The sequence below is a fragment of the Streptomyces sp. NPDC027663 genome, from assembly GCF_055566415.1.
In genome coordinates this window covers 360695-416554 of record NZ_JBVHSK010000006.1, presented here as the reverse complement: position 1 = coordinate 416554, position 55860 = coordinate 360695, and the positions used below count along the sequence as shown (strand labels likewise).

General features: G+C 71.1%; 53 protein-coding genes and 1 tRNA gene (2 of these 54 only partly in view). 18 read left to right on the top strand and 36 right to left on the bottom strand.

Features of this window, described 5'->3' with window-relative positions; all coding sequences use genetic code 11:
• Positions 1–63 carry the end of a GNAT family N-acetyltransferase gene (locus ACZ4SF_RS19720; RefSeq protein ID WP_468385804.1) on the top strand. The gene continues 378 nt to the left of window position 1, outside the view, so only the last 63 of its 441 coding nucleotides appear in the window; the start codon falls outside the window, past its left edge; its stop codon occupies positions 61–63.
• A 7-nt stretch (positions 64–70) separates the two neighbouring features.
• Here the strand turns inward: ACZ4SF_RS19720 and ACZ4SF_RS19715 are convergent, their stop codons facing one another.
• The 7 genes from ACZ4SF_RS19715 to ACZ4SF_RS19685 all read right to left on the bottom strand — a co-directional run bounded on the left by ACZ4SF_RS19715 (position 71) and on the right by ACZ4SF_RS19685 (position 7294).
• Positions 71–532 (bottom strand): hypothetical protein, encoded by a 462-nt coding sequence (locus tag ACZ4SF_RS19715; RefSeq protein WP_468385801.1) that lies wholly within the window; start codon positions 530–532, stop codon positions 71–73.
• On the bottom strand, positions 532–1191 hold the full coding sequence (locus ACZ4SF_RS19710) for a hypothetical protein (RefSeq protein ID WP_468385798.1): 660 nt from the start codon (positions 1189–1191) through the stop codon (positions 532–534). The genes ACZ4SF_RS19715 and ACZ4SF_RS19710 overlap by 1 nt, the downstream gene beginning before the upstream one ends.
• Positions 1184–3295 carry a hypothetical protein gene (locus ACZ4SF_RS19705; protein WP_468385795.1) on the bottom strand — a complete coding sequence of 704 codons (2112 nt, stop codon included), beginning with the start codon at positions 3293–3295 and terminating at the stop codon, positions 1184–1186. The genes ACZ4SF_RS19710 and ACZ4SF_RS19705 overlap by 8 nt, the downstream gene beginning before the upstream one ends.
• Before the next feature lie 73 nt (positions 3296–3368).
• Positions 3369–3818 carry a hypothetical protein gene (locus ACZ4SF_RS19700; RefSeq protein ID WP_468385792.1) on the bottom strand — a complete coding sequence of 150 codons (450 nt, stop codon included), beginning with the start codon at positions 3816–3818 and terminating at the stop codon, positions 3369–3371.
• A 244-nt stretch (positions 3819–4062) separates the two neighbouring features.
• The gene (gene galK / locus ACZ4SF_RS19695) at positions 4063–5217 is read right to left on the bottom strand and encodes a galactokinase (RefSeq protein WP_468386002.1); all 1155 of its coding nucleotides are present in this window, start codon (positions 5215–5217) and stop codon (positions 4063–4065) included.
• Between the two features lie 8 nt (positions 5218–5225).
• Entirely contained in the window at positions 5226–6188 is a 963-nt protein-coding gene (gene galE / locus ACZ4SF_RS19690; protein WP_468385789.1) for a UDP-glucose 4-epimerase GalE, read from the bottom strand.
• Positions 6185–7294, bottom strand: a complete 1110-nt coding sequence (locus tag ACZ4SF_RS19685) for a galactose-1-phosphate uridylyltransferase (RefSeq protein ID WP_468386000.1) — start codon at positions 7292–7294, stop codon at positions 6185–6187. Before ACZ4SF_RS19685 ends, galE begins: the two co-directional genes overlap by 4 nt.
• A gap of 248 nt (positions 7295–7542) precedes the next feature.
• Between ACZ4SF_RS19685 and ACZ4SF_RS19680 the strand changes: the two genes are divergently transcribed.
• Both ACZ4SF_RS19680 and ACZ4SF_RS19675 read left to right on the top strand, forming a co-directional pair.
• The gene (locus tag ACZ4SF_RS19680) at positions 7543–9234 is read left to right on the top strand and encodes a sodium:solute symporter family protein (RefSeq protein ID WP_468385787.1); all 1692 of its coding nucleotides are present in this window, start codon (positions 7543–7545) and stop codon (positions 9232–9234) included.
• Between the two features lie 21 nt (positions 9235–9255).
• Entirely contained in the window at positions 9256–9597 is a 342-nt protein-coding gene (locus ACZ4SF_RS19675; protein WP_468385785.1) for a hypothetical protein, read from the top strand.
• 130 nt (positions 9598–9727) lie between these two features.
• Here the strand turns inward: ACZ4SF_RS19675 and ACZ4SF_RS19670 are convergent, their stop codons facing one another.
• The 4 genes from ACZ4SF_RS19670 to ACZ4SF_RS19655 all read right to left on the bottom strand — a co-directional run bounded on the left by ACZ4SF_RS19670 (position 9728) and on the right by ACZ4SF_RS19655 (position 16392).
• Positions 9728–10414 (bottom strand): helix-turn-helix transcriptional regulator, encoded by a 687-nt coding sequence (locus ACZ4SF_RS19670; RefSeq protein WP_468385782.1) that lies wholly within the window; start codon positions 10412–10414, stop codon positions 9728–9730.
• Between the two features lie 175 nt (positions 10415–10589).
• Positions 10590–12407: an outer membrane protein assembly factor BamB family protein gene (locus ACZ4SF_RS19665; RefSeq protein ID WP_468385779.1), complete on the bottom strand. Its 1818-nt coding sequence runs from the start codon at positions 12405–12407 to the stop codon at positions 10590–10592.
• A gap of 89 nt (positions 12408–12496) precedes the next feature.
• Positions 12497–14347 carry an outer membrane protein assembly factor BamB family protein gene (locus tag ACZ4SF_RS19660; protein ID WP_468385776.1) on the bottom strand — a complete coding sequence of 617 codons (1851 nt, stop codon included), beginning with the start codon at positions 14345–14347 and terminating at the stop codon, positions 12497–12499.
• A 236-nt stretch (positions 14348–14583) separates the two neighbouring features.
• Complete coding sequence (locus tag ACZ4SF_RS19655; RefSeq protein ID WP_468385773.1) at positions 14584–16392, bottom strand: ABC-F family ATP-binding cassette domain-containing protein; 1809 nt, start codon at positions 16390–16392, stop codon at positions 14584–14586.
• 77 nt (positions 16393–16469) lie between these two features.
• On the opposite strand from ACZ4SF_RS19655, the gene ACZ4SF_RS19650 reads away from it, so the two are divergent.
• Entirely contained in the window at positions 16470–16643 is a 174-nt protein-coding gene (locus ACZ4SF_RS19650) for a hypothetical protein (RefSeq protein ID WP_468385770.1), read from the top strand.
• On the opposite strand, the gene ACZ4SF_RS19645 is transcribed toward ACZ4SF_RS19650, so the two are convergent.
• The 7 genes from ACZ4SF_RS19645 to rsmI all read right to left on the bottom strand — a co-directional run bounded on the left by ACZ4SF_RS19645 (position 16633) and on the right by rsmI (position 23651).
• Positions 16633–17181 (bottom strand): putative immunity protein, encoded by a 549-nt coding sequence (locus ACZ4SF_RS19645; protein ID WP_468385767.1) that lies wholly within the window; start codon positions 17179–17181, stop codon positions 16633–16635. The two genes, ACZ4SF_RS19650 and ACZ4SF_RS19645, sit on opposite strands and share 11 nt — an antisense overlap.
• 125 nt (positions 17182–17306) lie before the next feature.
• On the bottom strand, positions 17307–18200 hold the full coding sequence (locus ACZ4SF_RS19640; protein ID WP_468385764.1) for a 4-(cytidine 5'-diphospho)-2-C-methyl-D-erythritol kinase: 894 nt from the start codon (positions 18198–18200) through the stop codon (positions 17307–17309).
• 63 nt (positions 18201–18263) lie between these two features.
• A complete protein-coding gene (gene rsmA, locus ACZ4SF_RS19635) occupies positions 18264–19166 on the bottom strand; it encodes a 16S rRNA (adenine(1518)-N(6)/adenine(1519)-N(6))-dimethyltransferase RsmA (RefSeq protein WP_468385762.1) in 903 nt (300 codons plus the stop codon).
• A gap of 255 nt (positions 19167–19421) precedes the next feature.
• Positions 19422–20822, bottom strand: a complete 1401-nt coding sequence (locus ACZ4SF_RS19630; protein ID WP_468385759.1) for a ubiquitin-like domain-containing protein — start codon at positions 20820–20822, stop codon at positions 19422–19424.
• Positions 20823–20978: 156 nt separating this feature from the next.
• A complete protein-coding gene (locus ACZ4SF_RS19625; protein ID WP_468385757.1) occupies positions 20979–21875 on the bottom strand; it encodes a TatD family hydrolase in 897 nt (298 codons plus the stop codon).
• 47 nt (positions 21876–21922) lie between these two features.
• Positions 21923–22321: a hypothetical protein gene (locus ACZ4SF_RS19620; RefSeq protein WP_468385755.1), complete on the bottom strand. Its 399-nt coding sequence runs from the start codon at positions 22319–22321 to the stop codon at positions 21923–21925.
• Positions 22322–22802: 481 nt separating this feature from the next.
• Entirely contained in the window at positions 22803–23651 is an 849-nt protein-coding gene (rsmI, locus tag ACZ4SF_RS19615) for a 16S rRNA (cytidine(1402)-2'-O)-methyltransferase (RefSeq protein ID WP_468385752.1), read from the bottom strand.
• Positions 23652–23777: 126 nt separating this feature from the next.
• On the opposite strand from rsmI, the gene ACZ4SF_RS19610 reads away from it, so the two are divergent.
• The 3 genes from ACZ4SF_RS19610 (at position 23778) to ACZ4SF_RS19600 (ending at position 29419) form a co-directional block, all read left to right on the top strand.
• Positions 23778–25535: a dolichyl-phosphate-mannose--protein mannosyltransferase gene (locus tag ACZ4SF_RS19610; protein WP_468385749.1), complete on the top strand. Its 1758-nt coding sequence runs from the start codon at positions 23778–23780 to the stop codon at positions 25533–25535.
• Between the two features lie 488 nt (positions 25536–26023).
• Entirely contained in the window at positions 26024–27655 is a 1632-nt protein-coding gene (locus ACZ4SF_RS19605) for a penicillin-binding transpeptidase domain-containing protein (RefSeq protein WP_468385746.1), read from the top strand.
• Positions 27656–27751: 96 nt separating this feature from the next.
• Positions 27752–29419: a penicillin-binding transpeptidase domain-containing protein gene (locus tag ACZ4SF_RS19600; protein ID WP_468385744.1), complete on the top strand. Its 1668-nt coding sequence runs from the start codon at positions 27752–27754 to the stop codon at positions 29417–29419.
• On the opposite strand, the gene ACZ4SF_RS19595 is transcribed toward ACZ4SF_RS19600, so the two are convergent.
• Positions 29420–29776, bottom strand: a complete 357-nt coding sequence (locus tag ACZ4SF_RS19595) for an SsgA family sporulation/cell division regulator (RefSeq protein ID WP_468385741.1) — start codon at positions 29774–29776, stop codon at positions 29420–29422.
• A gap of 150 nt (positions 29777–29926) precedes the next feature.
• On the opposite strand from ACZ4SF_RS19595, the gene ACZ4SF_RS19590 reads away from it, so the two are divergent.
• The 6 genes from ACZ4SF_RS19590 (at position 29927) to ACZ4SF_RS19565 (ending at position 34906) form a co-directional block, all read left to right on the top strand.
• Positions 29927–31006 (top strand): energy-coupling factor ABC transporter permease, encoded by a 1080-nt coding sequence (locus tag ACZ4SF_RS19590; protein ID WP_468385739.1) that lies wholly within the window; start codon positions 29927–29929, stop codon positions 31004–31006.
• A 1-nt stretch (position 31007) separates the two neighbouring features.
• Positions 31008–31769 (top strand): cobalt ECF transporter T component CbiQ, encoded by a 762-nt coding sequence (cbiQ, locus tag ACZ4SF_RS19585; RefSeq protein WP_468385737.1) that lies wholly within the window; start codon positions 31008–31010, stop codon positions 31767–31769.
• On the top strand, positions 31757–32515 hold the full coding sequence (locus ACZ4SF_RS19580; protein WP_468385735.1) for an energy-coupling factor ABC transporter ATP-binding protein: 759 nt from the start codon (positions 31757–31759) through the stop codon (positions 32513–32515). The genes cbiQ and ACZ4SF_RS19580 overlap by 13 nt, the downstream gene beginning before the upstream one ends.
• On the top strand, positions 32512–32976 hold the full coding sequence (locus ACZ4SF_RS19575) for a MarR family winged helix-turn-helix transcriptional regulator (RefSeq protein ID WP_468385732.1): 465 nt from the start codon (positions 32512–32514) through the stop codon (positions 32974–32976). Before ACZ4SF_RS19580 ends, ACZ4SF_RS19575 begins: the two co-directional genes overlap by 4 nt.
• Before the next feature lie 239 nt (positions 32977–33215).
• Entirely contained in the window at positions 33216–33662 is a 447-nt protein-coding gene (locus tag ACZ4SF_RS19570; RefSeq protein ID WP_468385729.1) for an organic hydroperoxide resistance protein, read from the top strand.
• A 74-nt stretch (positions 33663–33736) separates the two neighbouring features.
• Positions 33737–34906: a serine hydrolase domain-containing protein gene (locus tag ACZ4SF_RS19565; protein ID WP_468385727.1), complete on the top strand. Its 1170-nt coding sequence runs from the start codon at positions 33737–33739 to the stop codon at positions 34904–34906.
• 166 nt (positions 34907–35072) lie between these two features.
• Here the strand turns inward: ACZ4SF_RS19565 and ACZ4SF_RS19560 are convergent, their stop codons facing one another.
• The 5 genes from ACZ4SF_RS19560 to ACZ4SF_RS19540 form a co-directional block, all read right to left on the bottom strand.
• Entirely contained in the window at positions 35073–35351 is a 279-nt protein-coding gene (locus ACZ4SF_RS19560; RefSeq protein ID WP_468385724.1) for a DUF1876 domain-containing protein, read from the bottom strand.
• Between the two features lie 91 nt (positions 35352–35442).
• A complete protein-coding gene (locus tag ACZ4SF_RS19555) occupies positions 35443–36288 on the bottom strand; it encodes an EamA family transporter (RefSeq protein ID WP_468385721.1) in 846 nt (281 codons plus the stop codon).
• Positions 36285–36797 (bottom strand): YbaK/EbsC family protein, encoded by a 513-nt coding sequence (locus tag ACZ4SF_RS19550; protein WP_468385718.1) that lies wholly within the window; start codon positions 36795–36797, stop codon positions 36285–36287. Before ACZ4SF_RS19550 ends, ACZ4SF_RS19555 begins: the two co-directional genes overlap by 4 nt.
• Before the next feature lie 219 nt (positions 36798–37016).
• Complete coding sequence (locus ACZ4SF_RS19545) at positions 37017–37202, bottom strand: DUF397 domain-containing protein (protein ID WP_468385716.1); 186 nt, start codon at positions 37200–37202, stop codon at positions 37017–37019.
• Positions 37199–38044, bottom strand: a complete 846-nt coding sequence (locus ACZ4SF_RS19540; protein WP_468385713.1) for a helix-turn-helix domain-containing protein — start codon at positions 38042–38044, stop codon at positions 37199–37201. Before ACZ4SF_RS19540 ends, ACZ4SF_RS19545 begins: the two co-directional genes overlap by 4 nt.
• A 137-nt stretch (positions 38045–38181) precedes the next feature.
• Here ACZ4SF_RS19540 and ACZ4SF_RS19535 point away from each other — a divergent pair, with 137 nt between their 5' ends.
• Complete coding sequence (locus ACZ4SF_RS19535) at positions 38182–38601, top strand: ATP-binding protein (protein ID WP_468385711.1); 420 nt, start codon at positions 38182–38184, stop codon at positions 38599–38601.
• A gap of 121 nt (positions 38602–38722) precedes the next feature.
• On the opposite strand, the gene ACZ4SF_RS19530 is transcribed toward ACZ4SF_RS19535, so the two are convergent.
• Complete coding sequence (locus ACZ4SF_RS19530) at positions 38723–39670, bottom strand: quinone oxidoreductase family protein (protein ID WP_468385708.1); 948 nt, start codon at positions 39668–39670, stop codon at positions 38723–38725.
• A 104-nt stretch (positions 39671–39774) separates the two neighbouring features.
• Here ACZ4SF_RS19530 and ACZ4SF_RS19525 point away from each other — a divergent pair, with 104 nt between their 5' ends.
• Complete coding sequence (locus ACZ4SF_RS19525) at positions 39775–40236, top strand: MarR family winged helix-turn-helix transcriptional regulator (protein WP_468385705.1); 462 nt, start codon at positions 39775–39777, stop codon at positions 40234–40236.
• Between the two features lie 205 nt (positions 40237–40441).
• Here the strand turns inward: ACZ4SF_RS19525 and ACZ4SF_RS19520 are convergent, their stop codons facing one another.
• Complete coding sequence (locus tag ACZ4SF_RS19520; RefSeq protein ID WP_468385703.1) at positions 40442–42646, bottom strand: MMPL family transporter; 2205 nt, start codon at positions 42644–42646, stop codon at positions 40442–40444.
• 101 nt (positions 42647–42747) lie between these two features.
• Positions 42748–43395: a TetR/AcrR family transcriptional regulator gene (locus tag ACZ4SF_RS19515; protein ID WP_468385700.1), complete on the bottom strand. Its 648-nt coding sequence runs from the start codon at positions 43393–43395 to the stop codon at positions 42748–42750.
• Between the two features lie 155 nt (positions 43396–43550).
• Between ACZ4SF_RS19515 and ACZ4SF_RS19510 the strand changes: the two genes are divergently transcribed.
• On the top strand, positions 43551–47132 hold the full coding sequence (locus ACZ4SF_RS19510; RefSeq protein WP_468385698.1) for a S41 family peptidase: 3582 nt from the start codon (positions 43551–43553) through the stop codon (positions 47130–47132).
• Positions 47133–47363: 231 nt separating this feature from the next.
• Here the strand turns inward: ACZ4SF_RS19510 and ACZ4SF_RS19505 are convergent, their stop codons facing one another.
• From ACZ4SF_RS19505 to ACZ4SF_RS19490, 4 genes are all read right to left on the bottom strand, one after another.
• Positions 47364–47597: a hypothetical protein gene (locus ACZ4SF_RS19505; protein ID WP_468385695.1), complete on the bottom strand. Its 234-nt coding sequence runs from the start codon at positions 47595–47597 to the stop codon at positions 47364–47366.
• A 94-nt stretch (positions 47598–47691) separates the two neighbouring features.
• Positions 47692–48576 carry an SDR family oxidoreductase gene (locus ACZ4SF_RS19500; RefSeq protein WP_468385692.1) on the bottom strand — a complete coding sequence of 295 codons (885 nt, stop codon included), beginning with the start codon at positions 48574–48576 and terminating at the stop codon, positions 47692–47694.
• Complete coding sequence (locus ACZ4SF_RS19495) at positions 48573–49556, bottom strand: alpha/beta fold hydrolase (RefSeq protein ID WP_468385689.1); 984 nt, start codon at positions 49554–49556, stop codon at positions 48573–48575. The genes ACZ4SF_RS19500 and ACZ4SF_RS19495 overlap by 4 nt, the downstream gene beginning before the upstream one ends.
• A complete protein-coding gene (locus ACZ4SF_RS19490) occupies positions 49553–51106 on the bottom strand; it encodes a flavin-containing monooxygenase (protein ID WP_468385686.1) in 1554 nt (517 codons plus the stop codon). Before ACZ4SF_RS19490 ends, ACZ4SF_RS19495 begins: the two co-directional genes overlap by 4 nt.
• A 220-nt stretch (positions 51107–51326) precedes the next feature.
• On the opposite strand from ACZ4SF_RS19490, the gene ACZ4SF_RS19485 reads away from it, so the two are divergent.
• Positions 51327–51947 carry a MerR family transcriptional regulator gene (locus tag ACZ4SF_RS19485; RefSeq protein ID WP_468385997.1) on the top strand — a complete coding sequence of 207 codons (621 nt, stop codon included), beginning with the start codon at positions 51327–51329 and terminating at the stop codon, positions 51945–51947.
• Positions 51948–51964: 17 nt separating this feature from the next.
• Here ACZ4SF_RS19485 and ACZ4SF_RS19480 read toward each other — a convergent pair whose 3' ends face one another.
• A complete protein-coding gene (locus ACZ4SF_RS19480) occupies positions 51965–52768 on the bottom strand; it encodes an exodeoxyribonuclease III (protein ID WP_468385683.1) in 804 nt (267 codons plus the stop codon).
• 81 nt (positions 52769–52849) lie between these two features.
• Between ACZ4SF_RS19480 and ACZ4SF_RS19475 the strand changes: the two genes are divergently transcribed.
• Positions 52850–53326 carry a GNAT family N-acetyltransferase gene (locus ACZ4SF_RS19475; RefSeq protein WP_468385680.1) on the top strand — a complete coding sequence of 159 codons (477 nt, stop codon included), beginning with the start codon at positions 52850–52852 and terminating at the stop codon, positions 53324–53326.
• 224 nt (positions 53327–53550) lie between these two features.
• On the opposite strand, the gene ACZ4SF_RS19470 is transcribed toward ACZ4SF_RS19475, so the two are convergent.
• The 4 genes from ACZ4SF_RS19470 to ACZ4SF_RS19455 form a co-directional block, all read right to left on the bottom strand.
• Positions 53551–53624, bottom strand: a tRNA-Ala gene (locus ACZ4SF_RS19470).
• Between the two features lie 84 nt (positions 53625–53708).
• Positions 53709–54935 (bottom strand): divisome protein SepX/GlpR, encoded by a 1227-nt coding sequence (gene sepX / locus ACZ4SF_RS19465; protein ID WP_468385677.1) that lies wholly within the window; start codon positions 54933–54935, stop codon positions 53709–53711.
• 179 nt (positions 54936–55114) lie between these two features.
• A complete protein-coding gene (locus tag ACZ4SF_RS19460) occupies positions 55115–55792 on the bottom strand; it encodes a GNAT family N-acetyltransferase (RefSeq protein WP_468385675.1) in 678 nt (225 codons plus the stop codon).
• Positions 55793–55812: 20 nt separating this feature from the next.
• On the bottom strand, positions 55813–55860 hold the 3' portion of the coding sequence (locus ACZ4SF_RS19455; protein ID WP_468385672.1) for a MogA/MoaB family molybdenum cofactor biosynthesis protein. 456 nt of this gene lie beyond the right edge of the window; the window shows 48 of its 504 coding nt (coding positions 457–504); the start codon falls outside the window, past its right edge; the stop codon is at positions 55813–55815.

Below are 55860 nucleotides of genomic sequence, written 5' to 3'. Positions count from 1 at the left end.
TGCGTGATCCCCGACTACCCGCCGGGAATCACGGAGTACACACTGACGAAGCGACTGGGCTGACGGCGGCTCACTCCGTCGGCGGAGCAGGCGGCGGCGGACAGGGCGGCCGGGGCGGAACCCTGAAGCCGGGCCCTACCGACCGTGGGGGCGGAGGCGGTTCCATCGACCGCCGGGGACGGGGTACCGGCGGCCGGGGCACGAAGGGTGGTGCCGGGGCGGGCGGAGGCGGCGGAGGCAGCAGCGACTCGTCGTCCGCCAACAGGGGACCTCCGGCCCGCAGACGCTCGATGGTCCGCTCAGCCTGGCGCCGGGCCCGGGGGTCGTCGTCGCGGCGGAAGACGAGCCGCACGGTGCGGGGAGACGCCGGAAGACCGAGCACGAGGCCCGGGCCGCGGGTGGACTCGCTGGAGATGAGCCGGTAGCCGAGCGCGTGCGCAACCTTCTCGGCCCGCTCCATCACGGACGTCCCACCCCGGATCTCCACCAGACCCCGCCCGTCGAACCGGGACCGTATCTCGTCGTCGTCCATCAGCGGCTCCCGTAACGGGGAAGTTCCTCGGGGAAGTGACGGGGGTACTCGCACTCGGCCAGCTTGTAGGCATGCTCGGTGAGCCGGTAGGCGAAGTCGGTCAGGGCCTGGCCCAGTTCTGTACCGGAGACCCTGGCCTTCCCCACCAGATAGGTCTCGGCGACGATGGCGTAGGACTGATCGGCCTCGCCCGCCCGGACGCCCCGGGGAGTGCAGGGGACGTAGACGGAGGAGTGGACTCTGTCACCGCCGAATTCGGCCAGGGCCTCGATCCCGTCGGACGACACACGGACGGTGCGGCGGTCGGCGGAGCCGGCGTAATGGCTCAGCCAGACCTGCGGGGAGGCGTCGTCCACGCGCGCCACACCCGAAAGGATCGAATCCGCGCTCGTGTAGACATGACAGGAGAAGCGAAGCTCCGCACCCTCGCGCCGACGCTCAGCCCCTTCCTCCGCCGTCCGCGTACGCGGCAGCGTCCGGATCACCAGGTCCCGCTCGACAGCGCCATCGCACACTTTGGACGGCAGCCGCTCAAGCCCCGTCGTGAGGGCGAACCAGGCGCCCGCGCCGACGACAAGGAAACCCACCACGCAGGCGACGAACGTCTTGGCGCTGTACTCTCTCGCCTTGCGCTTCCCGCTGCCGGTCCGGTCACCCACGCGGACGCTCCTTCGAGTTGCTCAAGAATTCACTGGCGTCGTCCCAACCTCCGTTGACAGCATTCCGAATGGTGTCGCTCGTACCGTCCTTGGGTAGGTTCACATGATGCCGTTCCAGGGCATCCGTGACCGAGGCCTGCGTCTGCCGATTGACCGAGTCCCGAGCTGCGTAAAGGTCCTTGGCGCTTGCGTAGAGAGCCCCGTCGCGAGCCCCTTCCAGCTCTTGGCCCTCCATCAGGCGGTCCACGGCCAATCCGATGACACCCCCGGCGAAACCGCCGACTGCAGCACCGGTCGCCGATCCCATGCGCCCCTCGGGAAAGAGGGAAACGGATCCATACCCGACGCCGGTCCCCAGCCATGTCTTGACGAAGTCACCCTTTTTCGCCAGCGCGTCGTTGTAATCCTTCTCCCCGTCGACGACGGCTTGCACCTTTTCGTCCGCCACCGAATGAGCGACGATCCCCTCGATGGTGCCTGCATTCCGGCCGATGTCTTCGAGGACCTTCACGCGGGAGCCGTCGAAGAGCGAGGGGTCCGACAGATGTGCCTCCAGGAGTCCGCTGGTGTACACGCCTTCTCCCACGATGATCCCCGCCCGGCCGGCGGGGTCCGCGGACACCGCTGAAAGAAATCGGATCACGTCCGCGGTCTCAAGCGCCTCCGGATCATCACTGTTGGTCAGGAACACGACGGCATTGGAGCTTCCGATCGACCTGCTGATCTCCGGCATGTAGGAGGCCGCCATGTTGCCGAGGCTGTCGCCCAGCCCCTTCTTCACAAAGTCCGCGCCTGCGTCGGGTTGGGCCACCACAGCCATGATGCCGGCCATGATCTTCACTTGAGCGGCGCTGTGCGGTGGCGCCGACGAGGTGAAGTCGTTCACAGCGACTCCGGTGACCGCACTTTGCAGAGCCCGCCCCAGGGACTCCCCGCGGTCCGTGAACTTGAGGGTGCCGAGCATGTGTTCCAAGTCCGGCTTGGACGCGAAGGCGTGCTCGGCCGCCTCGGGGTTGTGGGAGAGGCCGTCGAACAAGCCCTCCAGCGGATCCCGGCCGTTGCCGTCGCCGAAGACGAGGTCGAGGGCGTCGTAGCCCTTGACCCACCGGTCGTCGGTGTTCGACTCCCCCGCTCCCCTGTCCACCTTGAACACATCCTTGCGGTAGGCATCCAAGAACTCGGTGTCGTACTGACCTTTACGCATGAGGCTGCTGATGACCTGGTAGCCGAGCGCGCCGATCGGGCTGGGGGAGTTGGGTGCGCGGAAGTTCGTGGTGGCCTCGTCGAGCAGGTTCCTCTTCCACCCCTGCATCGCGTCCGAGTCCGAGAAGGACGCCGTAGCAAGAGTCAGGCTCAGGTTGTTCTGCAGCTCCTTCATCGTCTCAAGTGCTGACCCCCGGGCGCCGGCATGGGCGTAGGTCATCTCGGTCCAGAACTGGAGCGTCCCCTTGGCGCCCAGGTTCTTGGCGAACTTCTCCGCGAACAGCGGGTCGTCGTGGTACTTCGCCATCTCGCGGTTGAAGGCGTTGATGTCGTCCAGAGACATGTCCGCCGGCTTCTGGGCCATCTTGGCCAGTTTCCCTGCAGCTGCGACCGCCGCGGCGGCCTCGTCCCGATTCGCGTAGGAGGCGTGGGAGAAGCCGTACTTGGCCTGGTCGACGAGGAGTCTGAGGGCTTCTGCGGCGGTGTCGTCGCTTTGCGTCGCCTTGGTCAGAATGCCCTGGATCTCCTTGACGAAGGCGTCCACGGTCTGCTGGTCGGCCGCGCCGGACTTGCCGCTGGGATCCGACGCCCAGTCGGGCCGAGTGTTGGCCATGACGGAGAACGTGCCGTCACGGTTGTCCACCACGGTCAGATTCTGGTCGTTGGCCCGCTTGACCGCGTCATTCACCTGAGTGCGGTAGCTGATGAGTTCGCCCCGCGTGTCACTGAGGATTTTGGCGATGGAGTCCGCCTGGGTGTGTGCGTCCCTGAACTCTGCGACGGTCTTGGTGATGAATTCGCGGCTGACAGTGGCGTTGATTCCCTCCCACTTGGCCTTGTCGGCCTTCGCCTTCAGCTTGCTCTCGGCATCCTCGCGCAGGTCGGCGAGCTTCTTCGTCATCTGCTGCCAGTCGGTGACCGCTTCACCGAGCTTGGCGAAGTTCCATGACGCAGTACGTCGAGATCCATCGCCGTCAATCGCCCTTCCGGTCGTCGAAACCCTTGTCGAGCATGGCGATGCTGCTGACCGCGCCGGCGATGTAGGAATCGTCGGCTGCATGCTGGTTCTTGGTGTAGCGCAGATGGTTGGAGATGTGGGCGCAGGCGTCCAGCAGTGTCTTGGTCTGCTCGCTCCAGCGTTCCGTCACATGCTCCAGCGCAGCCCCCAGAGCGAAGCCCTCACCCTTGAGTCCGCCCGCCGCCGCCTCCGAGGCCACGCGCGCATGCCCGCTGTAGGCCGTGAAGTCGGTAAACAAATCATGCGCCGCCGTGCCGACCGCTTCGAGATCCTTGTGCCCTGCGACCAGGTCGCCCTGCGGGCTGCCGCCGCCTCCCAGGTCGCCCGGCAGCTGGTTGAGCTGCATCCGGGTGGAGTGCCGATCGGCCGCCTTGGCCTTCAGCTGCTTCCACTCCTCCCACGCCATACCGGTGGCCTCCCCGTGTCTTGTGGTCCTGCTCCGTCCCGGGCGGGCAGTCGTCAGAACCGCGGCCTCTGAGCGCCATGCACATTACCGGGTGGCCGCCAAGTCGCCTGTGGTGGAGGGGACTTCGGTCCGGGCCGTGGACTGCCCGTACCGGGAGGACACGCTGAGGACGACCGCACCGGCTCGCTGCGCGTCGAGCGCGTGGGGAGCCGGTGCGGTGCTGCGATTCGCGGGAAAAGAAGTGTCAAGCCAGGCGGTGGGCGCCCGCTGACGGCACCGCCTCGGAGATACGAGGGGCGGTGAAGGCCGCTGTCGCGAAGGCCTCTACGACCGCCTTGGTGAGGGTGTCGACGTCCGTCGCCTCTGCCAGGACGATCGCCGAGCCGCCGAAGCCGCCGCCGGTCATGCGGGCGCCCAGGGCGCCGGCGGCGAGGGCGGTGTCGACGACCAGGTCCAGTTCCGGGCAGGAGATGCGGAAGTCGTCCCGGAGGGAGGCGTGGCCCTCGGTGAGGAGCGGGCCGATGGCGCGGGTCTCGCCGGCGCGCAGGTGGGCGACGACGCGTTCCACCCGGTGGTCCTCCGTCACCACGTGGCGGACCAGGCGGACGGCCTCCTCCTCGTCGCCGAGGCGGGCGAGGGCCGCGTCCAGGCCGCCGTAGGGGATGTCCCGCAGGGCGTCGACGCCGAGCAGCGCCGCGCCCTTCTCGCAGCCGGCCCGGCGCTTGCCGTACTCGCCGCCGCTGTGGGCGTGCTTGACCTGGGTGTCCACGACCAGCAGGCGCAGGCCCTCGGCGGCCAGGTCGAAGGGGATCTGCTGCTGGGAGAGGTCACGGGTGTCGAGGAAGAGCGCATGGCCGGACTCGCAGCAGGCCGAGGCCGTCTGGTCCATGATGCCGGTCGGGGCGCCGACGTAGACGTTCTCGGCGCGCTGGCACAGCCGGGCCAGCTTCCAGCGCGGCAGGCCGAGGTCGTACAGGTCGCTGAGCGCCAGCGCGATCACGACTTCCAGGGCGGCCGAGGAGGACAGGCCGGCGCCCGTCGGGACCGTGGAGGACAGGTGGACGTCGGCGCCGGTGACGCCGTGGCCCGCCTCGCGCAGCGCCCAGACCACGCCCGCCGGGTACGCCGTCCAGTCGTCGTCGCTCTGCGGGGCGAGGGCGTCCAGGCGCAGTTGCACGACCCCGCCCTCGACGTCCGCGGAGTGCAGGCGCAGGACGCCGTCGGTGCGGCGGGAGACGGCCGCCGTCGCCCGGTGCGGCAGGGCGAACGGCATCACGAAGCCGTCGTTGTAGTCGGTGTGCTCGCCGATGAGGTTGACCCGTCCCGGTGCCGCCCAGACGCCCTCCGGTGCGACCCCGTACAGCTCGGCGAAGCGCTCCGCGACCTGCTGTGCGCCCACTGGTGCCACTAGTGCTCCTCTGCGATGCTCTGCGCGAACTCCCACGCGTCCGCGACGATGCCCGCGAGGTCCGCGCGGGTCGGGTTCCAGCCCAGCTTCTCGCGGGCGGTGTCCGCGGAGGCAACCAGGACGGCGGGGTCGCCGCCCCGGCGCGGGGCGACCACCTCGGGGATCGGGTGGCCGGTGACCTCGCGGACGGTCTCGATGACCTGGCGGACGGAGAAGCCGTTGCCGTTGCCGAGGTTGCAGATCAGGTGCTCACCCGGCGTGGCGGCCGTCAGGGCCAGCAGGTGGGCGTCGGCCAGGTCGGCGACGTGGATGTAGTCGCGCACGCAGGTGCCGTCGGGGGTCGGGTAGTCGTCGCCGAAGACGGAGATCGCCTCGCGGCGGCCCTGGGCGACCTGCAGGACGAGGGGGATCAGGTGCGACTCGGGGTCGTGGCGCTCGCCGTACACGCCGTAGGCACCGGCGACGTTGAAGTAGCGCAGGGACACCGCGGCCAGGCCGTGGGCGTTCGCCTCGCTGGTGATCATGTGGTCGACGGCGAGCTTGGAGGCGCCGTAGGGGTTGGTCGGCTTCGTCGGGGCGGTCTCCAGGATCGGGACCTGCTCCGGCTCGCCGTAGGTGGCCGCCGTGGAGGAGAAGACCAGCTTGCGGACGCCGGCCTCGCGCATCGCGGCGAGCAGGGCCATGCTGCCGGCGACGTTGTTGTCCCAGTACTTCTCCGGCTTCACCACCGACTCGCCGACCTGCGAGGACGCCGCGAAGTGCAGCACGCCGTCGTAGGAGGAGTCGAGCCACTTGGCGGCGTCGCGGATGTCGCCCTCGACGAACGCGGCACCGGCGGGGACGCCCGCGCGGAAGCCGGTGGAGAGGTTGTCGAGGACGGTGACCTCGTATCCGGCCTCCAGCAGGTGCTGGGACACGACACTGCCGACGTATCCCGCGCCACCCGTCACCAGGTACTTCATGTCGCTACCTCTCGCAGTCGCTCGGCCGCGCGCTCCGGCGGCACGTCGTTGATGAACACGCTCATGCCGGACTCGGAACCCGCGAGAAACTTCAGCTTGCCGGAAGTGCGGCGGATGGTGAAAAGCTCGAGGTGGAGCGCGAAGTCGTCCCGCGTCACGCCGTCGAACTCCGCCAGCGCGCCGAAGGGGGCCTGGTGCCAGGCCGCGATGTACGGCGTCGGAGGTTCACCCACGGACTTCTCCGCTTCCTCCCGCACGGGGCTCTCCGCTCCCTCCCGCACAGCACTCTTCCCTCCGTCGCGCACAGGGCTCTTCCCTCGGTCGCGCACAGGGCTCTTCCCTCCGTCCCACCCATCGAAGATCCGGTCGAAGCGCTTCAAGAGTTCCAGATAGATCTGGGGGAATTCTGTGCGTGCCGCCTCGTCGAGGGCGAGCAGATCGGGCACGCGGCGCTTCGGGTACAGGTGGACCTCGTACGGCCAGTGTGCCGCGTACGGCACGAAGGCCGCCCAGTGTTCACTCTCAAGGACGACCCGCTCTCCGGCGAGTTCCCGCTCCAGGACCGAGTCGAACAGGTTCTGGCCGCCGGTCGCGTCCCGGTGGGCGGCGAGCGAGCGGAGCATCAGCGCGGTGCGGGGCGTGGTGAAGGGGTAGGCGTAGATCTGTCCGTGCGGGTGGCCGAGGGTCACGCCGATCTCCGGACCGCGGTTCTCGAAACAGAACACCTGCTCGACGGAGGGCAGATGCGACAGCTCCGACGTACGGTCCGTCCAGGCGTCCAGCACGAGACGCGCCTGCTCGACGGACAGGTCCGCGAAGGAGGCGTCATGGTCGGAGGTGAAGCAGACCACCTCGCAGCGCCCGGAGTCGCCGGCCAGCGAGGGAAACCGGTTCTCGAAGACGACGACGTCGTAGGAGGAGTCCGGGATCTCGCTGAGCCGGTCGCCGCGCGTGGGGCACAGCGGGCACTCGTCGGCCGGCGGATGGTAGGTGCGGCCCTGGCGGTGCGAGGCGACGGCGACCGAGTCGCCGAGCAGCGGGTCGCGGCGGATCTCGGACGTGGTGACCGTGGGGTCCAACGGGCGGCGGTCGACCGCGTCCCGCACGGTGTCGTCCCGAAGGTCGTAGTAGATCAGCTCACGACCGTCGGCCAGCCGGGTCGAGGTCTTCTTCACGCCGGACTCCTCTACGTCCCGCACCCAATCACTCAACACAACCAAACATAACAAACCACAACTCGACAACACTCCGGTCGATCACAATCAAACAAAGGACACCAACAGAAGTGTTCAGATTCTGAACACAGAGGCGTAGGTTCCGCTCTGGATCAGTTCGCGCAACGAAGCGAGTTCTCATGCAAACCCCCACAGAAGCCCCCATCCATCTGGCGGCGGAGCTACGGCTCCCCACCAACTGGCTGGACTACACGATCCTGGCGATCTACTTCGTCGTCGTGCTCGGCATCGGCTTGGCCGCCCGCCGCTCGGTCAAGACCAGCCTCGACTTCTTCCTGTCCGGACGCTCGCTGCCCGCCTGGATCACCGGCCTCGCCTTCATCTCGGCGAACCTGGCGGCCACCGAGATCCTCGGGATGGCCGCGAACAGCGCCCAGTACGGCGCCTACACCGTCCACTGGTACTGGATCGGCGCCATCCCCGCCATGGTCTTCCTGGGCCTGGTGATGATGCCCTTCTACTACGGCAGCAAGGTCCGCTCGGTCCCCGAGTTCCTGCTGCTGCGCTTCGACCGGGCCGCCCACCTGCTCAGTTCGATCCTGTTCGCGGTCGCCGCCATCCTGATCGCCGGCGTCAACCTCTACGCCCTCGCGATCGTCGTCGAGGCCCTGCTCGGCTGGCCGCAGTGGGTCGCCATCGTCGTCGCCGGCGCCTTCGTGCTCGCGTACATCACCCTCGGCGGGCTTTCCTCGGCGATCTACAACGAGGTGCTGCAGTTCTTCGTGATCCTCGCCGCCCTCATCCCGATCACCGTGCTCGGCCTGAAGAAGGCCGGCGGCTGGGGCGGGCTGACCGACAAGCTCACCGCGAGCCACGGCGCCGACTTCACCACCGCCTGGGGCGGCACCGGCATCGGCTCGGCCAATCCGCTCGGCGCCAACTGGCTGACCATCGTCCTCGGCCTCGGCTTCGTGCTCTCCTTCGGCTACTGGACCACCAACTTCGCCGAGGTGCAGCGCGCCCTGTCGGCGAAGAACCTCTCCGCCGGGCAGCGCACCCCGCTGATCGCCGCCTACCCGAAGATCTTCATCGTCTTCCTGGTGATGATCCCGGGCCTGGTCGCCGCCGCGATCGTCCCGAAGTTCGGCACCGCCGACTCCGGCTATCAGTACAACGACGCCATCCCCTACCTGATGCAGGAGCTGCTGCCCAACGGCGTGCTCGGCATCGCCGTCACCGGTCTGCTGGCGGCCTTCATGGCGGGCATGGCCGCGAACGTGTCGTCCTTCAACACCGTGTTCACCAACGACATCTGGGCGAAGTACGTGGTGCGCGGCCGCGAGGACGGCTACTACGTGCGGTTCGGCCGCCTGATCACCGTGATCGGCGTCTGCGCCTCCGTCGGCTCGGCGTTCCTGGCGTCCTCGTTCCCGAACATCATGAGCTACCTGCAGACGCTGTTCTCCTTCTTCAACGTGCCGATGTTCGTCGTCTTCATCGTCGGCATGTTCTGGAAGCGCGCCTCGGCCAAGTCCGGGTTCTGGGGCCTGCTGGCCGGAACCACGGCTGCGATGATCAACTACTTCGTCCTCTGGAAGAAGGACATCATCTCCATCCCGTCCGACATGGGCGCCAACTTCGTCTCCGCGATCGCGGGCTTCGTCGCCGGCGCGGTGGTGATGGTCGCGGTGTCCCTGTTCACCGAGCCGAAGCCGGTCGAGGAGCTCCGGGGCCTGGTCTACGGCACCCACTCCCCCGGCATGTCCGAACCGCCCGCCGCCGGTGACGAGGCCTGGTACCGCAAGCCGGCCCTGCTGGGCTGGGGCGCGGTCGTCCTGGCCGCCATCTGCTACATCCCGTTCTCGTTCTGACGCGGGAGGATCGAGGAAACCATGACCGAGCATCCTGAACGTCCCCGTCGTCCTCTGCACTACACCGAGGAGGACGTCCAGCGGGAGGTCTCCGAGCTGGAGAGCAAGTCGGCGACCGCGGCCCGCATCTTCGACCTGCGCCGCATCATCGGCGGCCTGTTCGTGGTGTACGGCGTCATCGTCACGATCACCGGGATCACCGACTCCCAGGCCGCGATCGACAAGGCCGAGGGCGTCAACATCAACCTGTGGACCGGGATCGGCATGCTGCTCCTGGGCATCTTCTTCCTGGCCTGGCTGAAGCTGCGGCCCACTCCCCCGCCGCTTCCTCCGGAGGGCTTGCCGGAGGAGCGGGCGGAGTAACGCCGGAGGCCGGGGGCCCGCCGCTGCACTGCGGGCCGCACGCCGACCGCGGGCGCGCGGGAGCTGCCCGCGCAGTTCCCCGCGCCCCTGACGGGCGCCTTCACGCCCCTCCCGGCACCAGCACCGGTGCCTATTCGGTGGCTGGGCCCCGCAGGGAACCCGCGCGCTCCAGCAAACCCGTGCGTGCGGCCAGTGCCGCCGCCTCCAGCCGTGACCCGACGCCCAGCTTCATCAGGACACGCTGCACATGCGTACGGGCCGTGCTCGGCGCGATCCCCATCCCCGCCGCGATCAGCCGCGTGTCCTCGCCGTCGGCCACCCGCACCAGCACCTCCACCTCCCGCGGCGTCAGCATCTCCAGCAGCCGCTGAGCCTCGTCGTCGGGCTGGGCCGCGGGATTCAGCAGCTCGCCGAAGGCGCCTTGGAGCAGCTGCGGTGCCACCGCCGCCTCACCGGCCCGGGCCTTCATGATGGCCCGCTCGACGCCCTCGATCCGCTCGTCGTGCCGTACGTACCCCGACGCCCCCGCGGCGAAGGCCGCCGCGATCCCGCGCGGCGACGGCACCGGGCCGAGCACCAGCACCGCAACCTGCGGCCGGTCCCGTTTGATCTTCACCACGGGGTCGAAGACCCCCGGCTCGGCCGGCGCGGCCGTGCCCAGCAGGCACACCTCGGGCGCCCGCGCGATCACCAGATCCGCCGCGCCCGCGGCCGGTGCCGCCGCGGCGAGCACCCGGTGCCCGCGCAGCTTGAGCGCCGACGCCAGCGCCTCCGCGAGCAGGCGATGGTCGTCGACGACCATGAGCCGCACTCCCATAGAGAAACCCCCCAGACCCCCCGGCGCCCCCGCCCTTCATGCCCCCGGAAGCTACACGCTTGTTCGACGTCGCGCTGCCCCTCTTGATGAGAAGTGCCCCGGATCGATGAAATCCGGGGCACTTCTCGGCAAGTCACCCATTCGGGGGAGACCGGCGACCAGCGCCGGCGCCGGCTCAGTCGCCGGGGCCGAACGCCACCACCAGGTACTCCTTGCCGTACGAGGAACTGGACTTGTGGGCGTACACGGCCGACATGAACAGCCGGCCGTTGCCGAAGAGCAGCTCCGCGTAGTCCGGCAGCAGGCCGGTCTCCGCCTCGCGCACGTTCCGCGTGCCGGGGTTCTCCAGCAGCTTGCTCATCTTGAACGAACCGCCGTCGATGCTGACGACCTGGCCGCCCTTGTCGTAGGGGGGCTCGTTGTAGGCGATGAGGTTGCCGCCGTCCATGCGCAGCGGGGAGAGCGTGTAGCCGTTGCCTGCCTCGGCCCGCTGGCCGGTCGGCTTGCCGGTCTTGAGGTCGAAGGCCACGATCTCGTTGGTCTTGCTGTACTCGCCCGAGCCGTCGTGCTCCTCGGTCGACAGGTACAGCCTGCCGTTGCCGGCGACGATCTGCCGGCAGCCGTCGATGCGCGAGGTGTCGCAGCGGCCCGCGTAGGTGTCGCCGGGCGAGGAGATGCGGGCGAGCAGCTTGCCGGTCTTGTTGTCGACCGAGAAGTAGTCCGAGACGCCGCTGCTGCCGGCGTTGTCACCCGCGTCGGCCGCGACCACCAGCGGGTCGGTGGAGACGAGGGCGGCGTCCTCGATGCCGTCGGGCATCTTGTACTCGGAGATCACCTTCCCGCTCTTCGGGTCGATGGTCTGGATGTGCAGCTGCCGGTCGTCGTACTGGCCGCACTTGCGCACCGCGACCAGCTTGGCGCCGCCGCCGTAGCCCGCGTCGAAGCAGGTGTCGTCCGGCTTCGGCTGCCACAGCGCCTTGCCGGTCTCGACGTCGAACGCGGCTCCGCCCTCGTAGCTGCCGACGGCGACGGTGTCCTGAGCGACCGTCACGTTCTGGAAGGTGACCGGGTAGTCACCGGACTTGACGGACCGCGTCCACAGCTTCTTCCCCGCGGCGAGGTCGATCGCGGCGACCTGGCTGCAGCCCGCCGAGGAGCCCTTCGCGGGCATCTTCGGCTGGAAGGCGACCGCGGTCCGTCCGTCCGCGTTGACCTTGCTGCTGGCCGCGCAGACCGGGCCGGGGAGCTTGATCGTCCACAGCTTGGTGCCCTTGGCCGGGTCGTAGCCGATGATCTCGGCGATGCCGCTCTTGGCGTACACCGAGTCCGTCAGCCACGACCCCGAGGTGACGACCGTGTCGTCGGACTTGGGCAGCGGCACCTGGAGGAACATCCGGGAGGCCGGGTTGTCCGGCACCTTCTCCTTGCCGCCACCGCCGGAGGGGCCCCCGGAGGCGCCGTTCTTGCCGCCGTCGCCACCGCTGGAGGAGGCCGTGTCGTCGCGCTTGCCGTCGTCCCCGGAGGACTTGGCGTACCAGATGCCGCCGCCGATGATCAGCGCGATGGCGACGACCGCCGCGACGACGATGAACAGCACGGTGTTGTTCCGCCCGCCGCCGCCCGTACCCGGCTGCGGCTGCATCGGCATGGTGACCGGCTGGCCCTGGCCCGGATAGCCGTAGCCCGGCTGCGGGGCCTGGGCGTGCATGGGCTGCGTCGGCTGCGCGTAGGGGTTCTGCGGCTGGGCGCCGTAGCCGGCGGCCTGGCCGTGGGCCGGGGGCTGCTGGGCGTACGGGTTCTGCTGTGCGCCGCCGGGGTAGCCGTAGCCGGGCTGGGCCGGCGGCGGCGCGGACGCGGGCTGTGGGTAGCCGTAGCCGGGCTGTGGGGCCTGGGGGGCCTGCGGGGGCTGGGCCGGCGGCTGCGGGGGCTGGTTGGGGGGCTGCGGGGGCTGGCCGGGGGGCTGGTTCGGGGGCGGCGGGGGTGGCTGGGTCATGGCGCGGATACCTCGGGGACGCTCGGAAGGGCCGTACGGCGCAGGGACTCGGAAGGAACGGAGAGGGAAGCCGGTGGGGCGCCCCGGGCTCAGTTGCCGAAGGCCATGATCAGCTTCTCCTTCGAGTCGTCGTCGCCGGACAGCCGGCCCGAGGAGATGTAGAACCGCCCGTCCGTCCAGTCGACGACACCGTCGTAGAAGGCGTTCTCGAAGTCGGCGGCACCCTCCGGGTGCTGCAGCAGCCTGGTGGTCTTGTGGGAGGAGCCGCCGACCGGAACCGAGACCACCTGGCCGCCCGTGTCGTACGACGGCTGCACGTAGGCGATGAGCTTGCCGCCCTCGGCCTTCACCGGCGCCATCGGCCGGTCCCCGGGGGACTTCACCCGCCACTTCTCCTTGCCGTTGGCGAGGCTGATCGCGACGACCTCGTTGGCGCTGATGGTGGAGTCGGTGGGCAGGTAGAGCGTGTCGGCGTCGACCGCGACGCCCTGGCAGCCCTGCAGCTCGCGTTCGAGGACCGCCCAGCCGCAGCGGGGGGCGAACTTCTCGTTCACCTTGACCTCGGAGCGGAACTTGCCGTCCTTGGTGAAGGTGGAGATGTTCCAGGCCTTCTTCTCCCGGTTGGTCAGATAGACCACGAGCGGGTCGACCGAGTAGGTCCGGGACACCTCCCAGCCCTTCTTGACCTGCTGGGTCCAGCGGACCTTGCCGGTCGCCGGGTCCAGCTCCTGGATCTCCTCGTGCTCGCTGCCGGTGCCGGCGCCGCAGGAGGCGACCTGGATCAGCCGGTTCGTGCCGCCGGCGAACGCCGCCGGGAAGCAGGCCGCGCCGTACTTCTTCTTGTCGTACAGCTTCTTGCCGGTGCCGATGTCGTACGCCGTGCCCGACTGGGAACGGCCCACCATCAGCGTCTTGCCGCTGACCGTGAGTTCGACGCTGAGCGCACTGTCGAACAGCCCGCCGTCGGCGACCTCGCCGCTCCAGCCCTTCTCGCCGGTGGCCAGATCGATCTGCTGAAGCTGGTTGCACTTGGCGCGGTCGCTGCCGCCGTTCATGTAGGCGACGACGATCTTGCCGTCGGCCGACTTCTGCGGGGTGGCCGAGCAGATCTTCTGCGGGAAGTCGATCGGCCCCCAGGCGGTCTGCCCGTCACCGGCGTCGAAAGCGAAGACCTGCTTGTAGGCCGCCTTCACCGCCGTGTCGCCGCTGATCCACATGCCGGGCGCGTCGGCACCCGAGGCCGGGGCGTCCGGTGCCGGCTTGTACCAGAGCACCTTGGCCTCACCGGGCTGACGGCCTCCGTTGAGGTTCTCCGGGTCGGCGCCGCCGGCGGTGGACGCCGACGGCGAACTGGTGGCGGAGTGCTTGGGGTCGTCGCTCTGCTGGGCGACGGGCTTCTTCCGGCCCTCGTCGCCGTCGCCGCCGGTGACCGCGTACACGGTGCCGCCGATGACGAGCAGCGCGGCCACCGCGGCGCCGATGATCAGCGCCGTCTTCTTCCGGGCGCCCTGCGCGCCGCCGCCGGGCGCGGCCGGGTACGGCGGCTGCTGCGGGTGGCCGTAGCCGGCCTGGGGGCCGGCGTAGGGGCCCGGCTGCTGCGGTTGCTGCTGCGGGTAGCCGTAGGGGCCCTGGGTGGCGGCGTAAGGGCCCGGCTGCTGGGGGTAGCCGTAACCCGGCTGGGGCTGCTGCGGCGGGCCGGCGGGCGGCGGGGGCGCCCCGAAACCGCCCTGTGCCGGCGGGGTCTGGGGCGCACCGAAACCGCCCTGTGCCGGCGGGGTTTGCGGAGCACCGAAGCCGCCCTGCGCGGGCGGGGTCTGCGGAGCACCGAAGCCGCCTTGGGCCGGTGGTGTCTGCGGGGCACCGGAACCCTCGCCCTGCGGCGGCTGGTCCTGCGGCGCTCCGAAACCGCTCTGCGGCGGCTGGTTGGGCGGCTGAGTCATCAGCGCTCTTCCCCCTCGTTCACTGATTTTTAGCCACGCCCTGAGGTTCGTTCACGGACCCAAGGTCGTACTCAGACAGTTCTCAGACGGCCCTTTCTATCACCCGGGGCAGACAGCACAGGGGGCCGCGCCCTCCCCTGTTCCCAAGGGAGGACCGGCCCGTGATGCCCTTGTTATGCGCCTTCACGCCCCCTTCACACGGCGCACGCGCCCCTTGTGCGAGCTACGGGGGGAGGTCAGGCGTCCTCCGCCAGTTCCAGCCACCGCAGCTCCAGTTCCTCCCGCTCCCCGGTCAAGTCCCGCAGCTGGGCGTCCAGTTCGGCGACCTTCGCGAAGTCGGTGGCGTTCTCGGCGATCTGGGCGTGCAGCTTGGTCTCCTTCTCCGAGAGCTTGTCCAACTGGCGCTCGATCTTCTGGAGTTCCTTCTTCGCGGCACGCTGGTCGGCGGCGCTCTTCTCCGTGGTGGCCGGCCTGGGCGCCGTGGCGGTGGCCTGCGCGGCGACCGCCTCCTCCATGCGCTGCCGCCGCTCCAGGTACTCGTCGATCCCGCGCGGCAGCATCCGCAGGGCGCCGTCCCCGAGAAGGGCGAACACCCGGTCCGTGGTGCGCTCCACGAAGAACCGGTCGTGGGAGATGACGACCATCGAACCGGGCCAGCCGTCGAGGACGTCCTCGAGCTGGGTGAGGGTCTCGATGTCGAGGTCGTTGGTGGGCTCGTCCAGGAAGAGCACGTTGGGCTCGTCCATGAGGAGCCGCAGCAGCTGCAGCCGCCGACGCTCACCACCGGAGAGGTCGCCCACCGGAGTCCACTGCTTGTCCTTGTTGAAGCCGAAGGTCTCGCACAGCTGCCCGGCCGTCATCTCGCGCCCCTTGCCGAGATCGACGCGCTCACGGACCCGCTGCACGGCCTCCAGCACCCGCCAGGTGGGGTCGAGTTCGGCGACCTCCTGGGAGAGGTAGGCGAGCTTGACCGTCCTGCCGACGGCGACACGGCCGCCGGCGGGCTGCGCCTCGCCCTCGGTGCGGGCGGCCTCGGCCATGGCCCGCAGCAGCGAGGTCTTCCCGGCGCCGTTCACCCCGACGAGGCCGATGCGGTCACCGGGGCCGAGCTGCCAGGTGACGTGCTTGAGCAGCACCTTCGGGCCGGCCTGCACGGTGACGTCCTCGAGGTCGAAGACGGTCTTGCCGAGCCGCGAGGAGGCGAACTTCATCAGCTCGCTGCTGTCCCGGGGCGGCGGCACGTCCGCGATCAGCTCGTTGGCGGCCTCGACCCGGAAGCGCGGCTTGGAGGTACGGGCGGGCGCGCCGCGCCGCAGCCAGGCCAGCTCCTTGCGGATCAGGTTCTGCCGCTTGGCCTCCTCGGTGGCGGCGATCCGCTCGCGCTCCGCACGCGCGAAGACGTAGTCGGAGTAGCCGCCCTCGTACTCGTAGACGTCGCCGCGCTGCACGTCCCACATGCGGGTGCAGACCTGGTCCAGGAACCACCGGTCGTGCGTCACGCACACCAGCGCCGAGCGCCGGTTCTGCAGGTGCTTCGCGAGCCAGGAGATGCCCTCCACGTCCAGGTGGTTGGTGGGCTCGTCCAGGACGAGCAGCTCCTGCTCCTCGATGAGCAGCTTGGCGAGTGCGATACGGCGCCGCTCGCCACCGGACAGCGGTCCGATGACGGTGTCGAGGCCCTTCGGGAACCCGGGCAGGTCCAGCCCCCCGAACAGCCCGGTCAAGACATCCCGCACCTTGGCGTTGCCCGCCCACTCGTGGTCGGCCATGTCGCCGATGACCTCGTGGCGGACGGTGGCGGCGGGGTCGAGGGAGTCGTGCTGGGTGAGCACGCCGAGCCGCAGCCCGCCGGAGTGCGTCACCCGTCCGGTGTCGGCCTCCTCCAGCTTGGCGAGCATCCGGATGAGGGTGGTCTTGCCGTCGCCGTTGCGCCCGACGACGCCGATCCGGTCCCCTTCCTGCACACCGAGCGAGACGCCGTCCAGCAGGGCACGGGTGCCGTACACCTTGCTGACGTTCTCGACATTGACCAGGTTGACGGCCATTTCACTCCTGTGCGCGGGGCTGTGTCGGCATGCGGCTCAGCCGCGGGGGTCAGCCTTCTAGCGTAGGGCCTCGGGGGGTGGGGGCGGAGGGCGAGGGGGCGGTCACTCTTCGTGGTGACCTGATCGACGGCTGCACCGTGGACGACCTGTTCACGCTGCCGGATCTGCCGCCGCACACCGGGCTGACCGCGGCCGCGCTCGGCGGCCCTCGTCGGGGCAGCGCCACCTGGGCGCTGAGGGTTACTCGGTGAGGGTGAGCGAGCGCAGGTCCGCGTCCAGGATGCGGATCAACTCGCCAACCCGTCCGCCGCCGTCCGGCGCCGTCGGGAAGCGTTTGAGTACGTCGACCACGGCCGGTGTTGCACGACGCACCGTCCGTCCGAGGTGTGCGGCACCGACGCTCCGGTCGTCGTCGGCGACGAGTTCGGCCGCTCTGGCTGCGTAGGCGCCGGCTCCGAGAATGTGCTTGACCTGGGTGGCCTTGGCCAGCGGATGCAGGTAAGCGGCGCCTGCCGCAGACATCGCTGCCCACGCTGCCTCGCGCGCAGCCGCAGTCTGCGCGCTCTTGGCTGCCTTGAGGGCCGCCGACGCTGTGTCGCGCAGGGATTTTCCGCGCTCGCCGCCCCGGGCGAATGCCCACGCCGCACCGATGGCATCCCGAGGCCGCGAGTCGTCCGGCTGATCAGCCTCGAATATCTCCAGCACGACCTCCGCCGAAGCCGCGGCGAACGCGGTGACCGCACGAAGATCCTGCTTGCTCAGAACGACCTCGTCTGCTTCCCCTGTCATGCCGCCATCCTCGATGATTCCCGACGGACAGCGCGACGGTGGGGGGCGGTCTCGGCCACTCGCACCGGCCGGCCCGCGAAGCGGACAGGGTCGTCGAACGTGACTTCCCGGTCCCCTGCGATGTCTCAGAGAACCGTCGCCCCCGCCACCGGCCCCGCCGCAGTCCGTACCGTCCGGCAGGTCTCCGACGCCCGCAGGGCCTGCGCCACCTTCTCCGCGGACCCGGCATCTGGCGCGAGGAAGGCCGTGGTCGGCCCGGACCCGGACACCAGCGTGGCGAGGGCACCGCCGCCGCGCCCCGCCTCCAGCGTGTCCGCCAGTTCCGGGAAGAGGGAGAGCGCCGCAGGCTGAAGGTCATTGGAGACGGAGGCGGCCAGCGCCTCCGCGTCCCCCTTCGCCAGCGCCTCCAGCAGTTCCGCCGAAGCCACCGGCTCCGGAATGTCCCGCCCCTGGGCCAGCCGGTCGAACTCGCTGAAGACCGCCGGCGTGGACAGTCCCCGCTCGGCCATCGCGAACACCCAGTGGAAGGTGCCGCCGGTCTCCAGGACGGTCAGCTGCTCCCCGCGCCCGACCCCCAGAGCGGCCCCGCCGACCAGGCTGAACGGCACGTCGCTGCCCAGTTCGGCGCAGATCGCGAGCAGCTCCGCCCGCGAGGCGCCCGTGCCCCACAGCGTGTTGCAGGCGAGCAGCGCGCCCGCGCCGTCCGCGCTGCCGCCCGCCATGCCGCCGGCGACCGGGATGTCCTTGGCGATGTGGATGTGCACGGCCGGTTCGATGCCGCGGCGCCCGGCGAGTGCGAGGGCCGCGCGCGCGGCGAGGTTGGTGCGGTCCAGGGGGACCTGGCCGGCGTCCGGGCCCTCGCAGGTGATGCGCAGCTCGTCGGCAGGGGTGACGGTGACCTCGTCGTACAGGCCGACGGCGAGGAAGACGTTGGCGAGGTCGTGGAACCCGTCGGGGCGGGCGGCACCCACGGCGAGCTGGACGTTGACCTTGGCGGGGACGCGGACCGTGACGCTCACTGCTGACCGGGCTCCTTGCGGTACGGGCTGTACGGGCGGTGTCGACGGGGCTCGGCGGAAGGCTTACCCGGCCTGCGGGGCGCTCTCGCCACCACGGTCCGCGAGGACACCGCGGTGCTCGGCGATACGGGCGAACTCCTCGACGGTCAGCGACTCGCCGCGCGCCTGCGGGGAGACCCCGGCCGCGACGAGGGCCGCCTCGGCCGCCGCCGCGGACCCGGCCCAGCCGGCGAGCGCGGCCCGCAGCGTCTTGCGGCGCTGGGCGAAGGCCGCGTCGATCACCGTGAAGACCTCGCCCTTGGAAGCGGTCGTCTTGAGCGGCTCGGCGCGCCGGACGAGGGAGACCAGCCCGCTGTCCACGTTCGGCGCGGGCCAGAAGACGTTGCGTCCGATGGCCCCGGCCCGCTTCACCTCGGCGTACCAGTTGGCCTTGACGGAGGGGACGCCGTACACCTTGTTCCCGGGCGTGGCGGCCAGCCGGTCGGCGACCTCCGACTGCACCATCACCAGTGTCCGCTCGATGCTCGGGAAGGTGTCGAGCATGTGCAGCAGCACGGGTACGGCGACGTTGTACGGCAGGTTCGCCACCAGGGCCGTGGGCGCGGGGCCGGGCAGCTCGGTGACGTGCATCGCGTCGGAGTGGACCAGCCCGAAACGGTCGGCGCGCCCGGGCATGCGCGCGGCGATGGTCGCGGGCAGCGCGCCGGCCAGGACGTCGTCGATCTCGACGGCGGTGACCCGGTCGGCGACCTCCAGCAGCGCGAGGGTGAGGGAACCGAGCCCCGGGCCGACCTCGACGACCACGTCGTCGGGGCGGACCTCGGCGGTACGGACGATACGGCGGACCGTATTGGCGTCGATCACGAAGTTCTGACCGCGCTGCTTGGTGGGACGGACACCGAGCGCAGCCGCGAGTTCGCGGATGTCGGCGGGGCCGAGGAGGGCGTCGGGGGTGGGGCTGCTCACGGGACAAGGGTACGGGGGTGTGCGTGCGGGGGTTGCCAGGTGTCCTGGGCGGGGGCCGGTGCCGGGAAGCCGCTCACCCGCGCCGACGGGGTGCCCGGCCCGGGTTTGCGGCTTCGCCCGAGACCGCGGCCCGCACGGCGGCACCACGGCCGGCCACCTCCGCAGCCACCGTCGCTCACCCGCGCCGACGGGGTGCCCGCCCCGGGTTTGCGGCTTCGCCCGAGACCGCGGCCCGCACGGCGGCACCACCGCCGGTTACCCCCGCAACCGCGCCCCGCAGTGCGGCCAGGGACTCGCCCCCCGTCGCAGGTACAGCTTCTTCGCCCGGTACGTCTGTTCCTCCGCCGAGGCGTCCTGGGGACGGCCGCTGCCGCCGAGGCTCTGCCAGGTGCGGGTGTCGAACTGGTAGAGCCCGCCGTACGTGCCGGAGGGGTCGACCGCGTGCGGCCGGCCGCCGGACTCGCAGGCAGCGAGCCCGCGCCAGTCGAGGTGGTCGGCGCCGTGCACGGAGTGCGGACGGGGCTTGGTGCCCACCTTCACCACCTGCTTGCGCGGGTTGCGCACCACCTCGGACTTCTCGCGGCGCGGTTTCTGCCGGACCCCGTTGACGCTGCGCACCAGGTAGGTGGTCCGGCGCAGTCCGGGCCGGCCGGGCTGGGCGACGACCTCGGTGCCCTTGAAGAGGGAGGGGTCCTCGGTCCGCTCGACCTCGAACGGGATCTGTTGCTCGTGGATCTCCCGGCTGCCGGTCACCCGCAGCACGGTCACCGTCTGCCCGTCGCGCGGGAAGCTCTCCGGCGGGACGGAGGTGGTGTCCTCGCCGCGCAGGGTGATCCCCGCCTCCTCGACGGCCTCGCGGACGGTGGCCGCGTTGGTGCGGATGGTGCGGGTCCGGCCGTCCGCCATGACCGTGACGGCGCGCTCGGTGCGCACGTCGAGCGCCAGCCCGGTGCGCCCGATGGGCTGCGAGCGCGAGGTGGACAGGTAGGCGCCCTCGGCGCGCACGCCCATCTCGTCCAGCGCGCCTTCCACCGTGTGCGCCGTCGTCCACACTTCGCGCGGCCGGCCGTCAAGGGTGAGCCGTACCGGGCGCCCGTACCGCACCGCGACCGCGTCGCCGCTGGTGAGTGCCGTGCCGGGGGCAGGCGCGATCACGTCGTGCGCCCCGGTCCGCACGCCCTCTTCGGCGAGCAGCTCGCTCACGTCGTCGGCGAAGGTGTGCAGGGAGCGCTGCCTGCCCTCGACGCTCAGCTCGACCGCCTTGTCCTTGGCGACGAACGCGGTGGTGCCGCCGGCCAGGAAGGCCACGACGAGGGCCTGCGGCAGCAGGCGGCGCACGGCGGATTCGGGGCGGTCCGCGGAGCGCTTCCTGCGCCGGCGCCCGGCCCGGCCGCCGACTTCCCCGGATGCCTCCGGTGCCGCGGGTGCCTCGGGTTCCGCAGGTGCCTCGGGTTCGTACGGCATCGTCTCGGGCGTGCTCCTCGTCTGCCGGGGCACGGGCAGGGCCGGTTCGGTGACGTAGTAGGCCTCGGCCTCGTAGGCGGGCCGGTAGGTGTCCTCGTACAGCCCGTACGGAAGGGTCTCCGCGGTGTGCACGGAGGGCTCGGGGCCGTACGCCTCGTACGTCTCGTACGTCTCGTACTGCGGATTGCTCACGCCGACACGCTCCAGAGGGGCCAGAGGGGTCCGGATCGGGCCCAGAACCTAGCGGCACACCCGTCACTCTCCAAAGCGGCGCGACTACGCACGGTGGCGGCCGGACCGGTTGCGTACCGGGCCGGCCGTTATCGGGCGGTTATGATCTATGCACGCTCAGTAGTCGAAGGCGCGGGCGGTGTTCGCACCCAGCGCCGTCGCCAGGGCATCCTCGTCGATGCCGCGCACGGCGGCCATCGCGCGGACCGTGACCGGAATGAGATACGGGGCGTTGGGCCGTCCGCGGTACGGCGCCGGGGTCAGGAAGGGCGCGTCGGTCTCCACGAGGAGCAGTTCCAGTGGGGCGACGGCGACCGCGTCCCGCAGATTCTGGGCGTTCTTGAAGGTGACGTTGCCGGCGAAGGACATGAAGTAGCCCTCGCGGGCGCAGATCCCGGCCATGTCGGCGTCGCCGGAGTAGCAGTGGAAGACGGTGCGCTCGGGGGCGCCCTCCTCCTCGAGGATGCGCAGCACGTCGGCGTGGGCGTCGCGGTCGTGGATGACCAGGGCCTTGCCGTGCCGCTTGGCGATCTCGATGTGGGCCCGGAAGGAGCGTTCCTGGGCGGCCTTGCCCTCGGGGCCGGTGCGGAAGTAGTCCAGGCCGGTCTCGCCGACGCCCTTGACCTGGGGCAGGCCTGCCAGGCGGTCGATCTCGGCGAGGGCCTCGTCGAGCGCGGCGTCGCCGCCCGGCTTCCGGGCACCCTGCCTCGACCAGCCGTCGGGGTCGCCGTGGACGATGCGCGGGCCCTCGTTGGGGTGGAGGGCGACGGTGGCGTGGACGCTGTCGTGCGCGGCGGCGATCTCGGCGGCCCACTGCGAACCCTTGATGTCGCAGCCGACCTGGACGACGGTCGTGACGCCCACCGACGCGGCCTTCGCCAGGCCCTCCTCGACGGTGCCGGACTGCATGTCGAGGTGGGTGTGGGAGTCGGCGACCGGCACCTGGAGGGGTGCCGGGAGCGGCGGAGCCGCGTTCTTGTCGTCCTTGGAGTTCGGGCCGGCGTTCGAAGGCATGCCCCGATCCTACGGAAGGGGCATGCCTGCGCAGACGGGTGACCGGTTCAGCTGGCCCTGCGCTGGAAGGGGTGCAGCAGATCGGACAGGTGCCAGTGGTGCGACTGGCCGGCCCGTGCGGGCACCTGCGGTGCCTCGGCCGGGCCCGCCTGCGGCACGCTGTGCTGCCGCGCCGCGCCGCGCACGGCCGAGACCTGGCCCGCGCGCATGATCCGCACGATGTGACCGTCGCAGTTGTGGCAGCTCGGGCGGCTCAGCGGCGACGGCACGACCCGGCCGTCGGCCACGTACAGCACGAAGTCATGCCCTTCGGCATCCGTGTGGTGCTCTATCTCGTACGACTGTTCCCAGCCGTGCCCGCAGCGCATGCAGGCGAAGGAATAGGACTCGTGAACGACGGCTGTGGCCGTACCGCGGAGGCCGGTTTGCCCTGCTATGTCACTCATGCCAGCTCCCTGTTGGACGGGGGCGTCCCTGTTGGGCGGGTGGGTCCCTTCGACCAGTGGATGCCTCCGCCGGAGCGAATGCATCAGGGCTGTCGAGTGTTGGAGGCGATTTGGACGTCGCTTGCCGAAGCGTTCCGGATGAGACGCCTGGGCTTTGCCATCGACGACAGCCTTTTGCCCGCCCATGGGGCGCACGGAGGCACCCCGACGGCGCGCCCGCAACGGCGTAAAGGCACCCCGAAGGGACGCGGGCGGCACGATGCCCTGAACGGCACGGCACCCTGAAGGGACGCGGCGACGGCACGGTGAAGGCGCCCCTGAGGGACACGGGCAGCAGCGCGGTGAAGGCGCCCTGAAGGAACGCGGGCAACGGCACGGTGAAGGCACCCTGAAGGGGCGCGGGGGACTGCGCGACGAGCCACGGCGGACCCGCACCCCGCGACGAAGCCCGCCCCGGCGGCGCTACCCGGCCGGACGGCCGTCACTCACCGGCACGCTTGGCCGCGACCACGGCGTCGAAGACGACCCGCTTCGGCAGCCCGGCCTCCGCCGCCACGGCCGCGATGGCCTCCTTGCGGCGCTCGCCGGCCTCCTCCCGCACCCGGACCCGGCGGACCAGCTCCGCGGCGTCGACCTCCTCGGGCCCGGCCTCGGGGGCGCCCTCGACCACGACGGTGATCTCCCCGCGCACACCCTCCGCGGCCCACCGCGCCAGCTCGGCCAGCGGGCCCCGCCGTACCTCTTCGTACGTCTTGGTCAGCTCGCGGCAGACGGCGGCCCGGCGGTCGGCGCCGAAGACCTCGGCCATGGCGGCGAGGGTGTCGTCGAGCCGGTGCGGGGCCTCGAAGTAGACGAGGGTCCGCCGCTCGCCCGCGACCTCGCGCAGCCGGGACAGCCGCTCACCGGTCTTGCGCGGCAGGAAGCCCTCGAAGCAGAACCGGTCGACGGGCAGCCCGGACAGGGCGAGCGCGGTGAGCACGGCGGACGGGCCGGGTACCGCGGTGACCCGGATGTCCCGCTCCACGGCGGCGGCGACCAGCCGGTACCCGGGGTCGGAGACGGACGGCATGCCCGCGTCGGTCACCAGCAGCACGCGGGCGCCCCCGAGCAGCTCCTCGACCAGCTCGGGGGTGCGGGCGGACTCGTTGCCCTCGAAGTACGAGATCACGCGCCCCTTGGGGGTGACGCCCAGCGCCTGGGTGAGCCGGCGCAGCCGCCGGGTGTCCTCGGCGGCGACCACGTCGGCGCCGGCCAGCTCCTCGGCGAGCCGGGGCGGCGCGTCCGCGATCTCGCCGATGGGGGTTCCTGCCAGGACAAGGGTTCCAGTCACACCCCCATCCTCCCAGGAGTTCCATGGCCGGCTCCGGGCGCCCGGCGGCCGGGGGAATCCGACCGTGTCCCGACCGGTACCGCACATGCACGGGACTCGCACAGAACGGTTCCCTACGATGGCGCGGTGACCAGTACCGCGTCCTCCATGGACCTCCGGCAGGGCCGGACGCCGCAAGACCGGCGGCCGTCGTGGCAGCAGCGGCTGCGCCGATTCGGGTACGCACCGGCCACGGACGCGCCCTCGGGCGACGTACGCGACCGGCTGGTGCCGCCGTACGCCGAGCCGAGTCCCCGGCTGTGGCGGGTGCTCGGCGTGCCACCGGTCCTGGCCGAGCGGATCACCCGCTGGTCGGGCTGGGGCGGGCCGCTGCTGGTGACGCTGATGGCGGGCGTGATGCGGTTCTGGAACCTGGGCAGCCCGCGCGCGGTGATATTCGACGAGACGTACTACGCGAAGGACGCCTGGGCGCTCGTCCACCGCGGTTTCGAGGTCAGCTGGGACAAGTACGGCAAGGGCGCCAACGACCTGGTGCTGCAGCAGCACGGCCATCTGGCGGTCCCGACGGACCCGGCCTACGTGGTGCATCCGCCGGTCGGCAAGTACGTCATCGGGCTCGGCGAGCTGATGTTCGGGTTCAACCCGTTCGGCTGGCGGTTCATGACGGCGCTGCTCGGCACGCTGAGCGTGCTGCTGCTGTGCCGGATCGGGCGGCGGATGTTCCGTTCCACCTTCCTGGGCTGTCTCGCGGGAGCGCTGATGGCGGTGGACGGCCTGCACTTCGTGATGAGCCGGACGTCGCTGCTCGACGGCGTGCTGATGTTCTTCGTGGTGGCCGCGTTCGGCTGTCTGGTCGTGGACCGGGACCGGGCGCGGGAGAGACTGGCCGCCGCGCTGCCGGCCGGGCCGGACGGCCGGGTCCGGCCGGACGCGCAGGTCGCCGACACCTTCCGGTTCGGGTGGCGGCCGTGGCGCTGGGGGGCCGGGCTGATGCTGGGCCTGGCCGTCGGCACGAAGTGGAACGGCCTGTACGTCCTGGCCGCGTTCTGCGTGATGACGGTCCTGTGGGACGTCGGCACCCGCAAGGTGGCCGGCGCGTACCACCCGTACGTCGCCACCCTCAAGTACGACACCGGCCTCGCCTTCCTGGCGACGGTCCCGGTAACGCTGGTGGTCTACGTCGCCTCCTGGACCGGCTGGATCCTCTCCCCGTCCGACGGCACCGGCGGCTACTACCGCAACTGGGCGGCCACCGACGGCAAGGGCGGCACCTGGGCGTTCCTGCCGGACTGGCTGCGCAGCCTGTGGCACTACGAGCACGAGGTGTACATCTTCCACGTCCACCTCGACCAGCCGCACACCTACCAGTCCAACCCGTGGAGCTGGATCGTGCTGGGCCGCCCGGTGTCGTACTTCTACGAGTCGCCCTCCCCCGGCGCCGACGGCTGCCCGGCGGACGCGGGCCAGAAGTGCGCCCGGGAGGTCCTCGCGATCGGCACACCGCTGCTGTGGTGGGCGGCCTGCTTCGCGATCGGCTACGTGCTGTGGCGCTGGGCGTTCCGCCGCGACTGGCGGGCCGGCGCGATCGCCTGCGGCATCGCGGCGGGCTACCTGCCCTGGTTCCTGTACCAGGAGCGGACGATCTTCCTCTTCTACGCGGTCGTCTTCCTGCCGTTCCTGTGCCTGGCGGTGGCCATGATGATCGGCGCGATCACCGGCCCGCCGGGCTCCTCCGACACCCGCCGCGTGATCGGCGCCTCGGCGGCGGGCGTCCTGGTGCTGCTGATCGCCTGGAACTTCATCTACTTCTGGCCCCTCTACACCGGCCAGGCCATCCCGATCGACTCCTGGCGGTCGCGGATGTGGCTGGACACCTGGGTCTAGCCGGGCGGGTGCGTCGCGGGGGCAGCCCGTGTTCCGGGGGATCCGGGGGCTCCAGCCCGTTCTCCTGACGGAAGGCGTGCCTCGCGGCCATCGTCACCCCGACTCCGCTCAGCAGGCAGCCGAGGGAGGTGCCGGTGACCACGCCGTCGCCCAGCGCCCAGGTCAGGCAGGCGACGAACAGGATCACGAACGCGACGGCGGCCAAGGCCCCCCATGGCGGTGAAGGACGGTTCGGCATCGGACTCACTCCCACGACTCGGCTGTCCCGGGCGGGTGCCCGGACTTCGATTGCGCCCCGGCCGCGCCGCCGCCGTCATGGCACGACTCTTCGGGACTTGACGGGGGAGGTCTGCGTTCCGGCAGTCGCCGCCCCTGTCGCACAACAGCCGCGAAACCCTGTCGCAGCGGCACCACAACCGCTTACAGTGCTTCCGGAGACATCTTTTTGAACGCGTTCAACAGGGGTCGGCGGGAGGGGAATCCGCGGCATGCGCAACGGGGTGAAGGCGGCCGTCATAGGCGGCGTGTGCGTCACGGTGCTGGGCGGGGCCGGTTACGGGCTCTACAACATCGCGTCCGCGCTCGGCGGCGACGGCGGCACGGGGGGCGCGGCGTCCGTGAAGACGGGGCCGCCCAGCAGAGCCGAGGTGAAGGACGCGACCGGCGCGTTCTTCACCGCCTGGGAGAAGGGTGACGCGGCGACCGCGGCGTCGTACACGAACTATCCCGAGGCGGCCCGCGAGTTGCTGCATGCCTTCGGCGGCGGCGCGCACATCGGCAAGGTGCACATCACGCCCGGCCCGGCCACCGGCGACACCGTGCCGTTCACGGTCGGGGCGACGGTGTCGTACGACGGCACCTCCCGGCCCCTGTCCTACAGGAGCGAGCTGACCGTCGTACGCGGCGAGACCTCGCACCGCGCCCTGGTCGACTGGCAGCCCTCCGTCGTCCACCCGCGCCTGCGCAGGGGCGACACGCTCAGCACCGGCGAGTCGGCGGCTCCGGAGATCGAGCCCGTGGACCGCGACGGGTCGGTGGTGACGCGGGAGAAGTACCCCTCCCTCGGTCCGATTCTGGACGAGTTGCGCCGCCGGTACGGCGACAAGGCCGGCGGCCGGCCCGGGGTGGAACTCGTGATCCGCCACCAGGCCGCCGCGGACGGCAGCCGGCCCGCGGACACCCCGCTCCTCACCCTGGTCAAGGGCAAGCCCGGCAAGCTGCGGACGACGCTCAGCGCGAGCGCGCAGGCGGCGGCCGAAGCGGCCGTGGAGAAGCACGCCGAGTCCTCCGTGGTGGCCGTCAAGCCGAGCACCGGCGAGATCCTGGCCGTCGCCAACAACCGCCTGGACGGCTTCGACGCGGCCTTCCTCGGCACGCGCGCCCCCGGCTCCACCATGAAGATCGTCAGCGCGGCCACCCTCATCGACAACGGCCTGACCACCGCCGGCGGCTCGGCGCCCTGCCCGCCGTCGGCCGTCTGGCAGAGCCAGACCTTCCACAACCTCAAGGGCCTGCAGCCGGACGAGCACGCCTCGCTCGCCGACAGCTTCGCCCGCTCCTGCAACACGGCGTTCGTGAAGTTCGCGGACGAGGTGAAGGTCGACTCCCTCACCAAGGAGGCCGAGGAGCGGTTCGGGATCGGCCAGGACTGGAAGGTGGGCGTGCCCTCCTTCGACGGACGGGTCCCCGCATCGGGCGGCCCGGACACCGCGGCCGCCCTGATCGGCCAGGGCCAGGTCCAGATGAACCCCCTGAACATGGCCTCCGTCACGGCGACCGCGATGACCGGAACGTTCCGCCAGCCCGTGATCGTGCCGCTGGCGCTGGACGGCCGGAAGGCGGCACGCGCGCGCGGGCTGTCGCCGGCCACGGTCCGGCAGCTGCGCGCGATGATGAGCCGCACCGCGCACGGCGGCACCGCGGCGGGCGTGATGGCCGGGCTGCGCGGGGACGTCGGCGCGAAGACCGGTTCCGCGGAGGTCGACGGGGAGGCCAGGCCGGACAGCTGGTTCACCGGCTACCGGGGCGACATGGCCGCGGCGGCGATGGTCCAGGACGGCGGGCACGGCATCGACGCGGCCGGGCCGATTGTCGCAAGCCTGCTACGGAATGCCGGCTGACGTCACCCGTGAAGGCGGGGACTTTAAGGTGATTGCCGTCGTTGGGGAGTGTGAGGGCTGCGGGGACCCTGGGGAAGGCGTGGAGGAACTGAGGCTGTGGGCAAGAGAAGGCGTGTCGACGGACGGCGCAGGACCCGTCCTGCCGTACTCGGTGGAATGATCGCCGTGGTCGTCGGCGGCGCCGGGTTCGGCGTCTACGCGCTGTACGGCGGCGGGGCCGCGGCCGACGAGCGGACCGGCGCCACGGCCGGACACAAGGCCGTCCCCAGCGGCCCGCTCACCGCGACCGAGGTCCGCACGGCCACGACCCGCTTCCTCACCGCCTGGCAGCACGGCAAGGTCACCGAGGCGGCGGCCGCCACCGACGACCCGTCCGCCGCCGCCGAACTGCTCACCGGCTACACCAAGGCCGCCCATGTGAAGGACGTCACACTCACCGCGGGGACGGCGGCGGGCACCAAGGTGCCGTTCTCCGTGAAGGCGACGGTGGCCTACCAGAACCTCAGCAAGCCGCTGGCGTACGGCAGTTCGCTCACCGTCGTACGGCGGGCGAGCGACGGCAAGCCGCTGGTCGACTGGCATTCGGCCGTCGTGCACCCGGACCTGAAGGACGGCGACAAGCTGGTCACCGGGGAATCGGGCACCCCGCCCGTCAAGGGGCTGGACCGCGACGGCGGCGAGCTGACGGCGGCACGGTACCCGTCCCTGGGCACCGTGCTGGACGGGCTGCGCGAGAAGTACGGCAAGACGGCGGGCGGCAAGGCGGGCGTCGAGCTGCGCGTGGTGCGCGGCAAGGCGGCCAGGACGGCCAAGCTCTCCGACAAGACGCTCGTGGAGCTGAGCAAGGGCACGCCGGGCACGGTGAAGACGACGCTGGACCCGTCCCTGCAGGCGGCGGCCGAGCAGCAGGTGGCCAAGCGGGCGCGGGCCTCGGTGGTCGCGCTGCGTCCCTCGACCGGTGAGATCCTCGCCGTGGCCAACAGCGGGCACGGCTTCAACACCGCCTTCCAGGGCTCGCTCGCGCCCGGCTCCACGATGAAGATCATCACGTCGTCGCTGCTGATCGAGAAGGACCTGGCGTCGGCGGACAAGGACCACCCCTGTCCGAAGACGGTCACCTACGGCGGCTGGAAGTTCCACAACGACGACGACTTCGAGATCAAGGGCGGCACGTTCAAGGCGAGCTTCGCCCGCTCCTGCAACACCGCCTTCATCAGCCAGGCGAAGAAGCTGAAGAACGACGACCTGACCAAGCAGGCGCAGCAGGTCTTCGGACTGTCGATGAACAACTGGGCGACCGGTGTGCCCAGCTTCGACGGCTCCGTGCCGGTGCAGTCCGCGGCGCAGATGGCGGCCTCGCTGATCGGGCAGGGCGGGGTGCGCATGAACCCGCTGAACATGGCGTCGGTCGCGGCCACCGTGAAGTCGGGCACCTTCCACCAGCCGTACCTGGTGTCGCCGTCCGTCGACCACCGCACCCTGGCCACCGCCTCGCGCACCCTGCCGGCCAAGGCGGTCTCCCAGCTGCGCGAGCTGATGCAGTACACGGCCGCGTACGGCACCGCCGCCGAGGCGATGGCGGGGCTCGGCCCGGACTACGGGGCGAAGACCGGCTCGGCCGAGGTGGACGGACAGAAGAAGCCCAACGGCTGGTTCACCGCCTACCGGGGCGACCTCGCCGCGGCGGGCGTGGTCCAGGCGGGCGGCCACGGCGGCGACACGGCCGGGCCGATCGTGGCGAAGCTACTCGGAATGGGCGGCTGATCAGCCGCGTACGGTGGAGCGACCGCGCACGGTCTCGACGGTGTAGGTGCGGCGGAGGAAGCGGAACAGCGCCTTCGACTCGAACTGCACCACCGAGACGCCGTGATCGGTGTGGAACTCGACGACGGCCTGGACGCGTCCGCACGGCCACACGCGGACGTCGCCGCTCTCGGCCGGTGCCCGCAGCCCCTGTTCGAGCAGCGCACGGGAGAAGATCCACTCGTGCGGCCCCGGCAGGCCGACCCGTACCGACCGTGGATCGGAGTCGGGGTCGTACCGCAGCATGACGGGTACGGCCCCCGGGTCCTCCTCGTCCGTGACGATGTGGGCGCGCGCGTACTGCTCGACTACAGACATCGGATCGCCCTCTCACGCTGTGTGACGTGTGCGAAAAGTCATGCATCCGCTTTCTCTCTAATGTGCCATATTTTCCGATTTACACCCCCGGAAAAACGGAGACGCCGTCTCTCTTGCAAAGGGTTCGCAACAAGGCTCTAAAATCGTACGGTGCACGTACCTGACGGATTCATCGACGCCCCGACCTCCGCGATCACCGGAGTGGTCGCCGCCGGCGCCCTCGCGGTGAGCCTGCGCGGTGCCCGCCGCGAACTGGGGGACACCTCCCGCGCGAGCGAAGCCGGGCACGGAGGAGAGCGCACGGCCCCACTGGCCGGCCTGGTGGCGGCGTTCATCTTCGCCGTGCAGATGCTCAACTTCCCGGTCGCCGCCGGGACCAGCGGGCATCTGCTGGGCGGCGCCCTCGCCGCCATACTCGTCGGCCCGTACACAGCCGTGCTGTGCGTGTCGGTCGTGCTGCTCATGCAGGGCGTACTGTTCGCCGACGGCGGGCTGACCGCGCTCGGCGTGAACATCACCGACATGGCGATCGTCACCACCGTGGTCTCGTACGCCGTCTTCCGCGGCCTGCTCGCCGTGCTGCCCCGCAAGCGGCGTTCGGTGACCGTCGCCTCGTTCGTCGCCGCGCTGGTGTCGGTTCCGGCCGCGGCGGTCGCCTTCACGCTGATCTACGCGGTCGGCGGCACCACCGACGTCTCCATCGGCAAGGTCGCGACCGCGATGATCGGCGTGCACGTGCTGATCGGCATCGGCGAGGCGGTCATCACCGCGCTCACCGTCGGCGCCGTCGTCGCCGTACGCCCGGACCTGGTGTACGGGGCCCGCGGACTGCGGCAGCGGCTCCGGTTGCGCGTGAACGGCACCCTGGTGGACGCGCCCGCCCCCGCGGTGCCGGTGGCGGCGCGCACCTCCCGGCGCACACTGTGGGTGACCGGCCTCGTCACCTCCCTCGTCCTCGCCGGCTTCGTCAGTTTCTACGCCTCCGCGAACCCCGACGGCCTGGAGAAGGTCGCGCACGACAAGGGGATCGACACGAAGGAGGAGAAGCACGCCGCGGCCGACTCGCCGCTCGCCGACTACGGCGTCAAGGACGTCTCCGACGCCCGGCTGTCCGGCGGCCTCGCCGGCGTGATCGGTGTCGGTGTCACGGTCGTCGCGGGCAGCGCGGTGTTCTGGGTGCTGCGCAGGCGGCGCAGCGACGACGTCTCGCCCGTGAACACCGGGGTCTGACGTGGGGGCCGGGCACGCGCACAGGCTGTACCGGCACGGGCACTCGCCCGTGCACGCCCTTCCGCCACACACCAAGCTCGCCGCCGCCCTCCTGTTCGTGGTGGTCGTGGTGTCGACCCCCCGCGAGGCGATGTGGGCGTTCGCGGTGTACGCCGTCCTGCTCGCGTCCGTGTCCCACTACGCGCGCGTGCCCGCCGGTTTTCTCCTCAAACGGCTGCTGATCGAGGTGCCGTTCGTCGCGTTCGCGTTCCTCATGCCGTTCGTGGCGGAGGGCGAGCACGTACGGGTGCTGGGCCTCTCGCTCAGCGTGAACGGGCTGTGGGGCGCCTGGAACGTGCTCGCCAAGGGCACCCTCGGCGTCGCCACATCCGTGCTCCTGGCCGCCACCACCGAGCTGCGCGAACTCCTGCTCGGGCTGCAGCGGCTGAAGCTGCCGCCGCTGCTCGTGCAGATCGCGTCCTTCATGATCCGCTACGGCGACGTCATCACCGACGAGATGCGCCGGATGCGGATCGCCCGCGAGTCACGCGGTTTCGAGGCCAAGGGCGTACGGCACTGGGGCGTGCTCGCCAGGTCCGCCGGCGCCCTGTTCATCCGCTCCTACGAGCGCGGTGAGCGTGTGCACCTGGCCATGGTGAGCCGGGGCTACGCCGGCGCGATGCCGGTCATCGACGAGGTGACCGCGTCCGGCGTGCAGTGGCGCCGCGCCCTCACGCTCCCCTGCGCCGCCCTCGCCGTCTGTCTGCTGGGATGGGTCCTGTGACTGCTTCTCTGGAGGTCTTCGGCCTCGCCTTCGCCTACCCCGACGGCCATCAGGCCCTGTTCGGGGTCGACTTCTCCATCGCGCGCGGCGAGCGGGTCGCCCTGCTCGGCCCCAACGGCGCCGGCAAGACCACGCTGGTGCTGCACCTGAACGGCATCCTGAGCGGCGGTACCGGCACGGTGACGGTGGCCGGGCTGCCCGTCGGCAAGCAGCACATGGCCGCCATCCGGCAGAAGGTCGGCATCGTCTTCCAGGATCCGGACGACCAGCTGTTCATGCCGACCGTGCGGGAGGACGTGGCGTTCGGGCCGGCCGCCGCGGGGATCAAGGGGGCCGCGCTGGAGGAGCGGGTGCGCACCGCCCTGGAGCGGGTCGGGATGCAGGACTTCGCCGACCGGCCTCCGCACCACCTGTCCTTCGGCCAGCGGCGCCGGGTGGCGGTGGCCACCGTGCTCGCCATGGAGCCGGAGATCCTCGTCCTGGACGAGCCGTCCTCCAACCTGGACCCTGCCTCGCGCCGCGAACTCGCCGACATCCTGCGCTCCCTGGACGTCACGGTCCTCATGGTCACGCACGACCTGCCGTACGCCCTGGAGCTGTGCCCGCGCTCGCTGATCCTCAGCGAGGGCGTGATCGCGGCGGACGGCCCGACCGGCGCGCTGCTCACCGACGACACGCTGATGCGGGCGCACCGGCTTGAGCTGCCGTTCGGGTTCGACCCGAAGTCCGTGACAATGGGCGCGTGACGAACCAGGAACCCGCCGCCGAGGGCTCGCTGCTGCTGGACGACCAGCTGTGCTTCGCGCTGTACGCCGCACAGCGCGCGGTGACCGCCGCGTACCGTCCCCTGCTGGACGACCTGGGGCTCACCTACCCGCAGTACCTCGTGCTGCTGGTCCTGTGGGAGCGCGGCGAGACCAGCGTGAAGGAGCTGGCGGGGGCCCTGCGGCTGGACTACGGCACCGTCTCGCCGCTGCTGAAGCGGCTGGAGGGCGCGGGCCTGGTGCGCAGGGAGCGTGCGGCCGGCGACGAGCGCTCGGTACTGGTCGCGTGCACCGGGCGCGGGGAGGAACTCAGGGGGCGCGCGGCGCGCGTCCCCCGCGCGCTGCTCACGACCACCGGGCTCGGCTCCCAGGAGGTCGCGCGGTTGCGCGAGGAGCTGTGGAACCTCACCGAACGCGCCGGCGCGGCGACCCACCGGCACTGACCCCCCCGCCGCCTGCCGTAGCCGGTCCGGGCGCTGATCCCCCCGCCGCCTGCCGAAGCCGGTCCGGGCGCTGATCCCCCCGCCGCCTGCCGAAGCCGGCCCCGGGTGCTGATCCCCCCGCCGCCTGCCGAAGCCGGCCCCGGCCGCCCTTGTTGCCCCCTGCCCTGATCTACTGACCTACCAGCCAGTACCTTGTGCACGATGCACTTGTGCACCACTTACTCCGGGGGAGGCCGGCCATGAACGAAGGCACCGCTGTCGACACGCGCCCGACGAAGATCATGTACGTCGCCGAAGCCACCGCCCACGGCGGCAGGAACGGCTATGTCACCAGCCAGGACGGCCAGATCGAGCTGAAGGTCGCGATGCCGCTGGAGCTGGGCGGCGACGGCAACGGCACCAACCCGGAGCAGTTGTTCGCGGCCGGCTACAGCTCCTGCTTCCACAACGCGCTGATCCTGGTCGGCAACCGCGAGGGCTACGACCTGACCGGCTCCACGGTGGCCGCGAAGGTCGGCATCGGCCCGAACAAGCAGCGTGGCTACGGCCTCGCCGTAGCCCTCAGCGTCTCCCTGCCGGTCCTGGACCCGGAGGTGGCGGCCCGGCTGGTGGACGCGGCGCACGAGGTCTGCCCCTACTCGAACGCCACGCGCGACAACATCGATGTAACGATTCTGCTCGGCTGATCCCGCCAAGGAATCGCAGGCGCAGGGTACCTGTTGGACCCACTGTCGCAGGCGCATCGGAAGGGACGGCGGACGTGGACGTGAACGGCACTGTGGCCGAGGGCTTCGAGCCGGTCAGGGAGGCGTTCGCAGCGAACTTCGCGCTGCTCGGCGAGCGCGGCGCGGCCGTCGCCGTCTACCGCGACGGGCACAAGGTCGTGGACCTGTGGGCCGGCACCAGAGACTTCGACGGCGCGGCCGGCACGGCTCCCTGGGAGCCCGGGACCGCACAGATCGTGCGCTCCGCCACCAAGGGCGTCGTGGCCGCCGGCCTGCTGCTCCTGCACCAGCGCGGCGAGCTGGACCTGGACGCCCCGGTCGGCACGTACTGGCCGGAGTACAAGGCGGCCGGCAAAGAGCACACGCTCGTCCGGCACCTGCTCGCCCACCGCGCGGGCGTGCCCGTGCTGGACCGCCCGCTGACCCCTGCCGAGGCCGCCGACCCCGACCTCGGTGCGGCGGCCGTCGCCGCGCAGGCGCCGGTGTGGGAGCCGGGCACGGACCACGGCTACCACGCCCAGACCTTCAGCTGGCTCACCGGCGAGCTGCTCCGCCGGATCACCGGCCGCCCGGTCGGCGCGTGGCTGGCAGACGAGATCGCCGGGCCGGTCGGCGCCGAGCTGTGGCTCGGCCTGCCCCGGTCGGAGCACGCGCGCGTGGGCCGCGTCGGCCCGGTGGCCGCCCCCGAGACCGCGGGCGGCCTGAAGACCCGGCCGAAGCGCGCGGTGGCCGAGGCCTACGCCGACCCGGAGTCCCTGACCCGCCGTGCGTTCGCCGCGATCACCCCGCTCCCCGACGAGAACGCGCCCGCCTACCGCGCCGCCGCCCTGCCGGCGTCCAACGGCATCGCCACCGCCGACGGACTGGCCCGCTTCTACGCCTCGCTCATCGGCGAGGTGGACGGCGGCACGCGTCTGTTCACCCCGGAGACGGCCGCGCTGGCCCGCGCCGAGCAGTCCGCCGGGCCGGACCGGGTGCTGGTGGTGAACACCCGCTTCGGCCTCGGACACATGCTGCACGGCGCAGCGTCCCCGCTGCTCTCCCCCGGCTCCTTCGGCCACCCCGGCCGCGGTGGCGCCCTCGCCTTCGCCGACCCGGAGAGCGGTGTCGCCTTCGGCTACGTCACCAACGGCTTCCGCAAGAGCGTCACGGCGGACCCGAGGGCGCAGGCGCTGGTAAGAGCGGTACGCACGGCGCTCGCATAAGGCGCGGGCGCCCCTGGGCACGCGCCACACCCGGCGCCGGGCGGGCGTCACACGCAGTGCCGGGCGTGGGCCCCACGGCGGTGCCGGGCAGGCGTCTCACGGCGGTGCCGGGCGTGGGCCGCACGGCGGTGCCGGGCGTGGGTCGCACGGCGGTGCCGGGCGGGTGTCACACGTTGATCGGGTGCGATGTGCGCCCGGACTCCGTGTCGATCTCATCGTGGGCTTTGGTCAGCAGCTGCATGGCCAGTTCATTGAGGGCCCGGGCGCCGGCGATCTCCTCGCCGACCCGGGGCTGGTTCGCGTCGACGCGGTGCCTGCTGGCCCGCCCGTGCGCCCGTACCTCGGTGCCGTCGGGCAAGCGCACCATGGCCACCGCGCGCGTGTGCTGGTCGTCCTCCTCCTTGAACTCCAGCTCGACGTGCCATCCCACAGCGGTGTGCATCATGTCGAACACCTCCGAAAATCTCTGCTTCCAGGGTGCGCCACGGCACCCGGGCCGTCATGTCGGCGCCGGGGGCGACAGCATCTCCTCGCGCCTACGCGGCGTGCAGCATCAGACCGATCCCGACCACCAGCAGCCCCGCCGCCGCGATCCGGGGTGCGCCGAAGCGCTCCTTGAAGAACAGGGCGCCGATGGCCGCGCCGACGATGATGGACGACTCGCGCAGGGCGGCGACGGGGGCGAGCGCGGCACGGGTCTGGGCCCACAGGACCAGGGCGTACGCGGAGACGGACAGGGCGGCCCCGAGGAATCCGAGACCGGCGTACGGCCGCAGCAGCCGTACGGTCCCGCCCCGCGCGCGTGTGTACATGTACGCGGGCACCACGACGCCCTGAACGACCATCAACCAGGCGATGTACCCGAGCGGCGCGTGCGAGGCGCGTACGCCCATGCCGTCGATGACCGTGTACGCGGCGATCGTCAGGCCGGTCGCCAGGGCCGCACCGATCGCCGCCCAGTCGGGCCGGCGTCCGCGCAGTCCCCACAGGCTGACGCCGGTGAGGCCGAGGCAGGACACGGCGATGCCGGCGCTCGCCCAGACGCCGGGGACCTCGTGCGCGAAGACGGCGGCCAGCACGGTGACCACGAGCGGGGCGCTGCCGCGCGCGATGGGGTAGGCCTGTCCGAAGTCGCCCAGCCGGAACGAGGTCATCAGCAGCGCGTAGTAGACGATGTGCACGGCCGCTGAGGCCAGCAGGAACGGCCAGGCGGGTCCCGCCGGCACGGCCACGAAGGGGAGCGCCGCGAGCCCGATCAGCACCCCGCCCCCGGAGATCAGGGTGAAGCCGACCAGCTTGTCGGGGATGCGGTGCGCGATGGCGTTCCAGCTGGCGTGGGTGACGGCGGCGAGCAGGACGGCCGCCGCGACGAGCGGCGTCATGCGGTCGGCTCGCGCACGTCCACCAGCGTCGCGCCCGCGTGGGCGACGAGTTCCTTCGGCTCGATCGGGAAGACGGTGTACGGGGTCCCGGCGGCCGCCCACACCAGGTCGTGCGCGAGCAGCGAGCGGTCGGCGAGGACACGCGTGCGCGTGCGGTGCCCGAAGGGCGGTACGCCGCCGATGGCGTACCCGGTGGTCTCACGGACGACACCGGCGTCGGCCCGGATGACCTTCCCGGCGCCCAGTTCCCTCCGCACCCGCTCCACGTCCACGCGCGAGGCACCGTCCATCAGGACCAGCACCGGCACGCCGTCGGCGGCGAAGATCAGGGACTTGCAGATCTGACTCAGTTCGCACCCGATCGCGGCGGCGGCCTCGGCCGCGGTACGGGTCGCCTCCGGGAACCGCCGGGTGCGGGAGAGGACCTCGTCGAGCCCGAGCGCCCGCAGTGCTTCGGCGAACCGGGGGTGAGCTCCGGACTCTTCGGCGTCAGTGGCGGATGTCGTCATGACCGGCACCGTACGACATGGCCCGAGCCCGCTCACGGGGATTTCACCCGCCCCCTCGTGGCTGCGCCGGATCCGGATGCGATCTTCTGCCATCGGCATGACTACCCGACTGCACAAGAGCACACTTCGGGGGATCACCGGTGAGCGAACGCAAAGACATACGGACGTACCTCTACCGGGAAGGCGACCCGGATACGTGCCCGGACTTCCGCCTACGGCTCACTTCGTCGCATACCTGAGGAAATCAGCCCAGGCGGAGGCGGCGACCTCGAGCTGCGCGGTGTCGGGGGTCTTGGAGTCGCGGATGTGGATGGTGGCGGGGGTGGTGGCTACTTCGACGCAGGAGTCCGGTTCGCTGCTGCTGCTGTAGCTGCTCTTGGACCAGTGGAGTTCGGCGGTGCTCATAGTCTCCCCAGCGCTCGCTCGATGAAGGCCTGCGACTCCCTCGGCCTGAGAGCCTGCGCCCGGATCATGCCATAGCGCAGTTCAAGGATCCGGAGATCCTTGGGGTTCGAGACCGGGCGGCCGTTGAACACGCCACTGGAACGTCCGATCGCCGTGCCGTCGGCGAACTTCAGCACCTGGATCAGGCCAGACGCTCCAGCGTTCTCCTCCCGGTCGGTCGGCATGACCTGAAGCGTGACGTTCCGCAACTGCGCTACCTCCAAGAGGTGTTCGAGCTGTCGGCGCAGCACCATCTTTCCACCGTAGGGACGTTCGAGCGTCACCTGTTCCTGGACGAAACAGAGCGTCGGGGCGGGCTCCCGCTCGAAGACAGCCTTTCGAGCCATGCGTGCGGCGGTTGCCTGCTCCACAACACCTTCGCTGAGCGCGGGCTGCCTCATCTCGAACAGCGTGCGCGCGTACTCCGGTGTCTGCAGCAGGCCATGGATGTTGTGGCTGTCGTACAGCAGCATCTCCACCGCACGCCCCTCCACCTCCGCCAGTTCCCGCACCTTCTTCGGGTACCGGGCCTTCTTCATGTCGTCCATGAACGCCCTCAGGTGACCCTGCGCCTTCAGGAGCTGGTCCGCCCTGTCCAGGAACTCCGGCCGGGGAATGCGCGCCCCGCGCTCCATCTTGCGGATCATGTCCTCGCCGTATCCCAAGGCTTCGCCCAGCTCGGACACCGTCACCCCGGCCGCCTCCCGGCAGACCTTGAGCAGACGGCCCACCGCCTGCACCACCGGCTCGATCTCGTCGCCGGGTACAACGTCCCAACCCGCCTCGTCCACATGGTCGTTCACGGCCCCTCCTCAGACGCGTACCTGCACCCGTACAACGCCTGAGACAGCCGAGACAGCCAAGACAAAGCCGGGACAGTCACGCTACGCACAGGTGCCATCACTCACGTACGTAAGCAGAACCGGCCACGCTGAGTGACGTGAATCAGGAAACCCCCGTCATCCCCCACTTCACCGTCCGTCTCTCCCCCACTCCCCAGGGCGCCCGTCTGGCCCGCGTCCTCACCACCGAACAGCTCCGCAGCTGGCGGGTCCCGTTGGACCGGGCACCCCAGATCGTCGCCGAACTCGCGACCAACGCCGCCACCCACAGCCGCGTCCCCGGCCGGGACTTCCGCCTCACCCTCTACGTCGTCGCCGACACCCTCCGTATCGAGGTCACCGACACCCGCGGTGACCGCCTCCCCCACCTCGAACTCCCCGCCCCCGACGGCGAGTCGGGCCGCGGCCTCCTCCTGGTCGCGTCGCTGGCCGACCGCTGGGGCGTCGCGCATGGCCCACGCCCGCGTAAGACGGTGTGGGCCGAGGTGGAGCTGCGAAGAGGGGGTCAGCCGGCCTGAACCCACGACCACACCGCGAGGCCGGTCGGCACCGGACAGTCGAGGGCGCCCGCCGGGAGCAGGCGGGTCAGCGGGGTGAGGCGGCGGGCGCCGCCTTGTGGTCGGCGCTTTCTGCGTGCTGTCAGGCGACGCGAAGGATGCTCTTGCCATGGGTTGTGCCCTCGGCGAGGTGCTGCACGGCCGTGGCCAGGTCCACGAGGGCGTACTCGTTGGTGATGTCCATGCGGACCTTGCCGTCGGCGACGAGGCCGAGTGCGCGGCGGGCACTGTCGGCGAGTCGCTCGGGGCGCGTCCGGCTGAGCAGGTTGCTGTTGTAGGTCAGGAGTGACTTGCCGTGCATGAGGAGGTCGTTGGCGTTGGCGAGGACGGGTTCGTACGTGGCGAGGTTGCCGTATGCCACCAGTCGGCCGTGTGCGGCGAGCTGCTCGAGGCCGGCAGTGCGGGTCGAACCGCCGACCGGGTCGAGGATGACGTCGGGCTTGTCGTCGCCGAGCTTGGCCGGGAACTCCTCGCGGAGCAGGAGCTGGTCGTACCCGAACTGTGCGGCGTAGTGGGCCCTGTCGGCAGTGCCGACCACACCGACGATCCGACCTGCTCCAGCCAGTCGGGCGAACTGGGCGGCGAGCGTGCCGACCGAGCCGGCGGCGGCGTGGATCAGCACGCTTTCGCCGGGCCGCACGCGCGCGGCGGTGTTGATCAGGTCGTAGGCGGTCGGTGCGCCCCACCCGAGACCTGCGGCTGTCCTCAGCGGCATGCTGCCGATGCCGAACGTGAGCGTGGCGGGTGCCAGGACCACCTCGGCGCAGGCGCCTGAGGTGGTCAGCGCGGTGACGGCCTCACCGACACGGCGTGCGTCTACGCCCTCGCCTACCGCGGCGATGTGCCCGGATGCCTCGAACCCCGGGATGAAGGGACGCGGTACGGGGAAGTGGCCGTCCCGGACCATGGTGTCGCCCCACTGGATCCCGGCGTAGGCGACGCGGATCGCCACTTGGCCGGGGCTGGGGGTGGGCTCATCGAGTTCGGTGACCCGGTAGTGGCCCTCAGCGTCGAAGACGACAGCCTTCACGGTTACAGCCCCCTGTGTTGACTCAGTATCCTTACAGTCGAGAACGGTAGGTATATAAGGTCCCTGAGTCAACCCACGGACCTGTCAATGGAGGGGAGTGCGCGGTGGAAGCCCCGATCGAGAACGACCTCTGCACCCGGATCAGGCGGTCGGAGCAGGCGCTGATGGCGCACCACGAGGCAGTACTGCGTGCCTACGGACTGACCATGACGCAGTACACCGTGCTGATGATCCTCTCGCGCGAAGGCGGCATGTCCGGCGCCCAACTGGCCCGTTCCTGCGGGGTGACGCAGCAGAGCATGAGCAGCGTGCTGACCAATATGGAGAACAAGGAACTCATCCGCCGCGAGACGTCCCCGGTGCACGCCAGGGTGCAGATCGCCACCCTCACCGATGAGGGCCAGACGCTGCTGGACCGCGCCTACCAGGAGGTGGTCATCCTTGAGCGCGCGCTCACCGACGCGTTCACACCCTCCGAACACGCCGCCCTCTGCGACCTCCTGGAACGCGCCACCAATGTCCTGATCCAGCAGACGCGCCACGCGACAGCACCGCCCGCCACCTGAGCCTGCGGCCGCCACACCCGCGGGAGCCCACAACTGCGTACCCGCTCTGGAAGACTCGGGCACCCCGCCTGCGATGCCTGCCTCTTCTGCCGTGCCCGTGGTGCTGACCGCCGCCGAGCGCCACCGTCGCAAAAAGAAGCCGGTGAGGGTGCAGCCCCGTCCCCACGGGCACCCTCACCGGCCGTTTCGCGTCAGAAGCGGTACGTCAGACGCGTACCAGCTCCTTCTCCTCGTCGGGGTCGGCGGCGGTGCGCAGGCCCTCGCCCTCGACGTCCACGTTGGGCAGCACGCGGTCCAGCCACTTCGGCAGCCACCAGGCGCGCTTGCCGAGCAGGGCGAGCACCGCCGGGACGATGGCCATGCGGACGATGAACGCGTCGAAGAAGACGGCGATCGCGAGGCCGAAGCCGATCATCTTGACCATCGACTCGCTGGAACCGATGAAGCCGGAGAAGACGGCGATCATGATGACGGCGGCGGCGGTCACGACCCGTGCGCCGTGCCTGAAGCCCGTCACCACGGCCTGGCTGGGCTTCTCGCCGTGGACGTACGCCTCCCGCATCCGGGTGACGAGGAACACCTCGTAGTCCATCGCGAGGCCGAAGACGACGCCCACCATGAAGATCGGCATCATCGACATGACCGGGCCGGTCTGCTCGACGTTCATCAGGCCGGACAGCCAGCCCCACTGGAAGACCGCGACGACCGCGCCCAGGGCCGCGAGCACGCTGAGCAGGAAGCCGAGGGCCGCCTTCAGCGGGACGAGGACCGAGCGGAACACCACGATCAGCAGGAGGAAGGCGAGGCCGACCACCAGGGCGAGGTACGGCAGGAGCGCGTCGTTCAGCTTCTGCGAGACGTCGATGTTCATCGCCGTGGAGCCGGTGACCAGGACCTGTGAGTCGGTCTTCGCGGCGATGTCCGCACCCTTGTCACGGATGGCGTGCACCAGGTCCTCGGTCGTCGCCGAGGACGGCTTGGACTTGGGCACGACCGTGATCGTCGCGGTGTCGCCGGCCTTGTTGGGCGTGGCCGGGGTGACCGTGACGACGTCCTTCAGACCCTTGATCTCCTTGCCGACCTCCTTGAACGCGGCCTTCGGATGGGCGCTGTCCTTGGCGTCGACGACGACCATCAGCGGGCCGTTGAAGCCGGGCCCGAAGCCGTCGGAGAGGAGGTCGTAGGCGCGGCGCTGGGTGGTGGAGACGGGCTGGGAGCCGTCGTCCGGCAGGCCCAGTTCCAGGGACGAGGCCGGCAGCGCCGCCGCGCCGAGGCCGAGCACACCGAGCAGCAGGACCGCGACCGGGCGGCGGACGACGAAGCTGGCCCAGCGGGTGCCCATGTTGGGACGGCCCGGCTTCTTCGGCGTACGGCCGCCGCCGAGCAGCTTGCTCTTCTCGCCGGCCGGCTTGATCTTGCGGCCGGCGTAGCCGAGCAGCGCCGGGATCATCGTCAGGGCGATGAGGACGGCGATGGCGACGGTACCCGCGGCGGCGACGCCCATCTTCGTGAGCATCGGGATGTTGACGACGGACAGGCCGACCAGGGCGATGACGACGGTCAGGCCGGCGAAGACCACCGCCGAGCCCGCGGTGCCGACGGCGCGGCCGACGGCCTCCTCGCGCTCACGCCCCTCGGCGAGTTCGGCGCGGTAGCGGGAGACGATGAACAGGGCGTAGTCGATACCGACGGCGAGGCCGATCATCGACGCCAGGGTGGAGGTCGTCGAGCCGAGGTCCAGGGTGTTGGCGAGCGCGGTGATCGTGGAGACGCCGATACCGACACCGATGATCGCGGTCAGCAGCGGGAATCCGGCCGCGAGCAGCGAGCCGAAGGTGATGACGAGGACGACGGCGGCGATCGCGATGCCGATGACCTCGCTGGAGCCGGTCTCGGGCGTCGCGTTCAGCGCGTCACCGCCGACCTCGACGGTCAGCCCGGCGTCCCGCGCCTGCTGCGCGGCCTCCTTCAGGGCGTCCCTGGAGGAGTCCTCCAGTTCCATGCCGGAGACCTTGTACTTCACCGAGGCGTAGGCGACGGAGCCGTTCCTGCTGACGGCGTGCCCGGTGTAGGGGTCGGCGACGGAGACCACCTCGGAGCCGCTCTGCAGTTCCTTGACGGTCTTGCGGACGGTCGCCTTGTTGGCGGCGTCCGTCATCTTCTCGCCGCTCGGCGCCTTGAAGACGACCCGTGCGGTCGCGCCGTCGGCGCTCATGCCGGGGAAGCGTTGTTCCAGCAGGTCGAAGGCCTTCTGGGCCTCGGTGCCGGGGATGGAGAAGGAGGTGTTGCCCGCCGCCGGCGCGGAGGCGGCGCCCACCCCCGCGAGGGTGAGGAGCGCGACCCATATCAGGGCGACGAAGTGCCGTCGCCGGAAGGCGAGCCGGCCGAGTTTGTAGAGGAACGTGGCCACGGAGGCGTACTCCCGGTCATGTCGTGGGACGTGTGGGCAGGGATGGTCAGCCCGACGACGTGAGCGGTGACGTCAGGTGGTGGGCTTGCGTGGTGGGGAGATCAGGAGGGGTGCACGCCGAGGGCGGGGAGGACCACGGCGTCGATGTACGAGAGGAAGAAGTCCTGCGTCGGCGGCTGTTCGTCGATCAGCGTGCGGGCGGCGAACCCGCCGATCATCATGTGCATCACGTAGTCGATCGCGGGGTTGTCCGCACGGACCTCGCCCCGGTCGATCGCCCGTTGCAGCACCCTGCGGAACTCCGCCATCTCCGGCTCGATCAGATGCTCGCGGAACGCCTTGCGGAGGTCCGCGTTGCCGTGCATCGCCATCGCCAGACCGCGCATCAGCGCGGCGTTCTGCTCCATCTCGCAGTCGTCCGAGCGCAGCGTGAGGGCGTGCAGGTCACTCCTGAAGGAACCGGTGTCGATCCCGTCGGCGGATCCGCCCGGCTTGTCGTGCCGCACCGCCTTCGCCACCAGCTCGGCCTTGCCGCCCCACTGGCGGTAGAGCGTGGCCTTGCTGGACCGGGTGCGGGCGGCGACGGCGTCCATGGTCAGGGCGTCGTAGCCGACCTCCCGGAGCAGGTCGAGCACGGCTTCGTACAGCTCGGCCTCACGCTCGGGGGTGATCCGGCTGCGACGCCCCGGGGCGAGCGCCGGCTCCGCCGGAGCGGCTGGGGCCGTGCCCCTGGATGCGGCTTCGGTCATACCGGTCACCTTCCCGCTCCGGAGCCTTCGTCTTCGTACATCCAAGAACATACCCGCAGCGGCTGCGAAACGAAACCGTTTCGTACGTGTGCTGGGTCACGAAGGTGAAGAACCCATAAGTTGCTGCGGCCCTTCGAGCGGAAAAGCATGGGAAGGTGAGCTATCTGCGCCTTCCCCATCTCAGCGGCGACCTGCTCTGCTTCGTGGCCGAGGACGATCTCTGGCTGGCCCCTCTCGGCGCCCCGGGCCGCGCCTGGCGGCTCACCGCGGACCGCACCAAGGCCGGTCACCCGCGCTTCTCGCCCGACGGCCGCCGCATCGCGTACACGACCTGGCGAAGCCTCGTCCCCGAGATCCACCTCGTCGGCGTCGACGGCGGCGGTCCCGCGCGCCAACTGACGTACTGGGGCAGCGCCGACACCCAGGTCTGCGGCTGGACCCCGGAGGGCGACATCCTCGCCGTGGCCTCCCACGGCCAGCCCTTCTCCTATTTCACCTGGGCCTACAAGGTCCACCCCGACGGCGACCCGGGCGGCCGGCTGCCCTGGGGACCGGTCACCGACATCCAGGTCGCCGACATCGCCGGCGAGCACAGGACCCTGTTGCTCACCGGCACCCCGCCGCACGAACCGGCGTCCTGGAAGCGGTACCGCGGCGGCGCCATGGGCCGGCTGTGGCTGCACGGACAGCGGCTGCTGCCGGACATCGAGGGCCACCTGGCCTGCCCCATGTTCGTCGCCGGCCGGATCGCCTTCCTCTCCGACCACGAGGGCGTCGGCAACCTCTACTCCTGCGCCTACGACGGCACCGACCTGCGCCGCCACTCCGACCACGACGCCTTCTACGCCCGGCACGCCTCCAGTGACGGCACCAGGGTGGTCTACCAGTGCGCGGGCGACCTGTGGCTGGCGGACGACTTCTCCCCGGGCGGCGCACCGCACCGGCTCGACATCCGGCTCGCCGGACCGCGCACCGGCCGCCGCCGCTACCAGGTGCCGGCCGCGCAGAACGTCAACGGCATCTCCGTGGACGAGACCGGCCGGGCCAGCGCGGTCGTCGTACGCGGCAGCCTGTACTGGCTCACCCACCGCGACGGCCCCGCCCGCACGATGACGGACACGCCGGGCGTCCGGGTACGGCTGCCGGAGATGCTGGGCTCCACCGGGCAGGTCGCCTACGTCACCGACGCCGAGGGCGAGGACGCCGTCGAGATCGCCCACCTCCCCCGCGCCAGCGGCGACCGCCCGCCCCGCCGAGTGGCCTCCGGCGAACTGGGCCGCGTACTGGAGCTGGTCTCCGACCCGGAGGGCGAACGACTGGCCGTGGCCTCGCACGACGGGCGCTTGCTGCTGATCGACGTGCCGGAGGAGGCACAGGAGGAAGCACCCGACATCGGTGCCGCGGAGGAGCCGGAGGCCGGGGGCGCGGGAGCCGGAGCGGGCGAGGCCGGGGGCGCGGCGCAGCCGCAAGCCGAGACCGCCGAGGAACCCGAAGCCGAGGGCGCGGCGCAGCCGCAAGCCGAGGCCGCCGGGAAACTTGAGGCCGGGGGCGCGGAAGCGGGAGCGGGCGCGGGAGCGGGCGGCGAGGGCGCGGCGCAGCCGCAAGCCGAGACCGCCGAGGAACCCGATGCCGAGGGCGCGGCGCCGCCGGGAGCCGGTGTCGCCGAGGAGCCGGAGACGACTCGCACCGGCGGTCCAGGTGCCGTCGGTCCGGGCGGTGTGGTGACCGAGCTGATCCGGTCCGTCAACGGGCCGGTCCGCGACCTCGCCTTCTCCCCCGACGGCTCGTGGATCACCTGGTCGCACCCCGGCATCGGCCGTTCCCTGCGCCAGATCAAGCTGGCCCGCATCAAGGACCGGCTGATCGTGGACGTGACGAACGGCCGCTTCGAGGACGAGAACCCCGTCTTCACCCGGGACGGCCGCTACCTCGCCTTCCTCTCCTGGCGCGGCTTCGACCCGGTGTACGACGTCCACACCGGCGACCTGTCCTTCCCCCTCGGCTGCCGCCCGTACCTCGTCCCGCTCTCCTCGGCGACCCCGTCCCCCTTCGCCCTCAACCCGGAGGGCCGCCCGGCCGCCGGCGGGCTGGACCCGCTGGAGGACGAGGAGACCGGCGAGACCGGCACGGTCACGGTCGAGGTGGAGGGGCTGGAGAACAGGGTCACGCCGTTCCCGGTCATAGCGTCCAAGTACTCCGCGCTGTACCCGGTGGCCGGCGGCGGTCTGGTCTGGCTGCGCTGGCCCATCTCCGGCGCGCTCGGCGAGACCTTCGCCAGCCCGGACGACACCACCGGCCGCCCGACCCTCGAGTACTTCAACATCAGCAAGGCGAAGAAGTCCGAACTCGTGGGCCACCTGGACTGGTTCGCGGTGAGCGGCGACGGCACCCGGCTGGTCGTGGTGGACGAGGGCGACCTGCGGGCGGTGCCGTCGACCGAGTCCGGCGACAGCGACACGACCGTCTGGATCGACCTGCGCCGCATCCTGCACCACGTCGACCCGCCCGCCGAGTGGCGCCAGGCGTACGACGAGGCGGGACGCCTGATCCGCGCCTACTTCTGGGACCCCGGCATGTGCGGCATCGACTGGGACGCGGTGCTCGGGCAGTACCGGCCGCTGGTCGAACGTGTCGCCTCCCCCGACGAGTTCGCCGACCTGCTGCGCGAAGTCCTCGGCGAACTCGGCACCTCCCACGCCTACGTCACCGCCGCCCGCCGCAACGAGGGGCCGCCCCACTACCAGCGCTGGCAGGGCCTGCTCGGCGCCAACTTCGTCCACCGTGACGGGCGCTGGCTGGTCAAGCGCATCCTGCCCGGCGACTCCTCCGACTCCAAGGCCCGCTCGCCGCTGGCCGGCACGGGCATCCGCGAGGGTGCCGTCCTGACCCATGTCGACGGCCGCCCGGTCGACCCGGTCACCGGGCCCTACCCGCTGCTCGCCGGGTCGGGCGGTACGACCGTGGAGCTGACGTTCATCCCGGCGGACGGTGAGCCCGGCCGGGCCCGGCGGGTCGCCGTCGTACCGCTCATTGACGAACGCCCGCTGCGCTACCAGGACTGGGTGGCCAAACGCCGCGAGGTCGTCCGGGAGGCGAGCGGCGGCAAGTGCGGCTACCTCCACATCCCGGACATGGGCGGCTCCGGCTGGGCCCAGTTCAACCGCGATCTGCGCATGGAGGTGTCCCGGCCCGCGCTGATCGTGGACGTGCGCGGCAACGCGGGCGGGCACATCAGCGAACTCGTCATCGAGAAGCTGACCCGTACGATCCTGGGCTGGGACCTGACCCGGGACGCGCAACCGGTGTCGTACACCTCGAACGCCCCCCGCGGCCCCGTGGTGGCACTGGCCGACGAGGCGACCTCCTCCGACGGCGACATGATCACGGCCGCCTTCAAGCTGCTGAAACTCGGCCCGGTCGTCGGCCAGCGCACCTGGGGCGGAGTCGTCGGCATGACCGGCCGGCACCGCCTGGGCGACGGCACGGTCATCACCGTCCCGATGAACGCGGCCTGGTTCGACGCGTACGGCTGGTCCGTCGAGAACCACGGCGTCGCCCCCGACCTGGAGATCATGCGCACCCCCCTGGACTGGGCGGAGGGCCGCCACGCCCAGCTGGTCGACGCGGTCGAAGTGGCCCTGGAACTCCTGGAGTCCAACCCCGCGGCCGTCCCACCGGGTTACACCGACGTACCGAACAGATCCCGCCCCAAACTCCCCCCAAGAGCCACTTCATGACCCGGGAAACAGGGAAATCCGCAACGCCGCAAGAGGGGCGCGGGGAACTGCGCGAAAAGCCCCCACCCACCCGCACGCGACCACACACCGCAACCACCCCCGGAAAGGGGGCGCGGGGAACCTGCGCGACAAGCCCCCACCCACCCGCACCGAACGCACAACGGAAAGCGACGCAGGGCGCCCTCCTGAAGAAGGGCACCCCACGTCGTCGGCCAAAGCCGAGCGCAGCGACTACGCGTCGTAGTCCTGGTCGACACGGTCCCGCATCTGCTGCTCCGTGTCCTCGATGTCACGGAAGTTCTCGCCGCGCTCACGCTGCGGCTGCTGCGGCTGCTGCGGCTGCTGCGGCTGCTGCGGGCCCTTGCGGCCCTGCTGACCGCGCTGCTGGCCGGCCTTCTCGCGACCCTGGCCGATCTTCTCCTTGGCCTGGTTCGACTTCTCCTGGAACTGGTCCTTCATACCCATGTGGGTTCACTCCCGTAGTGGGTGGGGGTGGGGGGTCGGCCCCGCTGTGGGGCCTCGACCAGATTCACACGGGCGAACACGGACTGCATGTCGATCAGTTACTGTGCGTAGTGCGCGCTGCCTCGTCGGCCGCCCCACCTGCGCCGACGAGACCCGAACGCATCCCCTGCAAGCGGGGCGCGAACCGCTTCATCTCGCGCTGACCCACCGTCCCGATGAGCGCCGGCAGATACCCGCGCACGCCCTGCATGCCGCGCAGCCACCACTGCCCGTACACATGCGCCGAACGCCGCTCGATCCCGGCGACGAGCCGGTCCACCGCGGGGCCCAGCGGGTACGTCTTGTTCGACGGCCACGGCAGCCGCTGCCGCAACTCCCGCATGACGTCGTCCTGGTCGGCGCCGCGGACCATGTCGGTGTCGGTCCAGGACAGGTACGCGACTCCGACGCGCACGCCCTGGTGGCCGACCTCGGCGCGCAGACTGTGCGCGTACGCCTCCACGCCCGACTTCGACGCGCAGTACGCCGTCATCATCGGCGCCGGGGTGATCGCGGCGAGCGAAGCGATCTGCAGCAGGTAGCCCCGGCTCTCGGTGAGCACCGGCAGGAACGCCCGCGCGGTCACCGCCGAACCGATCAGGTTCACCTCGATCACGCGCCGCCACGCCTGCGGATCGGAGTCGGCGAACGGACCGCCGGTCGCCACACCGGCGTTGGCGACCACGATGTCGACCTTCCCGAACCGTTCCTTCACCTCCTGTGCGACCCGGCTCATCGTGTCGTGGTCGGTGACGTCGGCGTACCAGTAGGCGCTGTCGCTGTGCAACCGCCCGGAGACCTCCTTGAGCGCCTCCTCCTCCAGCCCGACCAGCGCGACCTTCGCCCCGCGCGCGGACAGCTTGCGCGCCAGCAGTTCACCGACGCCGCGCGCCGCTCCGGTGACGACCGCGACCTGCCCCTCGAGGCTGACCCTGCTCATGCGCCCTCCCTGATCTGCTTGATCTGCTTGCTCTGCGCGGGGGTGGAACGGTTCTCGGGGTCCTGTTCGGGTCCGGCCCCTGTGACGTACGTCCCGACGAGTTCCCGGATGCGGCCGGTCACCAGCTCGGGCGCCTCGATCGGGGTCATGTGGCCGGTGCCGGGCAGCTCGGTGAGGCCGATGCAGTGCGGCAACGCGGCGACCAGCGCACGGGCGTGCACGACGGGCGTGAGCCGGTCGGCCGCGCCGTGCAGTACGGCGGTCGGCGCGTGCAACTGCCGTACGCCGTGTTCGAGATCGAGCGCCGCGAGTACGGCCGCCCACGCGTGACGCACGGCGCGCGGACAGGCGTGCACGATCCGTGCGCACGCCTCCACCCGGTGTGCGGCCGAACCGGCGCCCATGGTGGCGTACTTGAGGATGCTCTTCGCGACCGGCGTGACCGGTCCGAGAGGAGCGCGCGAACCGAGAATGTGCCCGGTGATCCAGGTGCGCGCGCGTCCCGCGCGCAACGGCAGCACGCGAGACTGGGCGACCAGCTGCGAACTGCCCGTGCTGCACAGCAGAACGGCGGCGGCGTGTTCCCGGAACCGGGAGCGCTCGGCGGCGGCCATGACCGTCATGCCGCCCATGGAGTGGCCGACGATCACTGCCTTCTCGCCGCGCGCGAGCGTCTCCGCCAGCACCGCTTCGAGGTCGTCCGCCAGCGCATGGGTGGTGCACGCGGGACTCGCGGGGCTGCGCCCGTGCCCCCTCTGGTCGTAGGCGATCACCCGGTGGTCGACCGCCAGCTCGCGTATCTGCGCCGCCCAGAAGGCCGTCGAGCAGGTCCAGCCGTGGGAGAGGACGACGGAGGGCGCACCCTCGGGGCCGTGCACCTCCACATGCAGCCTGGCGCCGTCGGCGGAGACGACGGACAGGGTCCGGGCGGGGGCCGGTGGGGCGTAGGGGCCGCTGGTGACGAAGGCGGGGCGGCTCATGCGGCGGCCCCGCTCTTCTTCCCGCCGCGCGTCGCCTTCGGCTTCTGTGCGGCCTTCCGCAGGACCTCGTACTCCGCCAGGTCCACCCGTCGGGTCGCTCGCCGGAACTCCGTCGTCGTACCGGGCCAGATGGTGGTGTTGCGGCCGCTCGCGTCCAGGTACCAGCTGGTGCAGCCGCCGGTGTTCCACACCGTCCGCTTCATGCGCTCCTGGACCTTGCGGTTCCAGTCCTCGACGGCCGCGGGCCGGGCATCGAGCGCCGTACGGCCTCCCGCGGTGCCTGGAGGGCCTGAGGGGACCCCCAGGACGTCCAGTTGCCGCAGATAGTCGGCCATGTAGTTCAGCTGGGACTCGATCATGAGGATCATCGAGGAGTTCCCGAGGCCGGTGTTGGGCCCGATGATGGTCATCCAGTTCGGGAACCCGGCGGCCGAGGCCCCGCGCAGCGCCTGCATGCCGTTCTTCCAGGACTCCGCGAGCGTGATGCCCTCCGCGCCGACCACGCGCTCGGCGATGGGCATGTCCGTGACGTGGAAGCCCGTGCCGAAGATGATCGCGTCGACCTCGGCCTCGGTTCCGTCGGCTGCCACGACCGTCGACCCGCGGATCTCGCCGAGGCCGCTGGCGACGACGTCCACATTCGGCCGGGCCAGCGCCGGGTAGTACTCGCTGGACAGCAGGATCCGCTTGCAGCCGATGCGGTAGTCCGGGGTGAGCTTGGCGCGCAGGGCCGGGTCCTTGACGGCGCGGGCCATGTTGCGCCTGGCGAGCTGCTCGACGAGGCCGAGTTCGTCCGGGCGCTTGGTGAACGCCTGCACCTGCAGCTCCCGGATGCCCCACAGCAGGCCCCGCCGGGCCTGGGCGGTGACGGGCAGCCGCCGGTGCAGCCAGCGCTCGGCGCCGCTGATCGCACGGTCGACCCGGGGCATCACCCACGGCGGGGTGCGCTGGAAGAGGGTGAGCCGGCCGACCTGCGGCTGGATGGCGGGCACGATCTGGATGGCGGAGGCGCCGGTACCGACCATGGCGACCCGCTTGCCGCGCAGGTCGTAGTCGTGGTCCCAGCGGGCGGAGTGGAACACCTTGCCCGGGAAGGACTCCAGCCCCGGGATCTCGGGGATCCTGGGGTCGGACAGCGGCCCGGTGGCGGAGACGACGACGTCGGCGGAGAGCGCGCCGCGGGTGGTCTCGATGTTCCACCGCAGGTTGTCGTTGTCCCAGGTCATCAGCTTGACCTCGGAGTCGAGGCGGATGTGCGGGCGCAGTCCGAACAGGTCGGTGACGTGCTCCAGGTAGGCGCGGATGTGCCGCTGCCCGGAGAAGGTGCGCGGCCAGTCGGGGTTGGGCGCGAAGGAGAAGGAGTAGAGGTGCGAGGGCACGTCACAGGCGCACCCGGGGTAACTGTTGTCCCGCCAGGTGCCGCCGACGCTGTCTGCCCGCTCCAGGACGACGAAGTCGGTGATCCCCTCGCGGCGCAGCCGCACGGCGGCCCCCAGTCCGCCGAAGCCGGACCCGATCACCGCCACCCGTACATGCTCGTGCTCGGCCATCCCGAAGCCTCCACGCATCACCTAGAAACTACGCCAGTGAACACTGGCGCAATGGGACTGTAGAGCAGCTCCGTACCGAGCGGTAGGGGGCGGAGGAGGGAAAGTTACCGGGGGTACACCATAGGCTTCGGGCGTGGCAGAGGACGCAGAACACCCGGAGCCGACCCGCCGGGGCATCCCCCGGAAGGCGGCACAGGCGGCAGCCGGACGCGAGTACCGCATGGAAGAACTGGCCCGGCTGGCCGGCATCACCGTGCGCACCCTGCGCTTCTACCGCGAGCGCAAGCTGCTGGCGCCACCCCGCCGCGAGGGCCGGATCGCCTGGTACGACGACCACCACCTGGCCCGGCTGCGCACCATCGCGGCCCTGCTGGAGCGCGGCCACACACTGAACGGCATCGCGGAACTCGCGGAGGCCCTCGACCAGGGCCGGGGCGTCGCCGACCTGCTCGGCGTCGGCACCCCCACCGAGGAGGAGCCGGTCCGCCTCACCCCCGAGGCCCTGGCCGCCCGCTTCGAGGGCGAGGTCACCCCGGAGAACCTCGCCTCCGCCATGGAACTGGGCTACCTCGGCACCGACGGCGACGAGATCGTCCACATCAGCCGGCGCCTGCTGGACGTCTCCTCCGCCCTGGTCCGCGAAGGCATCCCGCTCGCCGACGTCCTCACGGCCGCCGCCCGCGTCCGCGAACACGCCGACGCACTGGCCGAGCTCTTCGCCGACCTGATCCTGCGCCACGCCCCCGAGGAGGACCTCCAGCGCCTGCGCCCGCTGGCCCGCAGCGTCGTGGACGCGGAACTCTCACTGGCACTGGACCGCCGGCTGAACAAGCCGGAGTGAGCGGGCCGACGGCGCCGTCAGAGGCCGTATACGACGGTCACCGGGGCGTGGTCCGACCACCGCTCGGCGTGCGTGGCCGCGCGCTCGACGTAACCCTTGACCGCCCTGCCGGCGAGCCCGGGCGTGGAGACGTGGTAGTCGATGCGCCAGCCTGTGTCGTTGTCGAAAGCCCGCCCCCGGTACGACCACCAGGTGTACGGACCCTCGGTGTCCGGGTGCAGGGCGCGGACGACGTCGACGTACCCGCCGTCCTCGGCCGTGAACACGCGGCCGAGCCAGTCCCGTTCCTCCGGCAGGAAGCCCGAGTTCTTGGTGTTGGCGCGCCAGTTCTTCAGGTCGGCCTGCTGGTGGGCGATGTTCCAGTCGCCGCAGACGAGGACCTCGCGCCCGTCGGCGGCACAGCGCTCGCGCAGTTCCTTGAGGTGGGCGAGGAATTCGCCCATGAAGCGGACCTTCTCGTCCTGCCGCTCGGTGCCGACCTCGCCGGAGGGCAGATAGAGGGAGGCCACGGTGACGCCGGGCAGCTCGGCCTCGACGTAGCGCCCGCCGGTGTCGAACTCGGCCGAGCCGAACCCGACCCGGACACGGTCGGGCTCGCGCCGGGTGTAGAGGGAGACGCCCGCGCGGCCCTTGGCGGCGGCCGGGGCGTGCACGACGTGCCAGCCGTCGGGCTGCCGGACCTCCTCGGGCAGCTGGTGCGGCTCGGCGCGCACCTCCTGCAGGCAGACGACGTCCGCCTCGGTCCCGGCGAGCCACTCCACGAAGCCCTTCTTCGCGGCGGCCCGCAGCCCGTTCACGTTCACGGAGGTCACAGTCAGCACCCGGGCACGATACCGGCACACTTGTCGGGGTCCGAAAAAACCGGGGCCGTCCGACACTCGCATAGAAGTACGATGCCCAGCATGCTTATACGCCGTGTTCGTTTCGATCATCCTGACGCCGTCAAGCTGAACGACGAGGTCCAGGCCGAATACCACCTGCGCTACGGCGACGGAGGCGACGCCACCGTCCTGGAGCCCAGGGACTTCGCCCCGCCCCGGGGCGTGTATCTGATCGCGTACGACGAGCACGACCGCCCCGTCGCCTCCGGCGGCTGGCGCAGCCAGGACCGCAACGACGAGGGCAACGAGGACGGCGACGCCGAGCTGAAGCGGATGTTCGTCGTCGAGGCGATGCGCGGGCGGGGGCTGGCCCGCCGCATTCTCACGGCCCTGGAGGAGGACGCCCGTGCGGCCGGCCGCGTCCGCATGGTCCTGGAGACGGGCACCAAGCAGCCGGAGGCCATCGCTCTGTACGCGTCCTGCGGCTACGAGCCGTGCACCAAGTTCGGTTACTACCGGCACTACGAGGACAGCCGCTGCTTCGCCAAGCAGCTCTGAGTACGGCTCCGGCCGGTTCACCGGCGAGGTGAGCACCGGGCACCGCAGACCTGGCGGTCCGGCTCACCGGGAAGCGCGTCGGCGAACCGGCCGAGCACTGCCGCCACGCCTCGGTGGCGTACCCGCTTCCTCATGTCTCCGTCAGGAACGGGTTGCTGCCCTTCGCCGCCGTACAACATGTCAGAGCCCCGGTCGGTGATTACCGACCGGGGCTCTGAGCTGCGTGGACCTGAGGGGATTTGAACCCCTGGCCCCCTCGATGCGAACGAGGTGCGCTACCGGACTGCGCCACAGGCCCTTGCAACGAGTGAAACTTTAGCATCCCGATCGGGGTGCTTGGAAATCCGTTCCCTGACTGGTCAGAAGGGTGAGGGCGGCAGGGTCACTCGTTGGCGGCGCGCGGGCGCTCGCCCTCCTCGTACTGGTCGAAGAGCGGCGTGCGGCCACGCTCGCGTGCCCGGCGGGCGGAGGCGGCACGGCGGGCGTCGCTGCGGCCGCCCCCCGGCTTGTCCTCGGACGCGGACCCCGAGGCGGACCCGGACGCCGGCTCGGCGCCCTCGCCCTGCGGCGCGTGACCGGACTCGTGCTCGGGTGCGACCGCGCTGGACCGCGCCGAGCTCCAGGTGTCGGGTGCCCCCAGATCCACGTCCGAGGTGGCGCGGGGAGCGACCGGCGCGGTCACGTACGTCGGCAGGGGCACCGGTACCGGGTCCCAGCTGTCTCCGTGGCCGGGCCGCCGCTGCCGCTCGCGCTGCTGGTCGACCCACTCGGCGTGGTCGGTCTGCTCGACGAGGGCGCGCCGGTCCGCGGCGAGCGAGGAGAGGCCGGTGTCGGTCCCGGTGTCCGCGACCTCCTCCGGTTCGTCCGCGCCGGGGCCCGCCTCCAGGGGGCTGCGGCGGCGCGGCTGGTGCTCGCGCAGCCGCTGGGCCGCGGCCTCGGCGCGCCGGCGGTCCATCTGGTAGGCGAAGCGGCGGCGCTCCTGGGTCCGCAGATGTGCGATGTAGACGCTGAGCAGTACGGCGGGTACGCCGGGCGCCCAGAGGAAGGCGAGCCCGCCCACGGCGGCGACGATCGCGCCGAGCGTGAAGGTGAGGAAGAGCATCACCGTGGTGCGCCGGCGGCGTGCGAGCACCTTCGAGCGCTGGGCGCGTGCGGCGGCTGCCTGCGACGAGGGTGCTCGCCGTGGGGCGGGCACCCGCATCGGTGCGGGCGCGTCCGCGGACGGGTGGGCGGGTGCGGAGGCGGGTTCGGGCGCCGGTGCGGCACTCTGGTCGCGTGCCAGGTCCGCGGTGCCCGGCGCCTCGGGCTCGGCCTCCGTGGTGATCTGACGGCGGGTCGGAGGCATGGCGAAGGCCCGGACGTCCACCGAGTCGGTGACGGCGTCCGGTTCGCCGGCGTCCGGCTCCCCCTCCTGGGCGGAGCGCGCCCGCAGGTCCCTGGCGTATCGGCGCTCCATACCCGCCCGTCCGGACAGCAGCCGGATGGCGGTGCTGAAGCGTTCCGTCGGACGGGCCTCGTTCAGCTCGTCCTGCCTACGGAGCCACATCGGCACCAAGTAGGCGGCCCAGGCCCCGACAATGACTGCGTAGATGAGGCCGCTGCTGCTCACGCCTCACACGGTAGAGGGGTTTGCCTGAGGCCATCCGCCAATTGGACCGGTGTGTCGCACGATCTGGCTGATATTTCCAGCATTTTTTTCGACCGATGCGGTCAGAGAGCCGTCGCGGCGGCGAAAATTCATCGCTTCAAGACGGTCATCCGGCGATCAATTTCGAACGTATATTCCATTCAGGGACGCTCGGCGGGATTCCCCGGCATGTTCCGCCCGTTCCGCGCCGCGCCCGGCCGACCGGCCGGCCCCTCGGTGGGCTGCGTCCCCCCGGAGCGTGCCCGGTGCCACCGGGCGAGCAGACCGTCGGGCGCCTCTTCGGCGGTGAGCGCGTAGACGAGGTGGTCCCGCCAGGCGCCGTCGATGTGCAGATAGCGCGGCCGCAGGCCCTCCTCGCGGAATCCGAGTTTCTCCACGACCCGGCGGCTGGGCCGGTTCTCGGGGCGAATGCAGACCTCGACGCGGTGCAGTCCGACGGTGCGGAAACAGTGGTCCACCGCGAGCGCGACGGCCGTCGGCATCACCCCGCGCCCGGCCACGGCCTCGTCCACCCAGTAGCCGACGTGTCCCGAGCACATCGATCCCCAGGTGATCCCCGCGACGGTCAGCTGCCCGGCCAGCTGTCCCTGGTACTCGATGACGAACGGCAGCATCCGGCCCGCGCCGGCCTCGGACCGCAGATGCCTCACCATCTGGCGGTAGGTCGGCCGGTGCGCGATCGGCCCACTCGGCGTGGGCGGCGGAATGGTCGCCTCCCACGGGCGCAGCCAGTCGCGGTTGCGCCGGTTCACCTCGCGCCAGGCCCGCTGGTCGCGCAGCCTTATCGGCCGGAGGACGACATCGCCGTCCGCCAGCACGACGGGCCAGGAAGGGCTGTTCAGGTCGCACCCCCAGTGCTGCCGGGTCTGGGGTGGTCACCGCCGCG

Excerpts from the sequence above, each read along its gene's own strand:
- ACZ4SF_RS19670 (WP_468385782.1), bottom strand. The coding sequence starts at position 10,414 with ATGGGAGTGCGGCTCATGGTCGTCGACGACCATCGCCTGCTCGCGGAG.
- ACZ4SF_RS19605 (WP_468385746.1), top strand. The coding sequence starts at position 26,024 with ATGCGCAACGGGGTGAAGGCGGCCGTCATAGGCGGCGTGTGCGTCACG.
- ACZ4SF_RS19715 (WP_468385801.1), bottom strand. The coding sequence starts at position 532 with ATGGACGACGACGAGATACGGTCCCGGTTCGACGGGCGGGGTCTGGTG.
- ACZ4SF_RS19700 (WP_468385792.1), bottom strand. The coding sequence starts at position 3,818 with ATGGCGTGGGAGGAGTGGAAGCAGCTGAAGGCCAAGGCGGCCGATCGG.
- ACZ4SF_RS19550 (WP_468385718.1), bottom strand. The coding sequence starts at position 36,797 with ATGACGACATCCGCCACTGACGCCGAAGAGTCCGGAGCTCACCCCCGG.
- ACZ4SF_RS19570 (WP_468385729.1), top strand. The coding sequence starts at position 33,216 with ATGAACGAAGGCACCGCTGTCGACACGCGCCCGACGAAGATCATGTAC.
- ACZ4SF_RS19560 (WP_468385724.1), bottom strand. The coding sequence starts at position 35,351 with ATGATGCACACCGCTGTGGGATGGCACGTCGAGCTGGAGTTCAAGGAG.
- ACZ4SF_RS19500 (WP_468385692.1), bottom strand. The coding sequence starts at position 48,576 with ATGAGCAGGGTCAGCCTCGAGGGGCAGGTCGCGGTCGTCACCGGAGCG.
- ACZ4SF_RS19495 (WP_468385689.1), bottom strand. The coding sequence starts at position 49,556 with ATGAGCCGCCCCGCCTTCGTCACCAGCGGCCCCTACGCCCCACCGGCC.
- ACZ4SF_RS19665 (WP_468385779.1), bottom strand. The coding sequence starts at position 12,407 with ATGACCCAGCCACCCCCGCCGCCCCCGAACCAGCCCCCCGGCCAGCCC.
- ACZ4SF_RS19655 (WP_468385773.1), bottom strand. The coding sequence starts at position 16,392 with ATGGCCGTCAACCTGGTCAATGTCGAGAACGTCAGCAAGGTGTACGGC.
- ACZ4SF_RS19595 (WP_468385741.1), bottom strand. The coding sequence starts at position 29,776 with ATGTCTGTAGTCGAGCAGTACGCGCGCGCCCACATCGTCACGGACGAG.
- ACZ4SF_RS19515 (WP_468385700.1), bottom strand. The coding sequence starts at position 43,395 with ATGACCGAAGCCGCATCCAGGGGCACGGCCCCAGCCGCTCCGGCGGAG.
- ACZ4SF_RS19545 (WP_468385716.1), bottom strand. The coding sequence starts at position 37,202 with ATGAGCACCGCCGAACTCCACTGGTCCAAGAGCAGCTACAGCAGCAGC.
- ACZ4SF_RS19705 (WP_468385795.1), bottom strand. The coding sequence starts at position 3,295 with ATGACGAAGAAGCTCGCCGACCTGCGCGAGGATGCCGAGAGCAAGCTG.
- ACZ4SF_RS19680 (WP_468385787.1), top strand. The coding sequence starts at position 7,543 with ATGCAAACCCCCACAGAAGCCCCCATCCATCTGGCGGCGGAGCTACGG.
- ACZ4SF_RS19625 (WP_468385757.1), bottom strand. The coding sequence starts at position 21,875 with ATGCCTTCGAACGCCGGCCCGAACTCCAAGGACGACAAGAACGCGGCT.
- ACZ4SF_RS19485 (WP_468385997.1), top strand. The coding sequence starts at position 51,327 with ATGGAAGAACTGGCCCGGCTGGCCGGCATCACCGTGCGCACCCTGCGC.
- ACZ4SF_RS19675 (WP_468385785.1), top strand. The coding sequence starts at position 9,256 with ATGACCGAGCATCCTGAACGTCCCCGTCGTCCTCTGCACTACACCGAG.
- ACZ4SF_RS19475 (WP_468385680.1), top strand. The coding sequence starts at position 52,850 with ATGCTTATACGCCGTGTTCGTTTCGATCATCCTGACGCCGTCAAGCTG.
- ACZ4SF_RS19555 (WP_468385721.1), bottom strand. The coding sequence starts at position 36,288 with ATGACGCCGCTCGTCGCGGCGGCCGTCCTGCTCGCCGCCGTCACCCAC.
- ACZ4SF_RS19620 (WP_468385755.1), bottom strand. The coding sequence starts at position 22,321 with ATGAGTGACATAGCAGGGCAAACCGGCCTCCGCGGTACGGCCACAGCC.
- ACZ4SF_RS19490 (WP_468385686.1), bottom strand. The coding sequence starts at position 51,106 with ATGGCCGAGCACGAGCATGTACGGGTGGCGGTGATCGGGTCCGGCTTC.
- galE (WP_468385789.1), bottom strand. The coding sequence starts at position 6,188 with ATGAAGTACCTGGTGACGGGTGGCGCGGGATACGTCGGCAGTGTCGTG.
- ACZ4SF_RS19505 (WP_468385695.1), bottom strand. The coding sequence starts at position 47,597 with ATGGGTATGAAGGACCAGTTCCAGGAGAAGTCGAACCAGGCCAAGGAG.
- ACZ4SF_RS19660 (WP_468385776.1), bottom strand. The coding sequence starts at position 14,347 with ATGACTCAGCCGCCCAACCAGCCGCCGCAGAGCGGTTTCGGAGCGCCG.
- ACZ4SF_RS19580 (WP_468385735.1), top strand. The coding sequence starts at position 31,757 with ATGGGTCCTGTGACTGCTTCTCTGGAGGTCTTCGGCCTCGCCTTCGCC.
- ACZ4SF_RS19645 (WP_468385767.1), bottom strand. The coding sequence starts at position 17,181 with ATGACAGGGGAAGCAGACGAGGTCGTTCTGAGCAAGCAGGATCTTCGT.